This window comes from Bacillus sp. 491mf, assembly GCF_900112415.1.
Taxonomy (GTDB): domain Bacteria; phylum Bacillota; class Bacilli; order Bacillales; family Bacillaceae_G; genus Bacillus_A.
Genome location: NZ_FOLV01000006.1, coordinates 1 through 57671, shown reverse-complemented (window position 1 = coordinate 57671; position 57671 = coordinate 1). Strand labels below are relative to the sequence as shown.

The window sequence follows — 57671 nt, the reverse complement described above, 5'->3', positions numbered from 1 at the left end:
CGTATCCTGCAAATAATCCAATGACGTATTTCCACCATACTCCACCAGCAATCAAAGGAATTAATGCTAGACCAGATGGTCCGATCGTAATTGTACCAACGTTACTAAGTAATCCGATGACTGCTCCTCCAATACCTCCACCGATACATGCGGTGATAAAAGGATGGCCTAATGGTAATGTGACACCGTAAATTAATGGTTCCCCAATGCCAAGAATTCCTACTGGGAGTGCACCTTTGATTACATTTGTTAAAGATTTATTTTTACGACAGCGAATCCATAATGCGATTGCTGCTCCAACTTGCCCAGCCCCTGCCATCGAAAGAATAGGAAGTAATTGTGTCATACCTGTTGAATTAATCATTTCAATATGAATTGGTATTAATATTTGATGTAATCCTAACATAACAAGTGGTAAGAATATTGCGCCAAGTACAAATCCAGCAAATGCACCACCGCGTAATAATACCCAATTGATAGCACCAATTAAGTTATCTGAAACGAAACCTGCTAATGGCATGAGTAAGAAAATTGTTACAAGCCCTACTATTAATAATGAAATTGTAGGTGTCACAATCATATCAATTGCATCGGGAATCACTTTACGTAATTTCTTTTCTACAAATGCTAAGATCCAAACAGCTAATAATACACCAATAACTCCACCTTGTCCTGGTGATAACGGCTGACCAGTAAAGATATTAAGAATTGGATGTTCTGACGTCATGCCAGTTAAAAGGGTAATACCACCGATTACTCCACCAAGTGCTGGCGTTGCATCGAATTCTTTTGCCGCATTAATGCCGACATAAATTACTAAATAACTAAATAGTGCATTTTTAATCACATTTAAAACTGTTACGTATTGTCCCCAAGTTTCTTTGTCTAAATTTCCAGCAGTAATATTATTTAATAGGATAGAAGCAATACCAGCAATTAACCCCACTCCAACGAATGCTGGTATAAGAGGAATGAAAATGCTTCCAACTTTTCTTAAAAATTTTTTAAAAGGTGTATGATTCTTTTTCTTTAATTCTGCCTTAATTTCTGCACCTTTTGCTTGTAGTTCTTCTGCAGAAGAAGCTTTTGAAGAACCACCTTTTCTCTCTGCTAATAAAATACCGAATTGTTCTGCTACTTTTGTTACAACACCTGGTCCAAGAATAATTTGGTATGTTTCATCATCAACAGTACCAAGAACCCCATCAATCTTTTTTAATACTTCGCCATTAATTAAATTACGATCTACAGGTGTAACACGAAGACGTGTCATACAGTTTGTATATGCTGAAACATTGTCATTACCGCCAACCGCATCCAAAATTTGAGATGCCATGCTATGATATTTATTCATCATGTCTCCCTCTTTTCGGTTATTTTATTGCTTGTCTAACAAATCCTTGCGTTTCTGCTAATTTCTGTATTGTTTCTTCTTTCGAAATTCCTGTTAAAATCATTACAATTGCAATTTTAGGCTTATGATCTGCTTTTACTAAGTAGGTTTCAGCTGTTTCATAATCGCAAGATGTTGCTTCCATCACGATAAGCTTTGCGCGCTCAACTAACTTTTCATTTGTTAATTGAACATCAACCATTAAATTCCCATACACTTTCCCGATTCCTACCATAGAAGCTGTTGAAAGCATATTACAAATTAATTTTTGTGATGTGCCTGCTTTTAAACGGGTGGAACCAGTTAATATTTCTGGTCCGTTTACTACTTCAATGGCAATGGTTGCAACTTTTCCTACTGCCGAGCCTTTGTTACAACATATTGCGACTGTTTGTGTCCCAATTGAATTGGCATATTCTAATCCACCAATAACGTATGGAGTTCGACCACTCGCTGCAATTCCTACTACAATATCTTTGTTTGTTAAATTAATATTTTTTAAGTCTTGAATACCTAATTCTCTACTGTCTTCTGCACCTTCTACTGCTTTCATGAAGGCTTTTTCACCGCCAGCGATTAATCCGATTACTTCTTCTGAATCTGTTCCGAATGTTGGAGGACATTCAACCGCATCTAACAAACCAATACGTCCGCTCGTTCCAGCTCCTATATATATGAAGCGGCCGCCTTTTCTTTTTGCTGTAACAATCGCTTTCACTGCCTTAGTGATTTGTGGAAGTTCTTGTTTCACTGCTTCTGCGACTTTTGCATCTTCTTCATTCATGATTGTTAAAAGTTCAATTGTTGACATTTCGTCTAAATTCATTGTTTTTTTATTGCGTGTTTCAGTTATTAAATGTTCTAGCATATTCATCACCCTCATTTATTTTGAAATATATCAAATAGTATTCATGCACTCGATGATGTTTCATCTTCTCCATGAATACTATTTATTTTATATTGCTATGCCAAACGCTTAAAAAAGAGTCTTAAATTGTTATTTCTCGCAAATTGTAAATAATCTTGATGTTATTAGATCCGGTGTACTAATGAAGCACCTTGATGTAATAAAGGAAAATGGGATATGAGTCCCTGCTATGCCGGAACCGAAAAATAATTTTTTAATTTAACGAGAGATTACTTGGACAAGAAAAAAATGGTAAAATCGACAAAGAACTTTATGGGAGGTGAACCAATTAAAAGGATTATTCCATCTTGGAGTATTCGTATTTTAATAAGAAAGTAGCTTTAAGGAGGGTGAAATGGAACCGAAAATAAATATCAATCATTCAGCACATTTTTCTTGGCTGTCACGCTGGCCGCAATGGACCGGGTATGCTGCAGCTATATGGTCTCTACTATACGGGTTACTCGGGCTGTATTGGTTATTTGGAGGAACTAGATTTCCTTTTGGTAAAAGCGATTTACGTGGAAAAATGATGGGCTCGTTTTTATCAGATCTTAATGTAGAGGTCGGAGGAACAGTCATTGCCACTGCTGGATTAGTGGGAACAGTGGTAGCTTTTGCGATGATAAGTACATGGGGACGCCGAATTCCTAGTGTGATATTGCTCTCTTTTGCATGGATAAAGAGTGTTACGCTTGTATTGATAGTTCCCGATGCTCGAATTGTGCAGAACTTTGCTTATTTATTTTTGCTTCATTTCGATCTGATTGACTGGAGAGTTGCTAATCAAGTCTTTTGTATAGTGGGCGGCTTCATATGGGGTGCTTCTGCTTTAGCGTACTTTCGTCTCACACGGAATGCTTGTGTCAACTGCGGCAGGAAGGACGTTTCTGAAGGATCATCAGCAAAATCTGCTGCTCCTCAGTGGGGAAAGTGGTTTACCTACCTAGCGGTCATTTTGGCGTTTCCATATGGTATCGTCCGCTGGGCATGGGCCCTAGGTATTCCATTGGGGACAAATAACATAGCAATAGTTGGGAATGAAGACATTGTAATAACTGAAGCCATCTTAGGAGGGTTATGTATTGGCGGTGGAATCCTAACCCTAGGGCTTATTCAGAGATGGGGAGAAATTTTTCCACGTTGGTGTTTATTTCTAGCAGGTAAACAAATTCCAATCTGGATTGTAGTAGCTCCTGCCACGTTGGTTTCGGCTATAATCACAATAACAGGTCTGAAGCTTAGTCCCTCAATCATATATATGATGGTTAATGGTACAATCACTATCGAAAATTGGGGAAAACTTGTTCCCTTTTTATCCTGGCTGCCTTGGGGAATATCACTAGGGATCGCAATTCTGGCCTATTATTTAAGAAGACGCGGTCGATGTAAGCATTGTGGTAAACTTTAGTACTCATCGTTTTTCTACCAAGACTCCATGGAGCGTTAATATAGATAATACCAAAGAATAAGTTTAGATTATAACTAATCCTAGAATAATTACTATTTTGTGATTCAATCGAGATACGTGTAAAACTAGGTCATAACAATACATTTATTTCATTTGACTGCTTATATCGGCTCTATAAGATGATTTGAACATTCTGATACCAACTGTATTATTATGGACGTTAAAATTCATTACAAGCTAATCTGAAGTGTCGATTTTTTATACATCTGTACGATTTTTCGTTCAAATGTATAAATATAGAAAAAGTATCCTTTATAGTGTAAGGATACTTTTTTATTCTTGCTATGTTAGGTCCCACCACATGCCCATCAAGCTAAAATTTTGAGACACTTATGAGAGTTCAGCTCATTTTTTTCTTTTTGCGGTAGTCGCTTTTCTTAAATTGGAATTCTCTTCTTTATTTCCTATAAATTGTTCATTTTTTCGGAAATACTATTATAAGTTTTTATTCACTAACTCTAAGGTGCTACTTATAAAAGCTTGATAAGGCGTTTTGGGTAGCGAATCTATTTTACTAGCTGCTCTCTGAGCATAGATAAGTGCTTCCTCTACTCTTCCAAGTTGCAAAAGACAATTTGCCCTATATGCATCTGCAGTGTAGAGAATACATAATTCAAGTGGGTAAATAATCGTATTTGGCAGCTTGAATTGCTCAAATGCTTCAAGAGCTTCTTTTACATACCCTTTTCCTAATAATGCTTTCCCTTTTTCAAGATAATAATAGTCACTTCCGATATTCCCCTTTACTAGGGTAGCAAACCTATCTAAGTAATAAAGGGCCTGTTCATAATTCTTTGATGTTTGATTATGGTAATGTGCTTGAAGTAACAGTGTAAAACCTAGAGACTCATCATTTTCACTAAAAATAGCAAACTGTTCTGACTTCTTGATAAAATAAGCATAATCATTTTCATTGTTATGAATAAGGGCTTGGAACGCTGCAATTCGAAAAATATTATCCATCTTATAAAAGATCATTTTCCTCTTGGATAGTTCAATTAATTGATTAAGCTTACTCTTTCCTGCTTTATAGTCACCTATCCCAAAGAGTAAAACCATTTCAACGTAATTTGCTTCTATTTCAACGACCATATCGATCACTGTTGCTTTTTCATGATACTCTTTTCTTATATTTCGCAACATTATTAGGGCATTATAATAATTCTCCTCTTTTGCATGGTATTCCACTATATGCACTTTAGCAGCTACACAGTGACTATAGAGAGATAACCGTTCATAGATCGCTATTGCTTGTTCTATCAACATTTCTCCACGTTTTTTCTCGGATTTCACAATTACCCTTCCAGAAATTTCTAATATCCTAGCAGATTCAAATGAAATGGGAAACTGTTGGTCCAACATGTCTTGTGTCAAATTAATTATCTGTTCATCATTATTTTTTTCAAACGCTTCTTCTACCTTATTAAATAAGTCCTTTAGCCCATCGGATGTAGGGCTTCCTAACAAATATTGGGGATCGCAGCCCAACTGGTGCGCGATAAATTTTAAACTATCCATCGAAGGGTTCGAGTGCCCATTTTCAATCATGCTTAACATCCCTTTTGACATTTTATTACCAGCTAACTCTACAAGTGTCATACCTCTTTCTATTCTTAATTTATTTATTCGTTTTCCTAACTCATTCATATTCAACATCCTTTGTAATTCAATTTACTAGTTCAATTATATTAAACCTTAGCTTGAAAAGAAAATCAGTACATGTTACGATAAGTTCAATTAAATTGAACTTGTTAAATCGGAATTTTCAATGGATAAAAAGAAAAAGGGAGAATTGGATATGAGCGAATTTATTGCGAATGAAACAGGACAAAAATTAGATATAGGTGGTATTGAATTATACTATGAATTGTTAGGGGGAAATAATGAAGGTCCAACCCTAGTTTTTGATACTGGATATGGAGCCACTTTAGAAAGCTGGAATCCTATTAAAGATGACATTTCAAAGTTCTCAAAAATGTTTATTTATGATAGAGCCGGTATTGGCAAAAGTGGAATGAATGAAACCCCTCGCCATAGTCAACAAAGTGTCGAAAATCTACGTATCTTACTTAATAAAGCAGGTATAAAACCTCCATATGTATTAGTTGGGCACTCATTTGGAGGATTAAATACAAGATTATTTGCAAGCACTTATCCAGAGGAAGTAGTAGGAGTAGTTCTCTTAGACTCAACTCATGAGGATCAAAACAGAATATTGCCCTCTTTATTTACAAAAGGGGTTCAGGAGGCTTATTATAATCAATTTACTTTGGAAGGTTCTCTTAATGAGGTGGAAGAAAGTTTAGAACAAGTTCGTACTTCTAAATCACTTGGAAATATTCCACTCATTGTTGTAACAGGAGGTCTGCAACCTTTTCATACGGCAGAATCTATGGCTACTTGGATGAAATTCCAGAGAGAGCTTGCTAACTTGTCAACTAATAAAAAACATATTATTGTTGAAGATGCTGGACACGCAATACATATTGATAAACCTCAAGTTGTTGTTGAGGTAATAAGGGATATATTAGATATAGTGAAAAATAACAATAAACGCTCTACTCTGTAATTTTATGTTGTTGAATCATTATTACGGGCATTAATAATTTAAGTTTAAATTCATGTTAGATATCCTCTTATATTAAACGTATCACCTGTACAATAACGACACATTTAATATAAGAAACGATACTTTTTCTTTCTAAAATAGTAATTGGTTAGCGGAGAAAAGTAGTTTTTCATCCCAAGGGTAATTCTAGGATATTTTTTTCCTATTTTTAAAATATTCGGCTTCAGGATTCTTCCGATAAATCCGAGTGTTTAATTTTAAGCGAGAGATGTAAAAGGATCCTCTCACATCCATTTGATGTAGATCTTTCAGGTCGAAGTAACCTAAATCACGTATACATAAATCATCTCTTTGTACCGTTTGCAAACAAGTGGAACTATAGGTTCGGTCATTTTGTGTATCGGGTTCTAAATGAATATGTAAAAATTCATTTACACCTTTTTGAAGGGATTTTTCTACTACGTCATAAATAGCAAAAAGGGACCTGAAATAGATTCCTTCTTGCTATTTTATAATACCTATTTTATCTTCATCATGTTTTCTCTAACCTATAGAATAAGTTTGAAATTTACATAGCATTTGGCATTATGATCTCACTATTAGCGGCCATTTTTGATTATCATTACCGGTTTTCGGGTATGCAGTTACATTCGTTCTATTATCATATGAGCTTTCGGAAACATCTAACACATAATCGGAGAATTGTTCATTTTTCACATAATAGTATTCATCTTCAGCATGTTCAAGTATCCAACCTTGTGAATCTAAACCTTCATCATAAGAGTCAATAAGAGATTTAAGCTTGTTTATGTTCTGCTTCCTAATTGTTTTAAACTCAAACAATTTTACACTGACAATAAGAGCCATCATAGGGTTAATCCTGCATCCGTTAATAAGCAAAAGGTCTGAAATCCTCAATATAACAAAACCTGTATTATAGACTTTTTCGTAGTTTGTTTACTAGTGGTTCACTTATCTAACCTAAAGATAAGTATGTAGTCCTTTTACAATTTGAATTTCTTTTTAAGCTTCTTATATTTTCTATATGAACGTCTAACAATGTTTAACATGAAATACGGTATTTTAACAGGGAAAGGCAATTTATAAATGAAAGGCAAGTAAAATGTAAAATATGCCTTTTCTAGGTCTCTCCACTTACTATCTTCTTTTGTTTTTAAGAAATCAGATACATCGACTACATATCCTCTTCCGTTTTCCATCATCACATTTTTCCCGTGAACATCACAAGGAGTTAATCCTTGTTCCCTTGCATACTCTAAAGCTTCATTGATATCAAGGATTACCTGCTTAGGAATTTTAATCCCCTTATGAATAGCATCGTATAAGGTAATTTCTTTTAAACGTTTCAATACTATGAAATTTTTCCCTTTATATATAAGCTTCGAATAAGAAGGATGATTTCCGATTCTTCGGTATACTTCTGACTCTTTTTCAATTCCTTCTCCTTCTCGCGCGTAAACTTTCACTACCCAATCATTGTATTCTTTGTTCATAAATACTGCGGCATAATTACCTGTCCCTAAACACTTCCAAAGTCTAGGAATATTTTTAACTACTACAGGCTCGAATTCATCCTCACTTCTTATGCTTACCTCTTTTAATAATTCGTCCTTTATCAATCCCACAAAACTATTTATACTCATCATTTCCACTCCGGTTTTTCTAAAAGGGGTCCCACCCACATTTTAACGAATGTTGGTGCTACCTCAATTACTATCTTAACAAATTAAAATTTTGTCTCTCTATTCTTTCATTCTTTCCTCATACTGTTTGGCAAGTTTATAAAATGAAGATCGTTTGATGTCATACTTTTTCATAGCTCCTACTGCTGTAATTGAACCAGATTTCCATTTCTTATAAGCCTCAATAAATTTTTCTGTTATTTCGACAGGAGGACGTCCTAAATGTTTACCTTATTTTCTGGCAAAAGCAATTCCTTCAAACAGATTTCTGTAAAGTGAGAAATCGATATTTACAGACGTGGTTTTTTATAGTTTTCTATGTATCTGTAAAGGTATACTTTAAGTTGATGGATGTGTAGCGATCCCCCCACCAGTCACTTTTGTATTAACAATTATGCGTAACTTCTAGCTCATTATTAGCATAGATTGTTCCGTAAGTAGCACAAAGTAACATTCCACCACAAACCTCGCTACTCACTTGAAAGTTTATGTTATCTTCATATGTATCTATGCTATTAGCTTTAATTGTATCTACAAGTTTTTTGAAATCAAGAACCGGTAGATATTTCGTTATAATTTCATAGCTTGATAAATGATCTTCATTATTATATGCATTATATTCCTGAATTTCTTTATAAATCGGACTTGGACTATATGGATCATGTTGCAATTGTCCATTTTCATCTTCGAATTTTTTTATTTCTTCTTTAACTATATAATCTGGATAATCTTCACTACCCTCATCTTCATCACCGAATTCCCAAAATGGATATTCTATATCACATAAGTGCGATATAATCCACATTAGAAATTGCTCATTTATAAAACCCACATTTGCTTCTAACTCCTTGAATCTATTACCATAATATTTTGTAGCCTTTTCTATCTTCTCTTCTGGGGACATATCATCCGTCGCCCCTGTTATATCGCATCCATCTAAATTTATAAAAATGCTATTGAATTTACCTAAAACGCCTAAATCAACGGTTTCACTCCAGTAGGCTTCACCATCTCTATCGCTTTTTATCATAATATCCTCCATTCTGCTGCTATCGCCTCAAACCCACGTTTCAATTAGCCTTTTACATCCATCTAAAGGTTTTCCTATCGACCCATAATTCTTTTTTCCTAGAATTATAGAATGTCCCCTAGTAACTCGTCTTAAATACGCCCAGTCATTTGGAAGTTTCCGTAGGAAATTATGGGTATTCCTATTATTTGATTTAACTGGAATAAAGAGAACAATAGGTACGGTCAAATCGTCTAGCAACCAAATCTTCCTTACGAATAAAGAAGTGCAGTACCCCTGCGTCCCACCAGCAGAAGCCAACGTCATCATCAGTTTCCAGCTCCAACAACATCTGCATATCCGCGACTTCCTGCTTCGCCTTTTCCTTATCACCACCGAAATGTGTCGCGAGCTTCTCCAATGTTTTATCCGTATTATACTCGTATTCTTCACCAGTCAGCAACATCAAAGCTGCTTCGTATTCCGAGTCATCATGCTGTCCTATCGGATAACCAAACAGTTGAATAATATCGTCATCTTCTTCGTCTCGAATTTCATAAAGCAAATCATCATAATCATCTAAGGTAACTTTATCACTCTCTATCTGCTCATTATCAATGTAGGCGAAACCTGGCGGCTCCAGTGATGGACGCGCTTTCAATTCATAGCCAACATAAGTAGTTTCCAACGCAGTCTCACTTGGCAGTTCACGACGGACAACAGATAGTACCTCTGTTTCATCAAACCATATAACTCGATGTTCAATATTGTAAGCTGGCTCATCGATTCCAAGAAAAAAAGACAACATCCCTGTCTTTGGCAATAATGCGTTAGCATCGTTCTTCGCCACATCACACATATTCAATTGAACTAAGAAGGTCATTGGTGTCCCATCTGTTGTAAGCGGCCATGCAAATTGTGGAGGCAGATCTGGATCGCCACCAACACGCGAACACCCCGTCTTTGTGTAATCTGTCTCGCCCACTTTTGCACAACGCACCCCGTGCCGCGATGTCTCCATCAAATAGTTTATCGCATGTTCAAAACCATTATCCTTCAATTGCTGCTTCAGCTTAATTCGACTCTGCTCCTGTAATTGCACGCTAATCCTCTCCCTATTCTCTCATCTAAATAAGTGCATCTACAACATATTCTACCATTTCATACGACACTATACACCATCAGATACGTGATAAAATTCACCCCAATAAACCCAATGAAAATGTAAAAAGAAATCCATTATGGTTTTTTTGTATTACTGTAATAAAAATAAATCTTACTTTTTCTGGACAAAAAAACAAAACAACACAATAATTGGAACTATTTACCGTTTAATTATTTTATACTTAACAAGTATTCGAAAAATCATTTTATAGTGGAGGGCAATACAAAATGAAATTAGGTAAATTAGTATTTATTGGAGCATTAACATTCGGAAGTTTTACAGCTATAGAAATGACTATGCTAACAAAACAAGCTTCAGCAGCTACACAAGATAATTTCACTGTTGTTTCTACAGCAAATTCATATTATCAAGGGCAAAGTTTTTTATTCAAAGCTACAAATGATAATCCATATAGCGTATGGTATCAAGTGAGCATTGAAAAATTAGTCAAAGATAAATGGGAATATTATGATGCAGATGGATTCCATTCAGAATTACCTGCCAACACAGATGAAGATTTTGATATTTGGACCGGTTGGGGTGGACAAATTGTATCCCCTGGTATGTATCGTCTAAAAGTGGAAACAAAACATTCTGATGGAAAAACAGGCGTTTTTTATACTGAACCAATTGAATTAAAGAAAAGCAGTTGGATGGAAGAATAAAGTACGGTTTGGAAATGAAAGCCGTTTTAATAGCAAGGTATATAGCGCCCTACTTCAAATAGCAAGTCTATAGAGAAAACAACAAAGAAATGGGGGTTCAAATGAAAAAAAGTGTAATTACATTTATTACTTTCACCCTTTTTTGTGTGTCTTGTAGCCATAACACAGAGAGTTCTAAAGAAATAGAGAGTACTGGTGCTGCAATCGATGATCCATCTTTAAATTCGCCTGAAGGTAAAAAATTAATGGAATTAGGTAAAAGAGCAGACGAAATGGCACTGGAACAAGAAAAGAGGGGATTTTATAGAACAGGAACAATAGAAAGAGGTAAAATTAAAACGGAAGAGAATAGCTTAGGAATTAGACGATGCGAAGGCTTCATAGGTGAAATAGGCCAATTTATGAAAGTAAAGAAAGATGCAAATTGGTCGTTCTCCCTAAATGAAGAAACCCAGAGAGGCATTATAACAGCATACATTATCGATTCTCATGAGAATATTGTTTTACAGTTAAATCATGAACAGAAAGAAAAAGACATTCAAATCCCTCAAGATGATGTGTATCAAGTAAAAGTAACTGGTGAAGATTTTAGTGGTAAATTTTTTTTATCATATAAACAAAAATCATAGATGAATGCATGAACTGGGGTTCGACTGAGATACATGTAATTTCGGGTCAAAAGCTTTAGTTTATTTACAATAAACACATTTATCCCGCACTAACGGGCAGTAAGACCCCGATTGGTTCAACTAACCATCAGTGGGGGATGAAGAAAACCCCCACTGATGGAAGTTTCACTTTATTATTTTTAAATACTACATGTAACATAAACCTTCATTTCTACTCAAATCTGGAACTAAGCCTACATGGAGATTATTTTATTTACACTGCTATGCTAAATACTCAAAAAAGAGTCTTGATAATCAAGACTCCTTTTCGAGTAACAATTTGTATTTCTTTTTATCGGTTATTTTTCATCACGGGAAAATATTTACTAAATTGATAAGTGGACAATAAGTTCTTTAGTTTCTTTTATCTACTTCATTAAGCAAATACTTTTTTTAATCACTTTGACGTAGACTCAAAATGAGCGGCAATAGTTATCGCATCTTCGATAGAACCGCTTGTCTCTATTCCATATAAAGTATTTCCATTTTGCCAATATACACGGTTTTGTTTGTGTCTGTTATCCACCTCAACAACTGCGTAAGAGTTTGGAGTTGGTAATTTTGTTTTTTCCATTTGTTTCACAATAGATTTTGCTATAGGTATATTTTCATCTTTATTTGTCGATGGACTTTTCACAAAAATTGCCCAATGATCCTTAACAAAATTCAAATACATTGTTCCTGCTGCTCCTTCAGTAAAACCTTTAATCCCATTTCCTACATCTATTGCAGTAGGATCATCTTTGCTTGGAACATCTTTTTCGTAATCAGGATTTAATACAAATGTTGAACATAAACTTTTACCGGCTTCTTCCTTTGTCTCATACTGTTTGACAGATAGTTTTGCAATTTGCTTAGCTTGATTAGAATCCGAAAGTGCAGCGGAGTCGACAGGGATTGGACTGTTGCTTTCAAAAAATGTAACAGTGTAATTTTTATCTTGCCCTTCTGTGTGTGCAGATAAAGCCTTTTTTTCATTAGACAAAGGGATTTCTGTTGGTAAGAAAATATTTATTTTTGTTTTTGCTTTTAAAGCCGTTTGAGTCGCTGCAAATACATCTTTTTGTTTCGGTGCATGAGACTCTTGTTTCTTATCGTGTTGTTTTTCTGTTTGATCCTTAGATACAATAGATTCTTTTTTGTCACATGCTCCTAGTAAGAGTAGGGAAACACACATGAATGCTGAAAGTTTTTTCATTTCTTTTACCTCGAGTTTATTAATTTTGTAAAAAATAACATTATGAATTTAATTATAAAGTGACTTCAAAACAAAACCTATGACATTTTTTTTAAAGTCTCTAGTATAGCAACCGTAAACGCAGAGTTTTCTTCTTGTTCTAAAGCTCGGAAATACAAGCTTCTTAAGAAGTTTCTAATGTTTTGTACTAAAATATCATTTCGAGAAGTTGACGCTTCTTCAATTTTTGTAAGGCTATGAAGCCAATTGTTCCATTCTTCTTGAGTTAGGAGATTTTGGTTCCATATAGACGTTACTGCTGTCACTAATCTCTCATCTTCAAAGTTTATGTATACGTAATCATGCAGACGAACCTTATGAAAAATAACAGTTAGGATTCCATGTGAAAATTCGCGATTTCGTATCGTACGAGCTAAAGCGTCTAGCGCATCTGCGGCATGTGCAGTAGAATGAGCCCAGCCTTTTCCATCTACAAAGCCCCTTACATCTTGTTCAAGATATACATATTCAAGAACTTGTTCTGCTACGCTGTAGAGTTGTTCTTCAGATAAGAACGGTTCTTTTTCATGAACAGATAAAATAAGCGGTGGGATTAGAACTGAGAAAGCCCGTTTAAAAACGGAGTCTGTTCCTTTTTCACCGATTTTATAAAACAAATAATCAGGACTTAGCGCCTGCAAGAGTAGGCCGCGTAATTCTTTTTCTCTAAATACTTCATCAGTAATCCATCGCTCAAGCGTACTGTAAATCAATTCATCACGAAACTCTGCATCAGTTGAACCGATATAATCCATCATCCATTGTGCATATGGATATGCGTCCACATCTTCTGGTACAGCGAAATTGTTATTTTTGATTTGTTTCAGTTCTTCTTTCAATTCTTGTTCATCCATCATTGCACTTTCTATCCCCTTTTTAAATTTTTCTATCTCGCTTATATACTACCTTATATTTATCTTGATATACCATCCTCTTTTTATATTTACCCCTTATTATATACGAATTGTATCAACTATTTGCATATAACTGTACCTCTAAAATTAAATTTGATCATTTTGTAATTTTTCTAGATATTGCAAATTATATTTTTTTTCAGAAATAAACGAGTCCTTCATAAAAAACGAAAAGAATCGACTCTATATGCTAGAGGATTCTCTTCGTTTTAAAACTTGAAATAAGTCCCTTACACAATCAGGCTGCTCTGCGATAATTATTTTGTTTTTCTCTTTGCTGATTAGGTGGATCAATAAAAATAGCGATAAAAAATGAAACAACACACAGTGCACCAATTACAATAAAGGTTGGTTTAAATCCACCTAATATTGCACCGATAAAGGCACCTGTGAGTGCTCCTAAACCAAAGCCTTGGTAGACGATACCGTAGTTTTTACTATGATTTTTTAGACCGAAGAAATCACCAACAATGGCTGGGAAAATAGTGATATTTCCGCCAAAGCAAAAAGCAACGCTTGCTACACAGGCGAAATAAATCCCATAATTTAAGTCCACAAAACTAAGAGTAAAAACAGATATAGCTATAACGACAAAAGTTGCCGACACAATTTTCAAACGGCTGATTTTATCTGACAACGACCCTAATATAATTCGACCAACAGTATTAAAGATAGCAATCATAGAGACTGCATTGGCTGCTGTTGCTGCACTAAGTCCTACGAGTTGAACACCAATATCCTTTACCATGCTAATTAAGTATAGTCCACTCATACATGATGTGAATAACATGATAAATAATAGATACACTTCTTTTGTGCGAAGCATTTCTCTTGTTGTATAGTCATGACTCTTTGTTTCCTGAACTATATCTTGTTCAGCGGCTTGATGGATAAAATACGCGCCTATAACTATCATAATTGCTACAATTAAGCCCCAGTACAAAAACGCTTGTGATACACCAACTGAATCGATTAGCTTTCCATTAATGAATTTAAAAATTAAACTGCCCGTTCCGTATGCTGAGACAGAAATACCAGAAATCAAACCTTTTCGCTTTGGAAACCACTTTATTAAATTGGAGAGTGTAGTGATATATGCTGTACCATCTGCGTAACCTACAACAACACCTGCTAGCACATAAAGCATTGGTAATGAGGACACTTGCGAGCTAAGCATTAAGCCAATCCCTAGGGATAAACCAGATATAATAATGAGTTTACGAAGTCCCCATTTCTCTTGTAATTTACTCGCAAATAAAGTTGAAAACGCTAAAAAAAAGCTAGTGATTGAGAAGGTTATCGCGACAGCGTTAAGATTCCAGGCGTATTTACTCACTAAAGGCTGATTGAATAAGCTCCATGTATAAATTGTTCCAAGGCCCATTTGGACAATGATTGTACCGAGAATTACGAGCCATGGATTACCAGATGAATGTTTCATTACGCCCTTCCCTTTCTTTTCCTATTTCAATAATTGTCTTACAATGCTTATTATGTCCACAATGCTTTGTGAGATGCGAATATTGAAATGAAAATAAATGCAGAGTATTACCATCAAAGCTATCATTTGAAACAATAAAAAAACACTTATCGATGAAGTGTCTTTTTATTGTTTCAATATATTTTATTTTTTGGTGGTAAAACTGTATCTTCAATACTTTATGTACATACCGTATGAAACAATCTGATTTTTTAAGACTTCAGATAAATGGTTGCAAATCAACCAGCGTTTTTTCAGGTCCCCACTTAATTATGCGTATTCCTTTAAATGATAGGCTGCTGATTAAGCAAATGTATCAGCCACTAAATTGCTAAAGTCTCTTAAATATTGAAGATAATTGGTTCCTCCATAGTTATACCTCTTGTTATACATCTTTGCGACAACGACATTATATTTAGGAATAACCAAAATTGTTGGCCCTGTCACGCCTAATATTTGATAAGATCCTTTTGGAACTCTTTCACCTATTTCATTTTGGAGTGCTGGTGTATTTTGAACAAACCAAAATAATCCATTTTGTGGTAAATTTGTATTTTTAAAATGAGGAGAATGCAATTGTGTTGCAATTTCAATAACTTCTTCTGGTACAATTTGTTTTCCATTCAAATAGCCCTTATTTAGATGAAGATCTCCCCAATAAGCAAATTCTCTAGCAGAGACAAAAAGATTCGATTCTGTCCCGTCATCTGATTTACCTAACTTACTTCCAGCTTCTTCTTCGGGATTTATGACTACTTTTACTAAGTTGTCATGATCTGTTATTTGCCAAGCCGTTTCTGTAAAACCTGCGGGTATAAAGACTCGTTCTTTCAGTAATTCTGGAAAACTTTTATTATATAGCTTATAAATTAGCTGCGTCATCATTTCGACATTGATACCTCTGTAAGCCCATCCTTCTCCAGATTCAAATTCTCGGTACATGATTTTTCTGTCACTCACATTAAGACCGTGCGAATGAGTTACTAAGTGCCTGATGCTTGTTTTACCAAGTAAAGTTTTGTCATACTCTTTAAAGTAATCTACAGCATAATCGTCTAAACTTTTTATTTTCCCTTCATAAAGCGCATAGGCGATCGCAAGTCCTAAATAACTTTTTCTTGCAGAAGCAACGTTAAACTGTGAAGTTGCTGTAATAGGAAAACTATTTTTGGTATTAGAATGAGTTCCGCTATAATGCTCTAATACAACTTTATTATCTTTCATAATATAAAGTGCTGCTGCGGAGCTATGGTTTCGTTCTTTTATATTTTCTACCCATGAAATTATTTGCTCGTATTTTTTCATTTTTTTATTCCTTTCTTTATTGAATCTATACCAAATTTCAAATTCGACAAAAAATGAAAAACACCTTTCTTCAGTACTATGAGTTCGGATCTTATATACTGAATGATTTTCACATTAAAAAAATAAAAAAGCAGGAGAAGGTTTTCCTGCTTTTTCAGCGATACTTTGGATGTATTATTCAGTTGAATTCTCTTCTATTGGGCCATTGTTCATATTCTTCCCATAAAATATTTCGTCCATTTCCAATTTTAATTTCTTTGTAATTTCTTGTTGTTCGTCAACAGACAATGTTTCTTGTGTATATCCAAACAAATAGTTATTTAAGTCAAATTCTTTTAGTTTGCATTTTGTGTGAAAAATATGTTCTTGATATACATTAACATCAATCATGTCATACAATTTTTTTACATTCTCTGGGATGTAATTTTGGATGGAATTTATTTCGTGGTCAATAAATAATTTGTTACCCGTTATATCTCTTGTAAAGCCACGAACTCGGTAATCAATCGTCATTATATCTGTATCGAATGAATGAATTAAATAATTGAGTGCTTTAAGCGGAGAAATTTCTCCGCATGTAGACACATCAATATCTGCTCTAAAAGTGCTGATTCCTTCATCTGGGTGATATTCAGGATATGTATGAACTGTTATATGGCTTTTATCTAACTGTATAACGACTGAACCTGGAAGAGGACCTGGTGATTCGTTAAATGATTCAGTTGGAACTTCTACAACCGGGCCTTCAGAAACTAATATTGTTACGCTCGCTCCTTGTGGGACGTAATCTTGTTTGGCAACGTTTAATACGTGTGCTCCTATAATATCAGATACATTTTTCAAAATATTTGTTAATCTCTCTGCATTATATTGTTCATCTATGTATTCTATATAAGCTTCTCGTTCTTCTCTTGTTTTTGTGTAGCAAATATCATACATATTAAAACTTAATGATTTTGTAAGATTATTAAATCCATGTAATTGAATTCTTTGCTCTGGTGTTAATTTCATGGTGAATCCCCCCTCTATTTTATATCCAATTAGGATTTATGCACCTTTTATGATATAGAGTTCCATCCTATAATTTTTTCATGCATATGTTGTTTACTTAGGTTTTTATAAATCATTTTTAATGTAATGGCTTGGTGTTATTTTATTTTTACCAAAATACGGTAAGTGAAATTCATTCATTTTCATGATAAATGTGGTTAGATTTCTATCATTTGAAAAAAGCTTGGAGTCAATTTAATCCAAGCTTTTTTCATACATTATTTTTTAAGATCTTTTTTCGTTACTTCGCTTCTAATATTTACATCTTTTGAAAACTCTGTATCGTTTTTTAAACTGTTAGGATATTTGTTTTTACGTTCTCGATTATCATTTCTATTTGTCATAAATGATCCTCCTTTTGTTAAGGTTTGTACCTATTTTTTACGAAAGGAACCATTTCATACAGGAGAAATTGTTATTTCTATTCCATTTTTTGCGAGATCTCTTTTAGAAAGAATACTTTTTGATTCGCACATACTATTCATTGGAGGTGATAAATATGGGAAACAATCAAAACCCGTTCACAATAAAGAAACGTAATGCTAACGGACAATATGATAAGGAAGCACATACCATTGACAGTCATGGGAACTATGTACCAAATACACCAACGAATGCTGCAATTCTTCGTGCTGAAAGAGCAAAAAAATGACTGTTCTGAAGGCTAAAATATTAGAGTTATTACCGGTATCGGTAATAAAGCTCCTTCAACAAGAAATGCTAAATGGAAATCGATGTCTTATTGATTTCATAGCAGATGATGCGATTGCTTATGAATTTGAACCAGAACAAGTAGCTCCCTGTATTATGGCAGCTTATTATGTGTACGAATCAACTGCCTACCCAAGCGAAATGGAAGAGGAATGGAAGTTGATGTTAGTTTTTCACGCAGCTATTCGTTCGACGATGAAGCTTCTGTCTTACGGTAAATATAATGCTAAACGATCTGAAAGTGGATGGATGAGTTATACAAATTTATAAAGTTTCATTTGAAGTAAAAAAGTCCGATTGTAACCGTATTAAGGTTATATCGGACTTACAATAAACATAATTTTGGAAGCAATAATAACGCATTATAAAAATTCAGCTCACTAGCTCCAAATAAAGCGTCAAGTTCCCCATTGATTCTTTACATCAGCAGAATTACCTCTTTCAGTTTCGTCCACGTCAACTGGTACAAAATTAAGCTATAGTTTTTTATTAGATCAGGATGATTCGCATCGACACCTCTGCCGATTACACCGACTGTTACTCCTTTTCCTACCCCTCCAATAAATTACCTATATGAATATGTTTTTTACCGCTAACTAAGTAGCTCCAGATTAGCAAACGATCTAGGAGAAATTGTTATTTCAATGTATACCAAGGAGAACGAGCCTATATATTACTTTTTTACGCTAGGTAATTTCTTCAACCAAATAATTACTACATACGTTATTTTTTATAAATAGATAACCTGTCCAATCAAGAAGGTATATCTGTAAATAGAATGGTATAAGAACTACCTTTAAAGATGTAATAAAAAAGATAGCCAACATATTTTGTAGTTTTCTATTCAATATTGTTCTTACAAACGCTACATTATGTGCCTATCTACATATAAAAAGGGGAGATGTACAATCGCTTACGTATTCGAACGATGCATAAATATATGTTTGGAAATTATAATTGCTCCAGGTGCAAATATAGAGCTGTCTATAAGTGACTTCGATACATGTCCATCAGGGGTTATAATTGATGATGACGTAATTATTATTTCGTTACCGTTTGTTGCATGTGTAGAAATTACGATTACTGATGATAACACCATCACGATTGAACTAATTGATTCATTAGCCTTTCTTTCTTTTCCGCCTCCTAATTGGAAATAGTACGAGAAAAGTGTATATAGTGAATAATCACTAGCTACTCAGTAACGAAAAAAGGAACAAAAACGAAATTGTTTTTGTCCCTTTTTTCTACTGTATTAATACTCTATTTCATCATAATCTTTTGGTTGTGGTAGTGGTTGCATATTACTTGAATCTTTTGGATCACTATAAATAGCATTTTCTTCTGTATTTAATTTTTTTATGTTTTGTTTTTTATTTTCATTAGGATGTTTGTTCATTTTCGTTATCTCCTTCACATCTTTTTAAATGTAGTCATGCCCTATATTATTCTTTTTACTCTATTGGAGCCATGAAACATGAATTAATATCATTAAATGTAAAAATACGGTAAATGAAATTACTTTGATCTTTGACAACAAAACATTTTCAATCAAATTACATAAAAAAAACTTGAATTCATGCGAATCCAAGCTGTCTCATATTCCTTATAAATTACATGGTTTTTAACTACGCAAATTCCCTCTCAACCAAGGACGCTGACGATGGAAACCAATCGGAATTTGGATAAGACTCGTTTCTTCTTCTGCATCCAACCTATAAAGTTCGTCACACAAATTTACATCGAACCCAAGAAGCGGGTGTCCCCCTAGACCAAGGCTAGAAGCTACTAACAATAATTTTTGTACAAGGATTCCTGCTTCCATCTGTTGAATACGGTATCCTCTATATCCTAGTTCAGTTTTAAGATGATTTTTATCCCCCACTACATGTAGACATAGCGGCACTTGAAAAAGATTCACATTGTGAAGTGTCATCCCGCTTTGTAGTAAGAATCTATGATCTCCAAGATGTACTTGTCGTAATGTATGAGTATTACTGTCATAATGATAAGCGCCGTTTGGGATACCTTCAACACCAAATAAACATACGTATATGGAAACACGGGATGCGATTTCTTCATAATTTGAATCTAAATCATTTTGATAGGCAAAAGAATCAGTCGCTTCATGCAATAACGTATTCAATTGTTCTTGACTCATTTTCTTAAAAGTAAAATCCATTTCCGGTGAAAATCGATTTTGGCACGCTGCTGTTAAGTCATACGACATTCGCTTTATACGAGGAAGAACTAACGCTTGCCCACCATGCATTCTATTTATTTCACTCTTGATTGTTTGAAATGATTGTGTTGATTCAAGCATAGATGCTTCATTCATTTGAATCAACATCGGATACTCTGCAATCTTTCGTGATCGGACATAGTGATTATGATGAATAGTTGGTAATTCTTCACATAATTGAGTGGCGGAGACTTCTATATTCGTATCATCATTTTCATGATTGAACTTTTGGTGTTCAGAATTTATCGATAGAGGGATAACTGCATATACACTCTCCTCTTGTTCCGATAAGCCGAGTAAATGATTGATGGCCCGGTCTAGAAATTGAAAATGCACGCTTGAGTTGAACTGAAATTGTTTTGCTACTTCAAACAATTGTCCGATTAACACGCCTGCATCCAATCCTTGCAAACGATAAGAAAAGTTATGGTACTTAAAGAAATTTTTCCAAAACATTGTCGATACAAAAACAACACCGAAACAAGCGGATGTGTCACAACTATTACCAAGAGTCCGGTCTACATATGAATCAAAGTTCCCTTCTCTTAATAACACTAAGCGGTGGTGCGCTACATCATAGTGATAAATACCAACAGGGACATTTTCCATCTTTAAATATATATATAATTCATTTGGATATAAAGCTCCGCCCGACGGAACAAATCTCCGATACGACTGCATAACATTTACTTCTGGTGTTGGTCCGGTTGACTGATAAAATTGAGTAATCCCAAATACGTACCAGAGAAAATGACCAATTTCACGAAGGCTTGGTTCTGTTGAAATTTCGAGATTTTCAAGTGTTAATGTTACTTCTGAAGATAACGGAATTCCCGGTAGGTTCTGATAAAGTTTATATGGAAGTGGCCCGTCTTCCCAATCTACCTCCCAAGTTGAAGAGGTTGCTTCATCAGTATTAAAATGCAAATTGTTCAAAAATGTCTCTAAACTCACCCTTCTCCCTCCTAATCATCACTTACGCGAACGGATGTGGATGTGGATTGAGTTGTTCATGCGTTAGCGATTGCTGCGCATATCCAAGTTTCATTGGCACGTGTAATACCCTATCTAAACCAGTTAAGCGCGTAAGATGGTGCCCAAATGTCATTGGCAACATTCCTGGAATGATTACTTTCACACAATGTAATCCATTTCGCTTTATTTCTGGTGCAGTCTGATCTACTACAATCACATCAAAGTTCAACTGGTGTAACATCTGAAGTATTTCTTTTAAATCATCTGTTAAATCCTCATGTCTTGTTTTCTGCTTGAATGCCTCAGTAAATGTTTGTACCGGGCGATTTTTATCTAGTAAAAACTGAAACCGTTCTTCTGATTCTGGTAAACCACATACCATCGGATGGTCAGGCATTTGCTTCACAAGGGAAGGATTATGGAACATTTGTACATATTTCTTGCGATTCTCCTCAAATTCTTTATCAAGCGTTAACATCATGCCAGCTAATTCATATATTGCACTTTTCGCCGCTCGCACTGGATCTAAATGTGCCCCAGCTGCACAGATAATATTTAATCCCTCCCTCTTTCTGTTTTTTGCCAGTGCCCAAATGCTTGGAATTCCTTGCTCCATTGTCGAGTTAAACAAATGTATATCATATCCCCCTACTGCACGCACACGTTCTGCCATCAACTGCAACTCTTGATCATCGACAGAAGAAAGATCAAGACGCGGAAGAGGAAGCTCAGCATACCAAGTTAGCAAAAATGAATCGCGCTCAATGACTTCTAAAATGCCATAAAAAACGGCTTCTTCTAAACTGCCACCTAATGCGCAACCATTAGAAGTCTCATAAACAAAACCATCTTTACCACCTAAACTATAATAAGCAAGTAGTTCTGGAACTAAAATGGGACGTTCTTGCAAAAAAGAATAACCCCATACCCAATTCATTGGACGATCTGGATGAAACGGTTTAAACGGAAAATTAGGTTGTATATATTGTTCGTTTGCATGTACACCCACTTCAAGAGGATTAAGTGCTTGATGAGCTATATTACGAAATGTGTCCTTGATGACAGTACGTTTCCCACGCGGTTCTAGCCCGCAATATCGTTCTAATCCTTCTAAAATGGCAGTTAATTCACTAGTTGCATATGAATGGGTACGACCAGCTGTTCCTTCGTCTCCAAAAAGAAGCGGAAGATTTACACTTACCTCGGCAAATGGAGGTGTAAGGTTATACATTTTATCATTTAAAAAACCAGTCTCATAATCTAGATAATCATTGGCCAATACTTTACTTAGTTCAGAGATTGAACGACAACGATAATTATTTATATTAATCTTCGGGCTTGATTGCAATGTAATATTAGCTGAATGTGATGAATCATTAGGCAATTGGCTACAATTTAGGCATAAGGCATGAGGAAGAAAAAAATGATAGGAGCTTTTCAAAGTTTGTAAATTCACGAAACATACGTGACCTTCTAATCGTGCATAATCATCCTGTAAAATGCACTGCACCTCATTTAACAGAAGATGTGTCATCTGTAATATTCCATTATTTGATGCCCATATGTCTCGGGGGCTTTCCTTATTTGTTGTTAGGTTTTGTAATATTCGCCACATCTCTTTCGAATCTTTCCCTGCAAAAGTACGGCGTATATCTGCACATTGAGAACAGCCCGATGTGCCAGGGCGAACGAGCGGACCGATTATTCCTTTTCCAAATGAAACGAAGGCTCGCAGCCAAGGAATATTCGTTGATTGAAGTACACTTTCTGCCTCTGTATGAAATGAAGGATTCCAATTATCATGTAACACAAGAACTAAATCGGTTGTTTCTGGAATTTTCCGATCAAAATCTGTTTGTTGATTGATTTCATACTGTTCAGCTAATTCTTTATATACACGTTTTGCCAATAGTCCTTCTCCAATTATTAAAATGGAAGAGCTCAATAGGATTCCTCCTCTCCCAATAATACTCCATAAATTCCTGCCAATTCCTCTTTCCAGACCTCTTCTAGCGATATTTCAAATACGTAAAGCCGTTTTCCATTTTGTTTTAGTGTCTGTTCAGCAGATTGTAATATCTCTTCATCTGTCAAGTTTTCACAAGAAGAAATGGCGAATTGTAATGGCGTTTTATCTTGTAATAAAACGGATGAATTCTCTATTGTTTGTGATGCGAGGCAATCGTCACAATTTTGTACTTCTATTAGTGCCTGTTGTAATGCTTTCCGTAATGCTATTGTTCTATTAACGCCTACACTTCCGTACCAGCGATTATTCGTACCAATCCAAATAACCGGAAAGTTAAAAATAGCCTCTCCTAACGCAATTGTAGGTGTTCCTTGCATTGTGGTAAGTGCTTGCAAATAATATCGGCAGCGTTCATCTTCTACTCCATCTAATTGCAGGGGAAAAACAGCAATTTTTTGTTGTAGTTGTCTCTTACGAAATTCTTCATCCAAGCATTTTTCTAATCCTCTAATTACACATTCTGCAATCGTTTCCCCAGCTCCGATTCCTAGAAAATCTTCATCTTCAGAAAACTTGGAACGAACGATTCGTGATATATAGGTCTCAACTCCAGCTAATCCAGATTCGTACCTAGCTTCCATATGTGTTAAACCTGTACTAATCATATCTGGTAATAATTCAGCGGGTCCTTCTGACAACGGATCAACTGTTTGAATACGACATTGAGCCAATGGCAGTTGTTTTAAGTCACCTGCTTCCCAAACGTGAAAAATCCCTGCTTCTTTAGATACTAGGGAATTCAAGTTAAGAGTATATTCATTCGATTCATTTATATTTGAGTTTTGTTTCATTCTCGTATTAATATCTTGGACCCATTCAATTTCCATTCTCTCATTTACTAATGGATGAGGAAAAAAGGAGTGCCAGTTTCCTTCTAATGTTTCGGAATTTAGTAAAAAAATTTGATTCGTTTTCGTATCATTTGTTACATCTGTAACTTTTTTGAACAATTCAAATACAATTACATTTGCTAACATCGCTTCAGTTGTAGAAGAAACAGTGTGTTCTCCTGAAGTTTTAGGAAATGCAGACTTGTGTATACGGCGCCAAGCTGATTCCCAGCAAGCATCATTTTCCGGGTGTACGAGTGGCCCGGCTAACCCGACTCCTTGCTTAAAAATGGCAGGGATAAAAATCTTTTTTTCTTCTTTACAAATAGCATGAAGAATTTTTAATTCCTCTATGTCTTCTTCTTGTGATACATACAAAATCGCCTGAAATGGCTGCAACGCATCTTTCAAAGCATTTCTTTTTTCATTTTGCAAAAAAATTTCTTCAGTCGCTACTTCAGGATCTGTTTCTTGTGCATGCTCTATTAGTTCAATTATTCGTCTTTTATTGGTTGATACTGAATCAGTATTCATCATATAAAATTTCGGTAACCCCGATTCAAGTAATGCAGAAATAAGGGAAACATAAAATGAATCCGAACCAATGGCTAATACTTTCGTTTGGCGGTAAGATTGAAAGCGATACGCACCCGAACCGCCGAGGTTATCTAAAAATTCAATTTGAGATGCGTATTTTTCGAGAATACATTCTGGCAATTGGTGTAAATGATCTTGACTTATGTCTGTTGCAAATTCATTTTTATATAGTGTTTCTGCTATTTCAAATACTCGCTTTCGATATGGCTCAGATAAACCATCTGTTAAGCTTCCTAATGTGTATTCTCCGTTGAACATTGGCACCAGTTTTTCAATCCATTGATTAATTGACTTCCCTTCCATACGGAATGAACTTGTATTATTTCTAAAATACACTTCTCCTTTTGGATTAGAGAGAAAAAAGGTATCTCGTTTCATTTTCAAACGCGTAGAAGAGTTTAATTTTGTCATTGTACTCCTCCTTCACTGTTTATTGCATCAAAAACCTTCATCATAACAATTTTATGTATCCTATTTTTTCTTATGTCAAACGAAAAAAAGAAGTGTGGTTTATCATACTTATAGAAAAGCGTCACCACAATGAAGATCATGTAGAAACGCTTTTCTTTAAGTAAAGTTTCAATTAAAAAATAGGAATTAAATAAAGCAGAATCCGTCCACGCAGAATCCACCGCCACAACCGCCGCATCCACCGCATCCACCGCAACCGCCACAGCCAAAGCATCCAAAGCATCCAACACAACGGAATCCACAACGACCGAATCCTCCACAACGGCCACCACCGCCACAACGGCCACAGCCACCGCAACGACGAGTATAGTCGCTATCAATATAGTATGGAGAAGGAATTTGACTATCCCAATACACAACATTTCCAGCATTATAGTCATTTAAATTTAACGTTTGAAGTTCTTGTTGAAAATTATTCATTTTATTACCTCCAAGTATATAATTTGCAAGTCATTACGAAAAAACGACTTGTAACAAATGGACGATAGACCATTTTGAATTGCACTCTCCAACAAAGTATGACCTATATCTAGGTATTGTGACTTGTTCAAATGCCTAATTTAGAATTATGTAACTTAGCATAAGCTCTTCTATTTGAAGTCAGCGCTTTTTTCCGTTATCGGCCGTTTTTTGAAATACATCGGCGATTCGACGTATAAGTAGTCAATTCGCTGAGCTGAATCATACCAAAAAGTGAAAGGAGCAGACTAAAAAGTGGCCTTTTTAGTCTGCTCCTCATATTTTCATTAACAGTGTTTTTATATCATATTGTTCTAAGCACCAATTATATTTATTTGTAATCTGTTTAGGAACCGAAGCTAAATCTACTACTTCTTGAAATCCATGTTTACTATAAAAAGGCTTTAAGTGCTCAAATGGAATGCAATATACATTTTGAATTTGAAGTTTACGAGATTCTTTAATAAGAAATGCAACGATACTATCAGCAATTTTCTTTCCTCTATAGTCTTCTAACGTATATATCCCACCCATTTCAAAGTTGTTTTCATCAATTTTTACTAATCTTCCTAAGCCAGCTTTTTGACCATAAACATATGCTATTGCAATCTCTTCATTTTCTAAATGTGATGGTACAAAATTAGCCTTTTCATATTGAGAATGAATCCATTGTAAATCATTAGGTTTTGCTTTTTCTATATGTAACATAGGATTGACCTCCATCTATTTCAAAATGTCTTATGGTGTAACATAAAATCCCCCAAAGTTTATAGAACACTTTGGAGGAATATTTCATTCTATACTTCGTTTCATTCTATGTTGCGCCGCATCGTTCGCATCAACTTTTTTTATTGGCAAAAACATTCCAATACATGCAATACATGCGCAGCCCGCAAATACAAATGGTAATGACTTAACAGCTACGAATGATAGTGCCCCGAAAATAATAAGATCTAATATTGAATCTAAAACTGATAGCAATGAAATTGTTGTTGCCCGGACATGAGACGGGATTATGTCATTACTAAGCTGTGAGTAAATTGGATATCGAATTGCACGTACGAACCGTAACATAAAGAATGCTCCTAATATAACCCACAATGTTTCTCCGAAAAACGTTGATAACAGTAAACCGCTAACAGCTAAACCACCTGTTACATTCATTAAAATTGATCGTGAAAATCTGCTAGTCAGCCATCCAATTGAAATGGAAGAAAAATATCCTAGGATAGCAGCTAAAGCATACATAATACCAATTGCAAATACAGGAAGGCCTGCTTTCGTAAACAACGGTTGGTTAAATGTGTCGTATACTGCGCTAGCTGGAATGAACACAAGCGAGACGTTTAAAAACATAATAAGCAATTGCGGTGCTTTACGAATAACCTTTATCCCTTCAATTACTTGTGAAAAAGATTCTTCTCGGTAGGATGATAACTTCTTTGGACTTTTGATGAAAAATAGTAAAGCAAGTTCTACTATATGAAATACTATTCCAAGAACAATTAAAAGTGTAAATTGTTCTTCTCGTAAATCTTTAGCGAAATACGCCCCGAAGATTACGGCGATTAGCATGGAAATGAAACCAGCTGATTGGATTTTTCCCATTGCTTGATCCATTGCATGTTGCTCATTGTTTTCTTTTAGTGACTCATAAATTAACGCTTCGTCCGCACCGGAGAAAAATGTAACTGACAAACCGTTCAATAAACTATATAGACAAAACAACCATAGGTTATCTGCGAATAATAAGATAGAAATACTACCAGTTTTTATAATAGAGCCAGTCAAAAATGATAATTTTGCACCGAAGCGATCAGCAAAAACGCCAGCTGGAATTTCCCCAACAAGTACTGCCACGCTCCAGCACATCATGACTATAAATATATTAGCTGCCGTTAAACCCCTTTCCATATAAAACAGTGTCATCACGGGCTGTAAAAAACTAATCGTTCCAAAAAATTGTACCCAAAATAAAATCGAAATGTTATGCGTTGCGATCGTTTGTTTCTTCAATTGTTCTCCTACTTTCCGTTATTCATTTTTCATAATGGATTTAGGACGCAGGAGTGCAATATTACGTTAGTTGATATTCACTCCTCTTCCTACTTTTGAGAATGTTTTTAGTGTTTTTTGCATTGTTTTTCCTCCTTCAATATAGATAGAGTTATTATAACAATTTTCTTAATATTAAAGAAACGTTTTTTAGAATCATGATAAGTTTGTATGAATGTGGAAAGTAGTATATAATAAAATACAATAAACGATTATTTTAGGTATTCCTAAAATAAAGGAGCGATACATATGAACATTACTATTTATTTCGGAAGCCACGAAGATCAAGAAGTGCGTACAATGGATTGCCATTTAGACGTTGAAGATGCAGAAGAATTTGTATCTGTTTCTTAATAAAAATATACATAATATTATGGGATAAGTACTCTTCCCTATTCTAAATTAAGATGCCTTTTTGAGGCATCTTTTTGTTTATTTTGAGGATAAAAACATTTACTTTTCAACGAATAAATAGTAGAATATAATTATAAGAACAAACGTTCGTTTTGTCTCCTCCGCTATTGGGAGGGTACTAGGAAGGATGGATTTCATTGGCTCAAATTAAACGCAGAGGAAGAAAAAAGCATACTCCTACTATTTCAAATACAGGCTTTATTGGCTCTGTGTTTATCGATACATTAGAACTTCAAAAAAAATCATATTACTTTTCTCGTAAACGATTACATATTACGCATCATGTATTAGATGGTCTCGCGCAAGCAACAAGTTCTCTTTTTGCTGAACATGGTGTCACTGCTTACTTATCATGTGCATATTTGCATAAGCAAAAGAAAATTGGATTTATTCTTTCGACGAAACCTTTTAAAGAAACTGAAGGCGTTGCTTATTTTAAAAATTTTTTAATTGAAAAGAACTTTTATAACGGAAATATTGAAGAAGAACATTATCAAGAAGTTTTTAATACTGGTTTCATTGGCGTCGTTTTCGCAGACCTTTCAAGTATTGATCGTTTTAATTTTGAATTTGAAATGTCTCTTTTATCAAAGTTAATGAAAGACATGATTATTCCGGTTAAAGAGTTATTTTTACGTAATAAAATTCCAGCATACATTTCAACTGTGGAATTAGAAGATCAACATAAGTTAGGTTTTGTTTTATCCGTAAAGCCATACGATGAACGTGCTGAAGCGGATTTATATTTTGAAATGTATTTAAGAGAACGTGGTTTATATATCGGTGATGAAGAAGATGACATTGATAAGATTGTCATTCGAAAAAAAGTTGAGATTGTATAACAAAAAGGATGGTTAATTTATGATTAGCCATCCTTTTTTGATACATTATTTAAAGTTTTCATTTTCTAATACTACAACATCTTCGTTTGTTAATCTTCCAGCCTGTTTTGTATAATTTACGAGCCTGATTATATTATCACAAGCTTGTTTTGCACCGATAACTAACAGCGGTACACCAATAAAATCAATTTTTAACCTTCTCGAAAATAAACCACCAAATGTCATAGCAATTGGTACAGTTGGTGATGTGTTAGAAAACACAATTTTTTCATGGTTTTGAAATTTATCTTGTAATAATATACTTAAATTTTTTAAAGCTGGAACTACAACTTTAGATGCACCATGACCGACTGTATAAACAGGATCGCCGTTTTCATCTCTTCCGTGAAAAATAATTTTTCCCATATCGGAAGTTTTTAGTTTATTAAAATAATCTACGTTTAATATTTCATCTTTTGTAAGTTTCCGATCAGTTGGTAGTTTTTTCAAATGATACGCCGCTGCTAATGAAGTTGTATGTGTCCCGCCATAATCGGTATAAATATAAATCATCCTATCATCCTTTAAATTAATGTACATGACTACTATTATGACCAATTATTTGCATTCTAATCTAAAACGAATTTATAAGACGTGGACAATTCAAGTTGTGTGATTGTACTTAAATAGCAATGGAATTCGTTTTGTTATTTTAGCGTAAATCTGAAACACGATACGTGCTAAAGGTTCTACTTTATTTGTATATTTGACAACTAATGCACTTGTTACGAAAGATAAAACAGCTCCACCTATAATATCTGCTGGGTAATGGACACCAACGTATATACGTGAAATACCAACTAGTATAGCCCAAAGCAATGCGATATTTTTCCAAGCTTCTCCACGTAAAATCATTGTAAATGCTATAGAAAATACAAGTACAGCATGATCACTTACAAATGAAGAATCCGCCGCATGTGGTACTAGTTTGTGTACATGATATGTGACGAATGGTCGTGGATGATTATAAAGTGCATGAATCAAAACATTTAAAAGTAGAGCAATACAAACAGAAAGTGCTGTATACAGTACTGTATATTGCTTCCGAATAGCTTCTTCCTTTTGACTGTTGCTAAACCATAAAGAAAACATCAAGATCATTGTAACATAAGGTGCGCTATTTGTAATAAATATCATCACCTTATCCAACAAAGCAGAGGATCCTGCAAAATTATTAATCCAGTGGAATATTGTGTAATTCATATAAGTCTCTCCTTGTTTACATTCAGTACATAATCACCAAGTTTATATCATTAGTGATTACCTATTTCGTTGATTTCCCCAGTATACACTAGCAATATGAAATGCTCTTTAATTTTTTCTCATCTTTTTCTCATTTTTCTTCGTTATGCTAAGTCCACAAATAAAAGCGAGAAGTATATAATCTACTTCTCGCTTTTAAGACAATTAAACAATAAGGTAACAGTCGACCCTTCTTGTTCTTTGCTGTTTATTATAATATGTCCATTGTACTTTTCTACAAGGCGCTTTGCGATGGAAAGTCCTAATCCATTTCCGCCTTGTTTTCGACTTCTTGCTTTATCGACTCGGTAAAAACGATTTAGTACATATGGTAAATCAGACTCTGGTATTCCGACTCCTCGATCTGTAATGGTGATCTTAATTTTTTCTTCTTCTACCGCGCTTTGCAAGCAAATGTATTTTTCATGTTCTTTTGTATATTTGATCGCATTATCAACTATAATGACTAAAATTTGTTCAAGGTAAGAAGCAGGAATAGAAACACATGCATGATTCGCGTGTAATTGTCTATCAAAGTGAAAGTCCGCATGCAGCAATTCGAAATTTTGTATAACTTGTTCTATTACTGAATCTGCATGTACAGGCTCGGCTGCGATAGAATACATTTGTTCTGATTCTGCTCGGGATAATTCTAACAACTCTGATACAAGCTTATTCAGACGATCTACTTCTTTTAAACTAGAATCTAACGATTTTTGTAAGATTGCAGGGTCATTTTTTCCCCAACGCTTTAACATAGAGAGATGTCCTTGAATAATCGCAAGTGGTGTACGTAATTCATGCGATGCATCTTCAACAAATTGTTTTTGTTGTACAAAGGATGTTTCTAAGTTGTCCATTAGCTCATTAAAAAGCAATCCGAGCTTGGCAAATTCATCATTGTTTTCGTGAATTGGTACCCTTTCTTTTAATCCGTTTGTCTTAATTTTATTCATCGTATCTGTAATAGCTTGCACACTTAGTAGAAGTTGCTTTGCAAGAATGGTACCGCCTAAAAAGCTAAGTATCAATCCGCCGATACCAGCAGCTATCATAACGAGAAAAATAAGCTTCATTAAATGATCAAAAGCTTCAAAGTTTTGTCCAACTTCAATTGTACCAGTAAAAGTATGGGTTGTAATCGGTGTGCGCTGTACAAATATTCTATCTTCATAATGCCTTGTCATAGAAGTTTCAGATTCATTGATGTATTTGGGCACAACTAAATTCGGATTAAAGTCACGTGAAACAGTAACCAGTATCTTTCCTTTTGCATCCAAAATTCGAATCATTTGATGTTTATCATTTATAGTTGCAAGAAAATCCTTGCTGTTTTCAATCGCATCTGCGGAAAAACTTGCATTACCATTCTTAAAATAAGCTTCAATTTCTGTTACTTGCCTGTTTATTTGTTTTTTTTCATAATCAAGCGTCCAGTGGTCAATAATGACATATTGAAAAATACTATATAAAGAAAATAAGACAAATAATAATGTGCTGGACCATAGTGTTAATTTCCACTTTACAGGTAAGTTTCGGATGCGATTTTTAATTTGGTTCATCATCGCATCACATATCCTACGCCTCTGACAGTTTGAATATAGTTTTCTTTGTCATGGCTATTCAATTTATTACGTAAATAACGAACATATACGTCTACTATATTCGTCTCTACGACTGCATTGTATCCCCAGACTTGCTCTAAAAGCATGTCTCTTGTCAAAACACGATTAACATTTTTCATAAACATCATAAGTAACTCAAATTCTTTATTTGTTAACTCAATTATCTCTGCTGTTTTGTGTAAAGTTCGAGACTCTACATCAAGTTCTAAATCTTTAAATCTTAAAAGAAGTTTAGTTTTATGCTCTTCTTTTTGATTTCGTCTCAAAATCACACGCATTCTTGCTAATAGTTCTTCAATGGCAAAAGGCTTTGGTAAATAATCATCTGCACCGCTATCTAATCCGGTTACACGATCCATAATACTATCACGAGCTGTTAACATAATAATCGGTGTTTCCTTTGTTGCACGTAATCGGCGACATACTTCTATTCCATTAAGACTTGGAAGCATTAAATCAAGAAGAATGATGTCATAATTATGTTCAAGAGCCGTTTCTAACCCTTTTCTTCCATCATACACAACGTCTACTGCATATCCTTCGTACTTTAGTTCTAACTCTAAAAATTCCGCTAAACTTTCTTCATCTTCAATAATTAAAATACGTTGCAATATTTTCACTCCTATACAACAAGGTGAACAAGTAATCCAATTCCAAATATAATAGCCACAATTTGATGAGCTTTACGATACGTTACATATTTTTTCTTATCTTTCAGTCTGTCTAAAAGTATACCAGCTATGACAAGAAGAATTAATCCTATTAAAGTGAAAATGCCACTATAAATAAGAGTCATATGACGGCTACCTACTATTAAAAAATATATCCCATGACTAACAGAAACCGCAAAAACCGCATACCCGATAAACGTATGATACCGCTTTAATAACATATAAAGTTCTTTTGTGTATTTGGCCACTATTACTTTCCTCTTATGCAAAAACAACCAAATATTACGAAATAACCATAAGGAACCTGCTGCAATTGCTCCATATTCTGCGAGGGATCCAAGATTTTTATTCAGACCTTTTAATGCTATTTGATTCCCTAACATAAAATCCAAAACTAACATTGCAACACCAAATGCAATAATACAAGCCCCTATAATTTTTATGGACAGATGAAAAATTTGATTTAATAAAATTTTTGACAATTCCCCCTCCTCCTTCTGTAATTATGGAAAGTGATTGTTCGTTTATATTCTAACCATAAAAATGGAAAAGACGATGAAAGGAAGATTAAAATTAGATGAGAAAATGCATAATCAGTTCTTAAAGAAGGGGTACAGACAGCGCAATCGAAAAAAACACGTTAAGTAAATTTCGATATAGAAACCCATCTTTTTGACATAAGACCCACGCTAAGCTATTTTTTAGAGGTTAAAAACCTTGATTTTTCTACAGTAAATAGAAAAATCAGAGTTTTATATCCCCCCTCTTCACTTCGAATATTTTTTATTTTTAAATAATGAAATGTTTTTCTAACTCTCGTTAGTTTGATAAGAAGGGAGAAATATCAAACTTACATATTAATAAACTATTGGTGCACAGAATTTAAATGATAGGATTATAGTCACCATCAAAATGAAATTCGTATTCATTGTCGATTCGAATATAGCCTAGAATGTTGCGATCCCTACACCTACGAAATACGCTTGAATAGTTCTCATTATCTCTGTTCCCTTCTGCGACAAGAATTTCCTGGTCTTCGCGATCAAGGACAATTCCAATATGGTCGTGAGAATTATTTGATAAAAGTTTTTCATAAATAACTATATCGCCGCGTTGTGGTCTAGAGTTCTGGTCATCATAATAAAAAAATCCAGTTTCGGGCAGTAGAGCCCACTCAAATATAGCACCTACACCAGCTAGTCGATAATTACCGTTTGGATAACGTATCGGCAGCAAAATTCCTGCCTGCATACAGCAATGGTATACGAATGCTGCACACCAATTCCCTTGGAGTACTTTATATATATCTGGATCAGGCCAATAATGGCAAATTTCCGTATACAGTTTATTTTCCGGAATACCAATAATGTTTTGACTTGCTAGTTCTTCTGAAATATCGGCCAACAAGCTTCGTTTATCTTTTTCGTTTTTTGTAATCTTTTCATTATGATTAGTTGGAACTACTTCTTCAAATTGGTCCTTTGGAATGGATAATTCACCAAATACATTATGAAATCTTTGAACATCCATATGAGATACGGTGTGATCCAAGTTCTGAAAGAAATTATTGAGCATAATAGCATCTTTGATTAACTCATCGTATGGACCGTGGACTTTCCCACGCTGATTCTGGTAGAATATTGCCCGAAGAATGGTAAGTTGTTCATCCTTAGAAAAAATATTTAAATCTCTTATGATCGGTCTAACGGTTTCAGCACTATTAATACCCGGAAAATAACTGATACCAGTTTTATAGAAATAATAGTTGTGAAGCAAACCTGTGATAGCCGCAATTTCTGTTTCTAATCCTCTCTTCATTGCAAGCATCGAAGCGAAAGATGATACTCCATTAAGTTGAGCATAAGCTTTTTGCCTGTTAACTCCGCTGTCCAAATCAAGTATTTCATTAACAAGTACACGAATACTTTCAAGCCTGTGTCTTGAACTTTTCACAGCTTATCCCACTTCCTATTCCACTTTATTTCTTGACTAAAATTGACCTTTGGTTTAAGTACAAATTTTCACAATCTCACATTAATTTTAGCACAACATCCATTTTTATTTTGGCTAATAGCACTTTAATGGCCATCTAGAGGGAGAAATAAAGCCTAGTTATTCACTTCTGATAAATTAAATTTTATCGTAGGCTAGCTTTTTTATTTTTTTGGTGACGTGATTTCTTAACTTGATGGTGATGGGGCAACTTGATTTCTTAGCTTGATGGACATGGGTCTGTACCCCAGGAAGAAATAGAGTTCGAAAATATGTAAGTATCCTGGCATGGACAAAAATTAGAGGAGTTAATTATAAGTATTGTTTTACATCACTTGCACATGTTTTTTCTCTTTGTTTTTACCGTTGCACTTAAATAAAAAAGAACATCTGACCGTTACTCTTGCCGGCTCCCTTTGTTTTAAATCCCGAATGTGGCAGGTGGCAGGAAAAGGCGCTGACCACTTCAATACACGGCCATACGCTCTCGTCCTCCCTTAAAAAAGTGATTTTTATGTCGTTTTTTTAATTTGCATTTATATAAGTTTGAGAAATTGGTAAGTAGATTTTCACTGAAGTCCCTACTCCAACCTTACTCGTTATAAAAATTCTGCCTTGATGACGTTCAATAATTTTATAACTAATCATTAAGCCAATTCCTGTCCCTTTTTCTTTTGTGCTATAAAAAGGTTCTCCAAGTTTTATAATTCTTTCTTCCGGAATACCTACTCCCTCATCGGAAATACAAATCATTACCTCAGTATCGCTTGTCTTCTTGGCAGTAATTATGATCTTTCCTCCGTTTGGCATTGCTTCAATAGAATTTTGTAGAACGTTTATAAATACTTGTTTTAACTGTTTTTCGCAACAATCTATATATAAGAATTGAGGATCCGTTTGGAATGTGATATGAATATTTGTCATAATTGCCTTTGTGTTAATTAATGAGACAACATTTTCTAATATAAAACAAAGGTTCTTTTTTTCAAAAGAAATAATTTCCGGTTTTGCAATCGATAAAAACTCATGAATAATAGATTCAATGCGTTCAATTTCAGAAATCATAAGTGGAAAATAATCTGTATCATTACTCATTTGAATTTGTAGTAATTGTATAAATCCTTTAATGACAGTTAACGGATTTCGTACTTCGTGTGCAACTCCTGCAGCAAGTTGACTAACTGCGGCTAATGTATCTGATTTATTCAATAGTTCAGTTGTCTTTTTTCGTTCTGTAATATCACGAACAAGAATCATAATTGTATCTGTTAAAAGCGGTAAACATCGTGCTTCAAAATAATACACACTATCATGCATCGGTAAGGAGTAGTCTACAACTTCTATAGAATTATTTTCTTGTACCTTTATAATTGCTTCATGTAATTGCTCGGCAGCATCAGAAGGTAAAACATCTTGAAAACTTTTGCCCATAAATTGTTCAGTAGGCATATAAAATTTCTCTGAACAACCAGCCTTATAATCAAAAATTATTCCATCTAGATCTATTAAAAAGCATAAATCTGGAAGTGCTTTAAAGATTAGTTCTAACTCTGAGGATTTTTGGATGAGCTCTTCTTCAATCTTTTTTCGATGTGTAATATCGACACCAATTGCCCAGTGGCTATACCCAGGAACAGGGAATTCTTCTGATAGATTTGACCACATAATCGTTTTCTTATCACCATTTTTACAAGTAAGCGTCATTTCCCAATCACGAAAGTTTTTACCACGAACGAAAAATTCATTTAGCGCTTGATTTCGATATCCTTCATCAGGATAAAGCAGTTCTAATGCGTGAGGATTGTTAACAATTTCAGCTGCACTATACCCTGTTACGAGTTCACATTCTCGATTCCATATCGAAAACGTACCTTCTTCAGCAAATGCATCAACCATCACAGGCATGTTTTGTAAAATAGTATATAAATTTTCAGTAGGTATTGATCGCTTCTTTTGAAGTTGTTGCAATTTATTCATTCCTATATTAGTCATAAGTGCTACAAGAGATTTGAAATATATTGTACAAGAATCAATATGATCTTGTGGAGAAAAAATGATAAAATCACCAATAGCGTGTTCATTGATTATAATCGGGATATGAATTTTTGTATGTAAATTTGTGTCATTGGATTGTGTGCCGTAATGAAATATTGTCTCTTGATCGCAATCAAGAAGCTGATGTGAAATATGTGTTAAAAAATAAAATTGTTCTGCCATTGTTTGTATTTCTTGTATATCAATAAGTTCTGTAAGCCGATACATATCCGCCAACTCCTATATCTGTAATTCACATGTATATATTGATTTTTCAATTGTGTTTAATTTGTAAATTTACTCAACTTTTCCATTATACGAATTAAATTCATCAAGGTACATAGAAAAATAGTGTGATTTAGGAATTTTTTTATTTTTCAATACGATAGAGAAGAAAAGTGGATAAAAACACACAAAAAAGAACAAATTTCGACATACTTTGTTCTTTTTTGCATATTTCACTATATATTCATTTTAACTTTTCGACATCTTTGTCTAGCTCTGCCTCCTAAACAGTCGGCTCCACTTTTCTTTATAAGTCGCTGCTATGCAGAATACGACATGACCTGCACTCCCTGCTTTCTCCTTTTGTTTTAAACCTTGCATGTGGTAGAAAAAGGCCTTGACCGCTTCTATGCATGGCCAGATGCTCTTGCCCGCCTACACAGAAAGAGGGTTTTTATGTCGTTTTTTTATTTGCATTTATATAGTATGAAATTTAAATAATTGAACTTATAAGAACAATTTTCTGCTCATATCCTCTTTGCTTTTTTAACACTTTTAGGCCGTGGTCTAAATAGCAAATTAAGTTCATCCAATAACATAATGGCGAAGTGCATGAGCAACACCGTGATCATCATTTGAAAGTGTTTTGTAACGACAAAGTACTTGAATCTCTTCCACTGCATTCCCCATTGCAATTGATATATTTGCCTTTTCCATCATAGACATATCATTTAAACCATCACCGATTGCAACGGTGTGTTCTTTTAATATTCCTAAATGATTTGCTAGTGTATATAAGCCGTTCCCTTTTTGAGCATGAATATGATTTATCTCTAGATTGTGCCAGTAAGATGCCGTAATCGATAGCTCCTCGTTATCTATGAATTGCTTCTTTAATAATTTTAATTTTTCCCTTTGATACGAGAATGGGAGAATTTTATGAATATGAACTGGCTCTGAAAATAGCGGTTTGCAACTTTCGATTGTTTTCGTTTCAGTATGCTGTAAATATAATGCTGCGATTTGTTTCAATTCTTCTTCATCAACATGCATATCCGAGTTAATGATAAAATCCATCTCAAGTTGAATGATTTTTTCTCCGTATTCTGGAATATATACACCTTGATCTGTATACAATTGGTAAGATATATTTTTTTCTTCTAAATAATCAACGATTTCTTCTGCATGTCCATTTGTAATTGGATATCGTTGCAACATTTCATTATCCAAATACAAAATCGCACCATTTTCTGCAATAATTGGACATTGTAAATTTGTTTCTTCCAAAAGCTTTTGAACATCTGTCATAGAGCGCCCTGTACAAATAGCTACAACATGCCCTTTTTCTTGACACTCCTTAATAGCTGCTATATTTTCTTCACTAATTACTTTCTTTGATGTAAGAAGCGTTCCATCTAAATCAATTGCGATAAGTTTCATCACTGTCTCCTACTTTCGTTTCTATATATGCGATAAATGATATCGTTCTCATGTGCAACATCTTAGTTATAATGTATGAAACGCATTTCAGGTCAAGAGAAAACATTTATCCCGCATTAACGGGCAGTAAGACCCCCACCTCAAGGTTAAGAGAGAAACGAAGAAGATAGGTGGGGGATAACTGCCCGTAAAAGCCCGATTGGTTCAACCAAGATACGTGTTTGCTTTTTCTTCTACTTAGGTTGAAAAAGAAGGAATTGTTTTCTTTGCTCTTGAAGAGAAATATAGTCATTTGATTACGTCTAAGAATCAGATGAATCGTTTTACGGTCATAGAGCTGTACGTTAAAGAGGAGTATGAACGCCATATTATTCACTAGTTATACTGACAAGGAGGAAACGAATGAAAAAAATCACTATTGGCGATTTTAACTCGCCGGAAACTATGCGTAATCCGATGATGTTCTATAAAAACCTCATCGAGCAACAAGAGCGTCTTTTTTACCTTGATGACTTTTATGGCATGGGAGGGGCATGGGTCGCATTGCACTATGATGATGTTGTTACTATACTAAAAGATCCCCGTTTCCTCAAAGATTTGCGAAAATTCACACCGCCCCATGATAAGCAGACATCCATTGAGGAGAATACATCTGTGAGTAAATTGTTTGAATGGATAATGAATATGCCAAATATGCTTACGGTAGATCCTCCTGATCATACGCGCCTACGTCGGCTAGTCTCTAAAGCCTTTACACCGTGTATAATCGAGAACCTTCGTCCCCGTACTCAGCAAATTGCCGACGAATTGTTGGCTGCTGTACAGGAACAAGGAAAGATGGATATTATTGTGGATTTTGCTTATCCTCTCCCTCTTATTGTCATTTCAGAGATGCTCGGGATTCCCGCAGCTGATCGAAACCAGTTTCGCGAATGGACACAAGAACTCATGAACGCTGCTCTAGATCCTCGTCAGATGACTGCAGTTACTGCAACACTCGAAAAGTTTATTCATTACATCGAAGTTTTGCTGAACGAAAAGCGCCTAAATCCTGATGATGATTTGATGAGCGCACTAGTTCAAGCGCAAGAGCAAGAAGACAAATTGAGTAAGAACGAGCTTCTTTCGACAATCTGGCTGCTCATTATTGCCGGACATGAAACGACAGTCAATCTAATCGGTAATGGCGTACTGGCGTTGCTTCAACATCCTGAACAAATGAATTTACTGCGGCATAATCCTTCCCTACTCCCTTCCGCCGTCGACGAACTATTGCGCTATGCTGGTCCAATTATGATTGCTAACCGTTTTGCTGGTGAAGATATAATAATACATGGAAAAAAGATTCGCAAAGGCGAATTAGTTCTGTTCTCTCTAGCTGCCGCAAATATTGATCCACAGAAATTCCCTTCTCCAGAAACATTGAATATTACACGGAAGGAAAATAATCATTTAGCATTTGGCACTGGTATACACTACTGTTTGGGAGCTCCGCTAGCGCGTCTAGAAGGACAAATTGCATTTGGGACATTGTTACAGCGGTTTCCTAAGCTTCGCCTAGCAATCGAACCGGATCAACTGATTTATAACTATAGCAAATTCCGTTCTCTTGCAAATCTACCAGTGGTTTTCTAACCTGTGATGCGACATTAGTACCCATGATGGTCGAATTAGCTATTGGATTGGAATAAAGATGGATCAAAAGCATCATATACATGTTGATTTCAACTAAAAGGAACAGAACTCATTTTGAACAAATATGGATTAAAATGAGTTCTTTTATTTGTTATATGGGGGTTCAACAAAAATTTTTGTTTTCTTTGTATGTAAAATAAGTATGAACATGATTGTTATTATCAATAATACACATAAAACAAGGGTAACCAACATTGGGCTACCCTTAGAGACTTAAACTTCTGGTATAAATGTTTTGCAATCTGTTTCTTTACTATCAGATGCTTCTTTCCCTGTATGACTTATTACATAAATAGATTCAGCATTGCACTTATTTCCATTTCCCCAATATTTGCAATTGTTTACTTCACAAAGGACATCTTGAGCCATAGTATGACACCTCCTTTTTGTTTAGTATGAACAGCATCGAGAGGTGTCATACTGTTTCGTAGCCATTCGCCTAGAAAGATAATGGTAATTCTTCTAATGATCGCATTAAGTAATTACCACTCCATTTTAAATCTTCTCGTTTTCCTTTTAATTTAAGATCGGGCATACGATGTAATAAAGTAGGAATTGCAATTTTCGCTTCTAAACGAGCAAGCGGTGCACCAAGGCAGAAATGAATACCATGACCAAAAGCGATATGACGGTTATTTTTTCTTGTAATATCAAAAATATGAGCGTTGGGAAATATCTTTTCATCGCGGTTCGCAGAGGCTAAGGAAATAATAACCTCATTTTTCGGATGAATATTTTGACCATGCAACGTAAATGATTCTGCTGCCCAGCGCATAGTCGTTATTTCAACTGGACTGTAAAATCGTAATGACTCCTCAATTGCTGAGTCAATCAAATCTGGATTTTGACGTAGAAGTAGCAATTGATCAGGATGTTCAAGCAATGCTAGAGTCATATTGGTGATTAAATTGACAGTTGTTTCGTGTCCAGCGACGATGAGCAGCATAATCATTGAATTTAATTCCGGGGCACTTAATTTTGTTCCTTCACTTTCTGCTTGTATTAATGCACTCACTAAATCATTTGAAGGATTTTCTCGTTTTTTATCTACTAAATCTCGTAAATAATCAATGAATTCACCTAACTTTTTATCAGTTTCTCGAATAGCTTCTAGTGTATCTGGAGAATCAATAACCGTATGTGACCAAATTCTAAATTTATCTCGGTCTTCTTGAGGGATACCAAGCATCTCGCTAATCACAATAATTGGAAGTGGAAAAGCATAATCATTTACGAGGTTTATAGTGTGCTGATGTTCTATTTTGTCTAATAAAGTATTAGCAATGGATTGAATGTTATCTTTCAGCTGTAAAATCATCTGCGGGGTAAACGCTTTTTGAACAAGGGATCGTAGGCGACTATGGTCAGGTGGATCAGATCTCAACATATGTTTTCTCAAATATTCTCCATTTTCTAGTGTAAAATAGGCCTCAAACTCTTCTTTACTAAATACATTTTTAGCATCCTTCAGTAAACGTGTATCTTTTAATAAACTTACTGCATCTTCATATCTTGTAATAAGCCATGCGTTAGGATATACCTGATAAACAGGATGAGATGCACGTAACTCTTTGTAAATATCATATGCTTCATGTTTAAACGCAGCCGAAGTTAATTGGATCTCAGGTAATGTGTTACGATTCATTTCGTTATTTGAAGACATACCGATAACCTCCACCTTTAGAAATATTTGGTGACCATTGCACCTAATGACCATTATAACGTATTGACTTTTATAAAAGTTGAGAAAATTCCGCCTGAATATTGCCTTTTATATTGAAACAAAAAAAGAAATGTATAAATGTACATCTCTTTTTTGTTGAACTATATGACTTACTACTCTAACTTTATGATGTTAGGAACGGCTTCCCTGTTGTATGTTTTTGTGTATGTATCTCCATCGGGAGTAATAAATAGTAAAGTAATCTTGCCGCAAACACCCGAGTAAAATTGAAACTCTCCTTGTGAATTTGTGACAGCGCGTTCGTTATTAGCAATTGAACCTTCATACACTTTTACACCAGATAGCGGCTGATCTGTATGATCTACCGCAACAGCTTTGATTTGAATAGCACTCGCTCTACAATCTAAATCATTTTCATGACTTATTTTATTATATGCAGAAATCCCTATTACAAAAGTAACTATTACAATACATGTAAAAAAGGCTATTACTCTTCTTCTTTTCAAGACTAATCACCCGCTTTTATTTAGGATGAAGACATACTTTTAGAGGAATTTTTGCTTTTTTTAATTTTAATTTGTTTTAGTTGTGCCACAATCATTATGCTAATGACAACGAGTAAAAACCATGAACTAATTTTTCCAATGTGAACGAGTTTCCACGTTCCATGTTGATTAGGATATTGCCACGCTCCAAAGAACGTGGCGATATTTTCTGCAATCCAAATGAAAAAACCAATCAAGAAAAATGAAAGAACAAGCGGCATTTTATATGTAATCTCTTGTAAAGAGAAATGTACATAAGTACGAAAAAACACTGCAAATAATAAGGCCGTTAAAACCCAGCGAAAATCATACATAAAGTGATGTGTGAAAAAATTAAAATAAATCATTACTCCTAGTGGAATTGTCCATATCGCATTTGGCCACCCTTGAACTTGCAGGTGAAACCTGCGCCATGCCTGACATATATAACTCGCAACACTCGCGTACATGAAGCCGCTATAAAGCGGGACACCCATCACTTTTGTCCACGCCTGCTCAGGATAAGCCCAAGAACCTTGATGTACTTTATATATTTCTAATGCCAGTCCAATAAGGTGGAAAACCGTAATCACTTTGAGCTCATCTTTTGTTTCAAGTCCAGCTTTATACATGCCATATTGAATAAAAAGGCAGACAAGCAAGATGAAATCATAGCGGTATAGACCTGGAATATGGATCACCTTCGAAAGAGCAAGTGTCAAAAAGATGAATACAGGAAAAATGCAGGAAAGAGCTTGTTGATAGCCAAAATAAATTAATTGTCGTAAATATACCATTGTTATTCTCCTTAAAATGTGCATCAATCGTTTGATTTGGTAATCGTAGCGTTTATTCATTATAACCTATTTGTTTTTATGAAGGTTTAGAAAATTAAAGCTTTATATTACTTTTTATATAAGTAATCTTATGTTTAATAGTTGCCAAATATAAAAGACTTATAAGGAGACGTTATGGATGACTGAAACGAGCAAGAATCGATTAAGACCGCGATTGATTTGTTTCATTATAATAACATTGATAAGTGGTTGGCTTGGCGTATTACTTGATTCGCTTCTTAAAGATCAACCCAAAGGTAGTTCTTTAGGAATGGGATTATGGTTAGTTCTTCCGTTTTTAACGGCATTCTTGCTTCGGATAACGGGTCGTGATTGGAAGAATTCTAGGATTAGACTAAATCTAATAGGTAATATAAAATGGTATGCTGTTGGCTTGCTTATCTATCCAATAGTTACCATCATAACCCTTTTAATCGCTTGGTTATTTGGAGTTATTCAAGTTTCTAACTTTGAATCCTCGTTGCCTATTTCTGTGATACTTGTTTCTTTTTTAGGTAATTTTATTAAAAATATTTTTGAAGAGTTTTCATGGCGAGGTTATTTAACTCCTAAACTTATAGAACTTAAGTTAAATGATTGGCTGATATACCTTGTTTCCGGTATTATTTGGGCTTTATGGCATACCGCATATTATTTAGTGTTTTTGCCAGAGGAATACTTTACATCCCTTTCTAGAACGGGTACGATATTATCAGGGTGCGTGCTTATGGTTGCATGGGCTGTTATGTATGTTGAGATTTACAGACTCACAAATTCAGTGTGGCCATGTGTATTAATGCATGCAGCTGAAGATGCGGTTCCAACCCTTTTGATGACAATTAGTGGAGCTATCACACTTACTAAGAATGGCGATATTTGGTTGAACCCTGCAAGCGGAGTAGTTGCGACAGTTTTATTTTTGGGAATAGGTCTGATTCTTAGATCAGTCAGAATCAAAAAAGATCTCAATATTTTCTCATAGACGGTTATGAAAAAGCGATTTCTTTCTTTAATAGGTGGTTTTTCATAAAAAACCTTCCCATGTAGTATGTAAGGAGATTATCTCATGGGTTATTTACAAATTGTAGATGGGGAATATTTGACGCGTATTTATATAAAAAGAACAAAAGGAGATGTTGTTATATGCATCCCCTTTTGTTCTCTATCATCTTTCTGGCTGTGCTAATCGTACGCTATAAAATCTCATAGCACGTAAAGATCCTGTCATATGAAAAATCCCTGTTTGTATCAATATTTTCAAGCGATATTCGATAAAAGAATCTCCTACATATTGTTCAAAATGTCCTAAAACTTCTCCGACCAATCGAGCAGATTTATAGAATTGATCTGTAAATCCATCAGTTTCTAAATTTCTAGCACATTGTATAATAAAATTATCGATATAATCTTCTGAAACAGAAACAACACGATTATTCTCCCAAATACGTAAAACGGTGTGCTCTTCTCTTAATGTTTTCCATTCATTTTCAAGTGCTTGTCGCTCTTCTTTTGTTAGAAGAGATGTCTCTTTGTATGCCCCGCGTATTGCTAGTAACTTCTCAGGTGCAATTTCTCCAGTATGGCGCACAGTGTAATCTATGTTTGGTTCGCGGAACAACTTATCAAATCCGTCAGCTGTATTTATAACATATACATTATGAGTCGTATCTTTTAACAAATATAAAACAAAAGTAAGCCCCACATGTTCGTGCGCATTATTTCCTGTCCAAATTGTAATCGGAACGCGAGATGGGATTGCTTGTAATTTTTCTAAAGTGGCTTTCATTTCTGGCAAATATTCCTCGTAATTGTAACCTTCTATTGGCATGTTCTCCTGAAGCCATTGTTGACGCGCTACTTGCCCTGCTTCTTCATCTAAATGAAATAGAGGTCCAACAGAAAGCGTATCTGAAAAGCACAATACATGTTCTTCTTGAATTTTTTCTTTTTTTAAAGCGTGTTTTAGCGATCCTGCTGCAGACTGACCAAAAATGATATGAACATGGTTGCTTTTCGTGATATCAGTTTTTTGTATGTATGGATCGATTAGTTTTTTTTGCATCGTTTCTCCTCTATGAATGTTTTTTATTTGGCATGCTTGGTAGCACCTTTACATTATTCTTCCTCTTCTAACCAAGGGATACAATAATATAACTCACTTAATTCTTCAGGAAATCCCCAAGCGATTTCCACACTATTACTTAAAAGGTCTGATAATCTCTCAGCATAGGGTCTATAGCCTCATCTTCTTCACATAAATCTACTAATTTTGCAAACATAGATAAAATTTTATTATAAAATTTTTCACCTATGTCTCCATAAGATCTTGTAAAATCTACACCCATTTCTACATAATACAGCATTAAATCAATCGTTCTAATTGGATCTTCTGTTGTTTTTTGAAAGCTGAGAATCATTTTTTCTAAATCAGCTAGTCTTAATTTTGGTAAACTACGCTCTGGGAAAAATTCATTTTCAATTTTCTTTCGCAATTGTTTATGTAACTCTTCGTTCACTTCATCACCTAAAAATCTGCTGGATAAATATTGTTGTACTTCTTTATTCATCTTAAATAAATCAACAATTAGCGTAATTAATTCTGTCTGGTTATATTCTTTTAATTCTTTTTTTAGCGTCGGGATTTTTATTTTTTGCAAAAGTGACCACTCCTTTGTTTATATTATCTAGTAAGCAAAAAAATCCTCTTCTTATATTAAAAAGAAAGCACCTTGGATTGTAAAAAAAACTATTTGAAATCAATGAAATTAAAGATCTAACTAAAAAGAATTTATTACTGCTTAAAAATATACAAAATAGGTATACTATCGTTTACATAAAAAAGCGTACATCTAATCGTAAAGACGTACGCTTTTTTACATTATTTCCCCATCAAAAACCAAGCCGGTTTATGCTTTGTCGTCCGATTTCCTTTCGCCACATAGCGAAAATAAATTTTATATTCTTTTAGAGGGAATAAAATTTCGTTAAGCTCCCAATCGCCGATGATCCATAATGCTCCGCCGCGATCGCGCTTATCTATCACTTCAATATTTTGTTTTTTCAGATATGTCATAAGATCAAATTGCGTTGTTCCTGCCTGCTCTTGCTGTACATCTTGTTTGGATGTTATTTCATTTTTCTTGTTTGTTTTCGTTTTTGATTTTCCATTTATTACGTATGAACCAAATAAAAACCAAGCTGCTTTTCCTTCCGTTACCTGGTTTCCTTTTGCCGTATAACGAAAGAATATTTCCTTCTCTTTTAATGGGAATAAAATTGCATTTAATTCCCAGCCGCCAAGCACCCATACTGTACCTCCAAATTCACGTTTGTCAATTACATCTAAATTGTGCTTTTGAAGGTATGGAATTAAATCAAAAGTTGTATCAAGTACCGGCTCTGTTTTCTCTTCATTTGAAGTAACAACTTTTGTTTCTTCTTCATTTTTGAGAACGACATTAAGCATTTCTTGCTGCTGCATCATTCCAAATACTTCTTGTATCGTTGTTTGAATGGATGTTTCAATAGCTTTTTCCACTGTTTTACTTAATAATTCTGTTAATTCATCGTTATAAATCTCTGATGTCTGTTGCGGCATCTCTGGAGCTTGATAGTCCGGAGCTTGAAAGTTTACATCGCCATATGACTCTATAAACCAAACTGCGATTTTAAAAACAATTCGATACACTCGGATTGAATCTACCATACTTCCGTATTGGGCATCATGAGCAGCCTTATTGCCGATGGAACGGATTAAATCAAAATAACCAAGGAATGTTTCATCGATAATTCCTTCACGAAATAACTTATGTATGCGTTCTACATGCTTTATCTCATATACACTTTGTAAATTTTCTTGATCCCAAATCTCTTTTGCAACAGCTTCTCCAAATTGATGAGCTTTAACAAGTGCTCCATGTGGATCATCGTATACGCTCTTTTCTATGGTATATGCAATCTCGGCTAGATCTGGATACTGCGGTTGTAAAAAGGAGAGTACATAATTATCTTTCATGACGCCTCCCGTTGTTAATTTTTTCTATATATATAACTATAAAATATTCCCTCCGATTGAACAACGGCTAATTTTAAACAAAAAACGTACTTTTAAATTATTTTTTATTCAAATTTTTGATATTTAATAGGTTTATTATACAGCGAAAAAACCCGCAATGCTCTAAAATCCAGACATTACGGGTTTTTATAGTTATACAAGAACATTCGCTATGCATTATAACGATTTCTTCTTCGTTCCATTCTCGTTTGTCCTTGCGCTGTTCCAACATCATTATGTTGCTCTGTTGGCGTTGCACTGTAAGTTGGTGCTGTTTCTTGATGATTTCGTTCATACGTGCGAGTGTCTCGCTGTTTAGAAGATTTTTTACCGAACTTAAGCATTTTAAATTTTAATCTTGGTAAACTTGGAATGCGAATTTTAAATGTAGGTCTCATTCGATTCTTTTTTTGTTTAAATGTGCTTGTTTTTTCTTGCTTACTATTATCACGATGCAGTGCGATTGCAAGCAATCCGCCGAGTAAGAAACCTGCCACTAAAATAACTAAATACAAACGTTCTGACGTGAGTAGGTTCATCAATCGCTGAAGAACTGCTAGTGATTGAATTTGTTTTATATCCCAAAGCATTGCGCCCCATAATGCGAGTAATCCTAGCGTAATGGCATATGTACGGAATCGGAATAAAAACGGGATTACAGCAATACATGCAGCAATTTTTGCGTTTGCTATTAAAGAATCGACTGTTATGTATTGATTCCAAATTGCCAGCAAGAGTGTGATAAATGCTGCATAAGCTATCCAGCTACATATTCGTGAATGCATTCGTTTTGCATGATAACTCCCAAAACTAGTTAAAAACAATAACCCGCCTATATATAATGATAATTGTAGCGGCATTTGTTTCATTATACCTGTAACTGGGAACAGGATGCTGAGCACCATTAACAGTACATCAAGTTTTTTCACAATTCTCAATTCCTTTCTGCTTTCTAACTTCTATAGCATAATAGTATTTTTTTGTTTTGTATACATACTTAAAAAATATCTTAATCCTACTTATACCAAAAAGTAAATAAAAAAACATAACGATAATTGACAATAGATTACTACTTTTATATGAGAGTATGACAAATCCCGCTTTTTATAAATAAGCGGGATTTGTTTCATAGTTGTATGTAAGGTTATATCCTATCTTTTCGATACAAATTGATCACATCTTTTAAAGCTGCGGCTGCCGCTCCTCTTGGATTGGAAGCTCCGCCAATGGAGGTGACTGATCCCATCGTGTCTGTATAAAAAGTAATTCCTTTTTTGGTTCCTGTGACACTTGCGAGTGAGTGGTTCTGATCTACTGCATATGGTTGTACTTCAAGCCGCACTTTTCCGTCATCGCCTGTATATGCTCTTGCTAGTAGTTTGATTTGTTTTCCTTGTTCTTTTGCTTTCTGGATATCTTGTTTTGATACGTTTTCTATTCCTCTAATACTCACATCTTCAAGTGTATATTCAGTACGGAGTAAACTGTTTGATAGTAGCAACAATTTACAAGCACTATCCATTCCACTCACATCTAATAATGGATTTGTTTCAGCGATTCCTTTTTTCTGTGCTTGCTGTAATGCCTCTTCATACAAAGTGCCATCCTCATGCATTTTCGTTAAAATATAGTTTGTTGTCCCATTTAAAATTCCTTCAACGCGCTCAATTTTACATCCCGCTAGACTAAACTGACCAATATCTAGTGTAGGTAGCGCAGCGGCTGTTGCACCGCTATAGCAGATACGTACATTTGCGACTCGAGCTGCTTCATTTATTTCTTTAAATGATGTAACAAGTGCCCCTTTGGAAATAGAGACAATATCCATTCCTTTTTTTATTGCCTCTAATATATATTCTTTTCCAGGCTCTCCATTTTGAAGATTGGTTGGTGTAGACTCGATAAAAACATGCCCTATCATGTTTTCGTTATGAACTGGATGTTGTTCGATGTATTTATGTAAAGCTGCTGATCCCTCTCCTAGTGTCAGTAAAGTATCGGCACAAAGCCCCTCTGGATGATATAACTTCAAATCGCGTCCAATAATTCCAACAAGGTTTAACTCTAATCCAAATTCTTTTTGAATAAATGACGATTTTTCATGAATTAGTTTTACAAATTCTTTTCCAACGGTGCCATAACCGGCAAGTATTAATTTGATTTGCATAAGATCCTCCGCTAACTCTTGCATGTTAATTTTTTAAAGGTAAATTTAAAACCAGCTGCGGTCCAATTTTTCCTATTCGGCGTTGTCCTCTGTCTTCAAATCCAACTTTTATATATAATTTTTGCGCAGGAATATTTCTTTCGTTTACTGCCAATACAATTTCTTCTATATTCGGAAAGTATGACTCTACATAACTGGATAGCAGTTGCAACGCTCGTTTTGCATATCCGTTTCCTTGTTCAGTGTAATTGATTGAAAATGAAGTGAGTAACAAAGAGTTTTCTTTCGTTGTATATTCTTGCACACGACTTCCAGATTGCAATGAAAAAATACCTACTGGCTTGCCATCAGCTAAAATAACAATAGGATTTCGAGTGGAGTCCTGCTTCGCATTATCTAAAAGTTCCATTGGATGTGCAGTAAATTGCACTTGTTCTTCAGGTAACGTATAGGTTTGTAAAGCTTCTTTATATTTCTCTGTATATGGAACGAGTTGAATAGATTGATTCATTTTCATTACATTTATTCCCCCAGTTATAAAACGTATGTTTCCTTTCATACAAAATCATACACTATTTTTAGGAATAAATGAAATTTTCAGTCTTAAATATATGTATTAGTAAAAATAAAATTAACACTTTTATAATCGTTACCGAATTTCCTTTTCCAAATCTATATAAACAAGTTTTTTCAACTACTAAAATGAATATTACCGATGGGAATTACCAGAAAATTATGTTAGCATTTATTACAACAGATTTTTAATTATCCCAAAGTAACAATAAATAATTTAGGAGGTACTTTTCTTGGATAAAAAAGTAAAAAAGGATTTGATAAAAATTATATCCGTGACTGTTGTAGGTGTCATTCTTATATTATTAATCCCATATCTTTTTAATTATTTTTCCTAACTTGTCTGTTTTTCCATAAACCCAAAATTTTTTCTCAATGAAAAAACATTAGATTACCTATCTATAACATCTACTATAACTTCATTTTTACATTCATGACCTCTTCATATTTTTAATTTTTAACAAAACATTTTCCACTCATCAGTTCATTTCATCAAACTTTCAAATCAAATATCTTGATTATTCTCAAAAAAATCCCCCTCTGGTTACTCAAATCCAAAGGGGGATTCTGTTTTATCGTTTTAAATGTTGATTAGATTGGTCAACTTGTTCTTGTTTTAATTCATTTTGTTCGTCTTTTGGTAATTGTTGATTGTTTTCTTTAACTGGATTGGTCTGTTTGTTTTCTAATAAATCATTTGGCACTTGCGGCATCGCTCGTCCTACGATAGCCGCAAGTTCATCGAGAATGCCTTCGCCAGCTTTTCCTTCTTTAATCCGTTTTCCAATTTGTTTTAAACGTTCGTACGTATCTAAATCAGCAACTACAACTGCGTTAGAACCTTGTGGATCGTGCTTTAAGCTCTCGGCAACGGAGTATTTAATTGTTTCTACTCTTGTACGATCTAACTTAGCACCTACATCGATACCAACAATGGAATACTTACCTAGAACAACAGCCGTTGCATCTCTTACACCAGGTATGTTTGAAGCAATATTTGCGAGATGATCAGCTTTTGTTTCATCTGTTTTACGTGTATTTTCTTTATATGTTACGTTTCTTGTTGTATTTTGATCTGTATTTGAAGTTGGTTTAGGATTCGCTGTATGATCATTCTTTTTTGTACTGCAACTTGCTAATAGAAGTAAACAGATACAAAAGTATAAGGTTTTCCTCAAAGGTGTCACTCCTATTCATTAATCAAAAATTTGTTCTACACTTTGTAGTTTTTTCACTTTTTCTTCGATACCACTATTGGCATTAATAAAGATTTGATAAGTGTCTTTCCCAAGTGTTCCTAAAAATTCATAACATAGTACCTCTTTATGCAAGTCATTTACAACGATCGCTTCACGCTCTTCCATAACTTTTAAATTAGGATTAATTTTCTTCCGTGCATCCGAAACCGATAATGTTGGTTTTGGAATTTTTATATCTTTACGAGATGCTAAATAGTCTCTGGCAGAGAAGCCAACAATCGAACCGTCATCAAGCGCAATTTTCATTTGAATGGATTCTGGATATATACGCACGTTGCCTTGATTCGTGACGAATGTGAAAACGCCAATAGAATCGTATTGGGAGCTTTCATATAACTCCATATTTTTGAATTTATTTTGTTTTAAAAAGGAAAGTCCCTTTTCTCCTGCTTCATTTAAGCTAATCTTTTGTTCTTTTACTTCACGGTTGTTCATAACCCAAATTGGAAAACCGCCTTTTTCAGTAATGTCCATATTCGTTTCACTATTTGTCTTATGGTCTTTTACTGTAATGCTATAAAATTTTTCTTTTGCTCCTTTTCCGCTTTTTTCTGCAGAAATCGTTTCATCCCCCTTTAAGCTAAGGAAAGATTTAGCAATATTTAATGCTTGTTCTTTTGAAATATTTGGACCAGATATGTGCATTTCACCCTTTTTTTCTGTCTGCAAACTTGTAAACGTGGGTCCAAAAGGGCTTTGTGAATAAGCATTACTGTTTTTTTCTACTGTTTTAAATCCATCAATAATCGTGTTATCGGCTGGATTTTTATTAGAAGCAAGTGCCAGTTCAACATCCATCCAACGTAAATTGTTTTTTAAGGCTAGATGCTGCACTTTACGCAGTTCATCTTGAATATTCGCAGCATTACTATATAGTTGCTGGAGTGTTTTATATTCCCCGTCATTCAATGGTTCTTTTTCTAAATCACGTATAGCTGTACGGTAACTAAATTCTCCGATATTTGATAGAAATTCTTCTGTTTTATTGAACGGGAGTAACGTTAGTGGTAATTGCCCAATATCAGAATGTGCTTGAGATGTGATGCGCCACACATCCGCTAATGCAGGTGATAATGATGTTCTTGAATTCATTGCTAATGTTGTTCCGATTTTGTCATGTAATATATCGACTTGATAGGCTAAATCATGGAAAGCTCGCTGGTAGTTATTTTCAGCATGTATTAATACCGCATTTTTTTCTTGGTGCTCTTTATATCCCCAATATCCTGTTCCTACAACTCCGATTGTTAATAAAACAATTAATAAACCTCTAAACATATCTCATCCACCTCCTAACTAGTGACAAAAAATGTGTCTTCCAATTTTCTTAATTTGCGGGCGTCCCCAAATCCATTTACTGGTTGCTGTATCAGGATTAAAGTAATACAATGCTCCTCCAGATGGATCCCATCCGTTAATTGCATCAAGCACGGCTTTTTTTGCTGTTTCATTTGGTGTTAAATTGATCTGGCCGTCTGCAACAGCAGTAAAGGCACGCGGCTCATAAATTACTCCTGCAACTGTGTTCGGAAAATTTGAACTGCTAACACGATTTAAAATAACAGCTGCAACAGCAACTTGTCCGATATATGGTTCACCTCGCGATTCACCATATACAGCATTTGCCAAGATTTTAATGTCGTTTTGCGAGTATCCATTCGGAACATTTGTGCCTTTATTTTGTGCTGGTTTATTATTTTGTGATGGTTTATTACCTTGGTTGTTCGCTGTGTTACTTTGTTGCTTTTCGTATTTGGTAGCTTTAACGAGCTTCTGTTTTGTAGCTGTACCAGCAAGTCCATCAACCTTTAATCCGAATTTTTGTTGAAAATTCCGAAGCGCCCAATATGTACCCCACCCAAAGACACCATCTACTTTCCCATTGTAAAATCCAATGTATTTGAGTCTTGATTGTAGTTCGATTACATCTTCTCCAGAAGCTCCTTTTTGGATAACTTGATTTGAAAAAGCCTTTACCTCTTTCTCATGAACACTACTTACCAACAAAGTAGCCGCCACTGTAATAAGTAGAAGTGGTACTTTGAAGAAAGCTTTACGCTGCATAGTTCAACCTCCTTGAATATGACGATGAATTCAAGGTTATTTTTTGTAAATCTTGCGGTTTTATGTAATGAAGACAAAAAAAGGCACATTCATATGAATATGCCTAAGTGTAAACACTATAAAGTGAAACTTTAATCAGTGAGGGGGGCTTCCCCACTGATTATTAGTTGAACCAATCGGGCTTTTACGGGCAGTTTATCTCCCACCTAACTTCTTAAGAAAAGCGGAAGCGGCTCGTTCAGAATCGCAGGACGTTGGAGCCCCTGACAGAGAGGCGCTTTTTGCCTCGTCCGAGGGGGCGAAACGGCCGGAGATTCTAGCCGCTAGAGCTGGACAATGCTTTCGCCGAATTTTGAGGTGGGAGTATTACTGCCCGTTAATGCGGGATAAAAAATGCGATAAAGGAGCTTATTATGACACGTTTATTTATATGTATCAGCCTTGCCGCAATGGTTTTGTTTATATATACCCCTTTTGCTTCTGTTCATGCGCAGCCTCCATATGCGAAATGGGGAAAGATCGCGGTGCAAATGACGAAAGAAAAATACCCACAAGTTGATATTATTGACTATCTTCATATTGGAAGAAGACCGAAAACAGAAAATATATCAGTGGAAAAATTTAAGCTATGGTTGCGTGACAAGAGCGGAAAAGAATTTGGGGTATTTGTTGATGTAGAGTTTGAAACGAAAACAGAGAAATTTATCAATATTTCTTTTAAAGAAACCCCTAGATAAATACCAACTTGCCGCACATAAAGAAGAAGCATTTTTCAAGGTGAATCAACAAAAATAAAATGAATTCAATTCCATTACTGATGCTTTGGATAGTGTGTAAATACGTAAATCCTGGCTTTAATATCATATGTAATAAAATTCCAGTAAACAGTTTTGTTTTTTTACAGAACAAAACCTATCTTTTTAGTGCATCTCTTGCAAATGTTTCACAAACAATTTGAGTGGTACTAAACCTCGTTTCGGCATCTGACTAGTAATAACTGCGGTGAGTTCTAATTGAGGTACGATTAAAATATATTGTCCTCCATATCCCATCGCAAAATATGTATGATATGGCACGTTGAATATATCTCTATCTAATACCCACCAGTGAAATCCGTATGCTCCAATATGTTTATAGGTAGTAAATTGTTTTTGATGCGATTGTTCGATCCAATTTGAAGACACGAGTTGCTGTTCATTCCAATAACCGTTTTGTAGACATAATAGACCGATTTTCAGCATATCTTTAGGTTTCATTTTCATGCCAAAACCACCCACAAAAATGCCTTGTGGATCTTGTTGCCATTCATAGTTCGTAATGTGTAATGGTTCAAATAAATATTTCTCGGCAAACGCTGCTGTTGTCATCTCTGTCGCTAATTGCAAAATGTAACTTAATATATGAGAAGAACCAGAATTATAATTCATTTTTGTTCCTGGTTGTTCAATGATCGGTTTATTAAGAATATAGTCAATCCAGTTTTTTGACTCTACAAAATCATTTGGGAAAATAACACCGTCACCGAACTCGTTCCACTCTTCTCCCGTTGTCATCGTTAATAAATGATACATTGTTAGTAATTGCTTTTCTTTTGGCATATTTGGAATCCACTCTACAATGGGTGTATGAATACTATGGATATATCCTTTTTCAATTGCAATGCCAATTAGAATAGAGATAATACTTTTCGTTATGGAATTCATTTTATATACACTTTGTGCACATTTCTCTGTTTTATAATATTCTGTAACGATTTCACCTTGTTGATAAACGAGAAAAGCATTTACTTTTTTCTTTTTCAATGTATGTTCTAATTCTGACAAGTTCAATAGAAACTCCTCCATTACTACTTAGCGCTAATTTGACTTATTATAACGAAATTTAATATGAGAAACAAAAAAAGAGTAGATTTTTTCTACTCTTTTTAGGGGTCCTGACGCATGCCCATCAAGCTAACATCCCATAATACTCCCCAGAACGAAAAACTTGTGCATTTTGCTCGTTTTTATTGTATTGGGGTAACCCATTCTTTTTAGCTTGATAGTGATGTAGTGCTATCCCTAAATGAATTTATTACTTTTCAACAACTTTATTATTCAGTAACATATTGGATTATTTTCCTATACACTTATCATATCTTATCCAAATTCATTTTCTTTTTTTCTTTCGAGCTGTCCAACTCTTTTGTAGTTTTTTCCCTAATCTCCATATCCACATCATGACAAGAACCACATATCCTAATATACACAACGGGTTGATAAAATATAATCCTATTAATTCAATTAACCACTCCACTAAAGACCCTTCAGGATTTATATCTAACTCAAAAAGGTTCCACACAAACCACATTATTGTATTGAACCAAAAACTACGTAGTAATCCTGTATTAAACGTGCCGTTTCTCTTATTTTCTTTTCCTTTTAATAAGTAGGTATTAATTACAAAGGCAATGGCTCTTATAAATACAAACGGAAAAACTTAAACAATAAAGAAGAAATTGATAAAGTCTTGCCGTGGTCAACGGATTTACCGTCTAGATGCAGAGTACCGAAAAAAAGTGAAATAATCTTGTCCGGCTATTAAGACCAACACAAGCCATTATTTACTAAAAAATATTGTAGAAACTTTTTTTAAATGATATTTGTCCAAACCATATTTATTCATATTTCATATGATGATTCTAGTTAGATAATACTAACTAATAATTTAAACCCAATTTGGAGGGATATTGGAATGGATGATTTGAAAAAAATGATTTCTTCAACACTTGATGGAAAACAAAAAAATGAAACATTCAATATAGTACTTTCAGATATTTTAAATAGAAATGGTATAACAGATTCATCTCTAAAAAAATTACCCTCAGAGAAAAAAGCACAAATCAAAAAAATCTTTTCTGAATTACAAAATCAAATTAATAATATTTTAGACTAAAAGGAGAGAGTTTATGTCTGGAGTTTGGTATCCAAACCAAGATAAAAAGTGGAACGCACTAGATTCTTCAAAGCCTCATCCATCATTCTACGACCCAACAATTTCAGAAGAAGCTAAGCAAAAAAATAAAATCTATCAATTATCCGAAGAATATATAGCGATTGTTGATTCCGCTGATGTTCAAGTTACTACAACAGATACAAAAGTGGCACTATCGATTCAAGCCTCATTACAAGCAGCAATTATTGCTATTTTAAGCATATCTATCGCAGATAGCGAAAAAGCTGATAAAATTGCACAAGAGCTTTTTCAAAAATCAGCTATTTCACAAATTAATAAACAACGTACTATTATTAGAAATTCTAGAAATGTTTCAGTAACTACTACAGATACTGATATAGCAGTAAATATTCAAATCCTTCTTCAAATTTTACTAGCTTTATTAGTTAAACTAAACGTTTTATAAAGATAATTTAACTTTCCTAGCAAGGTTGTAAATAAAACACTTCCCTAATTCCCCTCCAATTGGGATAGAGTTAGTATAGTCATATGGACACAACTTAGTTAAGTCCTTACAATGGATTTCAAGGAGGAAGTGTCCGTATGACAAACAAGAAATTTAATGAAGAGTTTAAAAAAATGGTTGTTGAATTATATCGTTCGGGACAACCTGTCAAACAATTAAGCAGCGAGTATGGCGTATCAGAAGTAACCGTTTATAAATGGATTAAAATATATTCTCCTATTACATCAGTTGATGAAGATGAAATAACACTAGAAGATCTAAAACAGATGAAAAAAGAAATGCTTCGTCTAAAAGAAGAGAATGAAATTTTAAAAAAGGCTATGGCCATATTCGCGAGAAAATAAAAGATACAGAATTACACCAATTTATTGATTGTCAAAAACAATCGTACTCTGTTCACATGATGTGCCAAACTCTTGGAATAGCAAGAAGTTCTTACTACCAATCTCAGCACAAAACAGAGTCAAAGCGTAGTCGTGAAAATAAAGAGTTAACCAAAAAAATTAAACAAATCCATCAATATAGCGACGAGCGTTACGGTGTACCAAAGATTCATCAAATACTGTTGGAACAAGGTGTACAAGTAAGCATAAAGCGTGTGCAACGGCTCATGAAAAAAGAAAATATTCGTTCTATTATCTTAAAAAAATACAAACCACATTCATCAAAATCAACTGTAGAAGATCGGACAAATCTATTAGAACAGGACTTCTCTACCACGACACTCAATGGAAAGTGGGTAGCGGATATTACCTATATTCACACACAAAAAGATGGTTGGTGTTACCTTGCATCTGTGATGGATTTGTATTCTAAAAAAATTGTTGGGTATTCATTTTCACGAAATATGACAACAGACCTTGTGGTAAAAGCGTTAGAAAACGCTTACTATACACAGAAACCACCAGAAGGTCTCATTCTACATA

The 57671-nt window shown here is 34.6% G+C and carries 56 protein-coding genes and 3 pseudogenes (1 of these 59 running past the window's edge); 14 read left to right on the top strand and 45 right to left on the bottom strand.

Translation table 11 applies throughout. The annotated features are described in order from the left end of the window. Both BM211_RS08535 and murQ read right to left on the bottom strand, forming a co-directional pair. A protein-coding gene (locus BM211_RS08535) for a PTS transporter subunit EIIC (protein ID WP_090996382.1) crosses the window boundary here: on the bottom strand, positions 1-1354 show its 5' portion. Its footprint begins 65 nt before the window's first position; the window shows 1354 of its 1419 coding nt (coding positions 1-1354); it begins with the start codon at positions 1352-1354; its stop codon lies beyond the left edge, outside the window. A gap of 19 nt (positions 1355-1373) precedes the next feature. After that, positions 1374-2261, bottom strand: coding sequence for an N-acetylmuramic acid 6-phosphate etherase (gene murQ, locus BM211_RS08530; protein ID WP_035431233.1), 888 nt, complete (start codon positions 2259-2261; stop codon positions 1374-1376). A gap of 394 nt (positions 2262-2655) precedes the next feature. Between murQ and BM211_RS08525 the strand changes: the two genes are divergently transcribed. After that, positions 2656-3711 (top strand): hypothetical protein, encoded by a 1056-nt coding sequence (locus BM211_RS08525; RefSeq protein WP_256217050.1) that lies wholly within the window; start codon positions 2656-2658, stop codon positions 3709-3711. A gap of 495 nt (positions 3712-4206) precedes the next feature. Here BM211_RS08525 and BM211_RS08520 read toward each other — a convergent pair whose 3' ends face one another. After that, entirely contained in the window at positions 4207-5418 is a 1212-nt protein-coding gene (locus tag BM211_RS08520; protein WP_231559678.1) for a helix-turn-helix domain-containing protein, read from the bottom strand. Between the two features lie 151 nt (positions 5419-5569). Between BM211_RS08520 and BM211_RS08515 the strand changes: the two genes are divergently transcribed. After that, positions 5570-6340: an alpha/beta fold hydrolase gene (locus BM211_RS08515; RefSeq protein ID WP_177206901.1), complete on the top strand. Its 771-nt coding sequence runs from the start codon at positions 5570-5572 to the stop codon at positions 6338-6340. 204 nt (positions 6341-6544) lie between these two features. Here BM211_RS08515 and BM211_RS08510 read toward each other — a convergent pair. From BM211_RS08510 to BM211_RS08480, 7 genes and pseudogenes are all read right to left on the bottom strand, one after another. After that, positions 6545-6799, bottom strand: a pseudogene (locus BM211_RS08510) (transposase); the annotation flags it as partial. A 126-nt stretch (positions 6800-6925) separates the two neighbouring features. Continuing rightward, on the bottom strand, positions 6926-7207 hold the full coding sequence (locus BM211_RS08505) for an RICIN domain-containing protein (protein WP_035431225.1): 282 nt from the start codon (positions 7205-7207) through the stop codon (positions 6926-6928). 137 nt (positions 7208-7344) lie between these two features. Then, positions 7345-8004 (bottom strand): protein kinase family protein, encoded by a 660-nt coding sequence (locus BM211_RS08500; protein WP_141771613.1) that lies wholly within the window; start codon positions 8002-8004, stop codon positions 7345-7347. 99 nt (positions 8005-8103) lie between these two features. Next, positions 8104-8301, bottom strand: a pseudogene (locus BM211_RS27000) (recombinase family protein); the annotation flags it as partial. A gap of 127 nt (positions 8302-8428) precedes the next feature. After that, entirely contained in the window at positions 8429-9073 is a 645-nt protein-coding gene (locus BM211_RS08490) for a hypothetical protein (protein WP_090996370.1), read from the bottom strand. A gap of 27 nt (positions 9074-9100) precedes the next feature. After that, positions 9101-9379 (bottom strand): dihydrofolate reductase, encoded by a 279-nt coding sequence (locus BM211_RS27405; protein WP_141771612.1) that lies wholly within the window; start codon positions 9377-9379, stop codon positions 9101-9103. Then, positions 9267-10154: a YwqG family protein gene (locus BM211_RS08480; RefSeq protein ID WP_090996363.1), complete on the bottom strand. Its 888-nt coding sequence runs from the start codon at positions 10152-10154 to the stop codon at positions 9267-9269. The genes BM211_RS27405 and BM211_RS08480 overlap by 113 nt, the downstream gene beginning before the upstream one ends. Positions 10155-10444: 290 nt before the next feature. Between BM211_RS08480 and BM211_RS08475 the strand changes: the two genes are divergently transcribed. Further along, entirely contained in the window at positions 10445-10882 is a 438-nt protein-coding gene (locus BM211_RS08475; protein ID WP_090996360.1) for a DUF5065 family protein, read from the top strand. 101 nt (positions 10883-10983) lie between these two features. After that, entirely contained in the window at positions 10984-11511 is a 528-nt protein-coding gene (locus BM211_RS08470) for a hypothetical protein (RefSeq protein WP_090996357.1), read from the top strand. A gap of 436 nt (positions 11512-11947) precedes the next feature. Here BM211_RS08470 and BM211_RS08465 read toward each other — a convergent pair whose 3' ends face one another. The 6 genes from BM211_RS08465 to BM211_RS26990 all read right to left on the bottom strand — a co-directional run bounded on the left by BM211_RS08465 (position 11948) and on the right by BM211_RS26990 (position 17880). After that, a complete protein-coding gene (locus BM211_RS08465; protein WP_090996355.1) occupies positions 11948-12748 on the bottom strand; it encodes a hypothetical protein in 801 nt (266 codons plus the stop codon). A gap of 77 nt (positions 12749-12825) precedes the next feature. Then, a complete protein-coding gene (locus tag BM211_RS08460) occupies positions 12826-13644 on the bottom strand; it encodes a DUF2785 domain-containing protein (protein WP_090996352.1) in 819 nt (272 codons plus the stop codon). A gap of 295 nt (positions 13645-13939) precedes the next feature. Then, a complete protein-coding gene (locus tag BM211_RS08455) occupies positions 13940-15142 on the bottom strand; it encodes an L-lactate MFS transporter (RefSeq protein WP_090996350.1) in 1203 nt (400 codons plus the stop codon). Positions 15143-15484: 342 nt separating this feature from the next. Further along, complete coding sequence (locus BM211_RS08450; protein ID WP_090996347.1) at positions 15485-16486, bottom strand: serine hydrolase domain-containing protein; 1002 nt, start codon at positions 16484-16486, stop codon at positions 15485-15487. 174 nt (positions 16487-16660) lie between these two features. Further along, positions 16661-17497: an adenosylmethionine decarboxylase gene (gene speD / locus BM211_RS08445; RefSeq protein ID WP_090996344.1), complete on the bottom strand. Its 837-nt coding sequence runs from the start codon at positions 17495-17497 to the stop codon at positions 16661-16663. 257 nt (positions 17498-17754) lie between these two features. Next, positions 17755-17880, bottom strand: coding sequence for a hypothetical protein (locus tag BM211_RS26990; protein WP_256217049.1), 126 nt, complete (start codon positions 17878-17880; stop codon positions 17755-17757). Positions 17881-18035: 155 nt separating this feature from the next. On the opposite strand from BM211_RS26990, the gene BM211_RS26395 reads away from it, so the two are divergent. From BM211_RS26395 to BM211_RS25850, 3 genes are all read left to right on the top strand, one after another. Further along, positions 18036-18188 carry a hypothetical protein gene (locus BM211_RS26395; protein WP_177206900.1) on the top strand — a complete coding sequence of 51 codons (153 nt, stop codon included), beginning with the start codon at positions 18036-18038 and terminating at the stop codon, positions 18186-18188. A 5-nt stretch (positions 18189-18193) separates the two neighbouring features. Further along, the gene (locus BM211_RS08440) at positions 18194-18517 is read left to right on the top strand and encodes a hypothetical protein (protein ID WP_090996558.1); all 324 of its coding nucleotides are present in this window, start codon (positions 18194-18196) and stop codon (positions 18515-18517) included. Positions 18518-19191: 674 nt separating this feature from the next. Further along, positions 19192-19407: a hypothetical protein gene (locus tag BM211_RS25850; RefSeq protein WP_141771609.1), complete on the top strand. Its 216-nt coding sequence runs from the start codon at positions 19192-19194 to the stop codon at positions 19405-19407. Positions 19408-19502: 95 nt separating this feature from the next. On the opposite strand, the gene BM211_RS26390 is transcribed toward BM211_RS25850, so the two are convergent. The 7 genes from BM211_RS26390 to BM211_RS08405 all read right to left on the bottom strand — a co-directional run bounded on the left by BM211_RS26390 (position 19503) and on the right by BM211_RS08405 (position 27866). Beyond that, positions 19503-19646, bottom strand: a complete 144-nt coding sequence (locus BM211_RS26390; RefSeq protein WP_090996341.1) for a hypothetical protein — start codon at positions 19644-19646, stop codon at positions 19503-19505. 225 nt (positions 19647-19871) lie between these two features. Further along, positions 19872-21443, bottom strand: coding sequence for a SagB family peptide dehydrogenase (locus tag BM211_RS08430; RefSeq protein ID WP_090996338.1), 1572 nt, complete (start codon positions 21441-21443; stop codon positions 19872-19874). A gap of 22 nt (positions 21444-21465) precedes the next feature. Continuing rightward, positions 21466-23409, bottom strand: a complete 1944-nt coding sequence (locus BM211_RS08425; RefSeq protein ID WP_090996335.1) for a TOMM precursor leader peptide-binding protein — start codon at positions 23407-23409, stop codon at positions 21466-21468. Beyond that, positions 23406-25331 carry a putative thiazole-containing bacteriocin maturation protein gene (locus BM211_RS08420; RefSeq protein ID WP_090996332.1) on the bottom strand — a complete coding sequence of 642 codons (1926 nt, stop codon included), beginning with the start codon at positions 25329-25331 and terminating at the stop codon, positions 23406-23408. The genes BM211_RS08425 and BM211_RS08420 overlap by 4 nt, the downstream gene beginning before the upstream one ends. A 186-nt stretch (positions 25332-25517) precedes the next feature. Continuing rightward, on the bottom strand, positions 25518-25811 hold the full coding sequence (locus BM211_RS08415) for a heterocycloanthracin/sonorensin family bacteriocin (protein WP_081904806.1): 294 nt from the start codon (positions 25809-25811) through the stop codon (positions 25518-25520). Between the two features lie 315 nt (positions 25812-26126). After that, the gene (locus BM211_RS08410) at positions 26127-26558 is read right to left on the bottom strand and encodes a GNAT family N-acetyltransferase (protein ID WP_090996329.1); all 432 of its coding nucleotides are present in this window, start codon (positions 26556-26558) and stop codon (positions 26127-26129) included. 84 nt (positions 26559-26642) lie between these two features. After that, positions 26643-27866, bottom strand: a complete 1224-nt coding sequence (locus BM211_RS08405; RefSeq protein ID WP_090996326.1) for an MFS transporter — start codon at positions 27864-27866, stop codon at positions 26643-26645. 590 nt (positions 27867-28456) lie between these two features. Here BM211_RS08405 and BM211_RS08395 point away from each other — a divergent pair. Then, positions 28457-29161 carry a hypothetical protein gene (locus BM211_RS08395; RefSeq protein ID WP_090996320.1) on the top strand — a complete coding sequence of 235 codons (705 nt, stop codon included), beginning with the start codon at positions 28457-28459 and terminating at the stop codon, positions 29159-29161. Between the two features lie 45 nt (positions 29162-29206). Here the strand turns inward: BM211_RS08395 and BM211_RS08390 are convergent, their stop codons facing one another. The 8 genes from BM211_RS08390 to BM211_RS08355 all read right to left on the bottom strand — a co-directional run bounded on the left by BM211_RS08390 (position 29207) and on the right by BM211_RS08355 (position 38429). After that, entirely contained in the window at positions 29207-29713 is a 507-nt protein-coding gene (locus BM211_RS08390) for a DUF3189 family protein (protein ID WP_035431181.1), read from the bottom strand. A gap of 90 nt (positions 29714-29803) precedes the next feature. Further along, complete coding sequence (locus tag BM211_RS08385) at positions 29804-30403, bottom strand: undecaprenyl-diphosphatase (protein ID WP_090996317.1); 600 nt, start codon at positions 30401-30403, stop codon at positions 29804-29806. Between the two features lie 182 nt (positions 30404-30585). Next, positions 30586-32007, bottom strand: coding sequence for a sensor histidine kinase (locus tag BM211_RS08380; protein ID WP_090996315.1), 1422 nt, complete (start codon positions 32005-32007; stop codon positions 30586-30588). Further along, positions 32004-32678 (bottom strand): response regulator transcription factor, encoded by a 675-nt coding sequence (locus BM211_RS08375; protein ID WP_090996313.1) that lies wholly within the window; start codon positions 32676-32678, stop codon positions 32004-32006. Before BM211_RS08375 ends, BM211_RS08380 begins: the two co-directional genes overlap by 4 nt. Before the next feature lie 11 nt (positions 32679-32689). Continuing rightward, the gene (locus tag BM211_RS08370) at positions 32690-33220 is read right to left on the bottom strand and encodes a hypothetical protein (protein ID WP_090996311.1); all 531 of its coding nucleotides are present in this window, start codon (positions 33218-33220) and stop codon (positions 32690-32692) included. Between the two features lie 400 nt (positions 33221-33620). Continuing rightward, positions 33621-34691, bottom strand: coding sequence for a CHAP domain-containing protein (locus tag BM211_RS08365; RefSeq protein WP_090996308.1), 1071 nt, complete (start codon positions 34689-34691; stop codon positions 33621-33623). Between the two features lie 564 nt (positions 34692-35255). Further along, positions 35256-36992 (bottom strand): PAS domain-containing sensor histidine kinase, encoded by a 1737-nt coding sequence (locus tag BM211_RS08360; RefSeq protein ID WP_090996305.1) that lies wholly within the window; start codon positions 36990-36992, stop codon positions 35256-35258. A 582-nt stretch (positions 36993-37574) separates the two neighbouring features. After that, positions 37575-38429: a Cof-type HAD-IIB family hydrolase gene (locus BM211_RS08355; protein ID WP_090996302.1), complete on the bottom strand. Its 855-nt coding sequence runs from the start codon at positions 38427-38429 to the stop codon at positions 37575-37577. Positions 38430-38831: 402 nt separating this feature from the next. Between BM211_RS08355 and BM211_RS08350 the strand changes: the two genes are divergently transcribed. Beyond that, positions 38832-40064, top strand: a complete 1233-nt coding sequence (locus tag BM211_RS08350) for a cytochrome P450 family protein (protein ID WP_090996299.1) — start codon at positions 38832-38834, stop codon at positions 40062-40064. Positions 40065-40337: 273 nt separating this feature from the next. Here the strand turns inward: BM211_RS08350 and BM211_RS08345 are convergent, their stop codons facing one another. From BM211_RS08345 to BM211_RS08330, 4 genes are all read right to left on the bottom strand, one after another. Beyond that, positions 40338-40493, bottom strand: coding sequence for a DUF1540 domain-containing protein (locus BM211_RS08345; protein WP_090996296.1), 156 nt, complete (start codon positions 40491-40493; stop codon positions 40338-40340). 70 nt (positions 40494-40563) lie between these two features. Next, complete coding sequence (locus BM211_RS08340; RefSeq protein ID WP_090996293.1) at positions 40564-41787, bottom strand: cytochrome P450 family protein; 1224 nt, start codon at positions 41785-41787, stop codon at positions 40564-40566. 173 nt (positions 41788-41960) lie between these two features. Then, positions 41961-42314 (bottom strand): hypothetical protein, encoded by a 354-nt coding sequence (locus BM211_RS08335; RefSeq protein ID WP_090996290.1) that lies wholly within the window; start codon positions 42312-42314, stop codon positions 41961-41963. A gap of 20 nt (positions 42315-42334) precedes the next feature. Continuing rightward, complete coding sequence (locus tag BM211_RS08330) at positions 42335-43129, bottom strand: DUF817 domain-containing protein (RefSeq protein WP_090996287.1); 795 nt, start codon at positions 43127-43129, stop codon at positions 42335-42337. A 178-nt stretch (positions 43130-43307) separates the two neighbouring features. Here BM211_RS08330 and BM211_RS08325 point away from each other — a divergent pair, with 178 nt between their 5' ends. Beyond that, positions 43308-44150: a CPBP family glutamic-type intramembrane protease gene (locus BM211_RS08325; RefSeq protein WP_090996285.1), complete on the top strand. Its 843-nt coding sequence runs from the start codon at positions 43308-43310 to the stop codon at positions 44148-44150. Positions 44151-44333: 183 nt separating this feature from the next. Here BM211_RS08325 and BM211_RS08320 read toward each other — a convergent pair whose 3' ends face one another. The 9 genes from BM211_RS08320 to sleB form a co-directional block, all read right to left on the bottom strand. Then, positions 44334-45230, bottom strand: a complete 897-nt coding sequence (locus BM211_RS08320; protein ID WP_051957240.1) for a DUF1835 domain-containing protein — start codon at positions 45228-45230, stop codon at positions 44334-44336. Between the two features lie 139 nt (positions 45231-45369). Beyond that, the gene (locus BM211_RS08315) at positions 45370-45825 is read right to left on the bottom strand and encodes a DUF6155 family protein (RefSeq protein WP_231559677.1); all 456 of its coding nucleotides are present in this window, start codon (positions 45823-45825) and stop codon (positions 45370-45372) included. 221 nt (positions 45826-46046) lie between these two features. After that, entirely contained in the window at positions 46047-47183 is a 1137-nt protein-coding gene (locus tag BM211_RS08310) for a hypothetical protein (protein WP_090996282.1), read from the bottom strand. A gap of 209 nt (positions 47184-47392) precedes the next feature. Further along, on the bottom strand, positions 47393-48151 hold the full coding sequence (locus tag BM211_RS08305) for a DUF3959 family protein (protein ID WP_090996279.1): 759 nt from the start codon (positions 48149-48151) through the stop codon (positions 47393-47395). A 215-nt stretch (positions 48152-48366) separates the two neighbouring features. Beyond that, complete coding sequence (locus BM211_RS08300; RefSeq protein ID WP_090996276.1) at positions 48367-49389, bottom strand: homoserine dehydrogenase; 1023 nt, start codon at positions 49387-49389, stop codon at positions 48367-48369. 25 nt (positions 49390-49414) lie between these two features. After that, on the bottom strand, positions 49415-49906 hold the full coding sequence (locus tag BM211_RS08295) for a GNAT family N-acetyltransferase (RefSeq protein WP_371261861.1): 492 nt from the start codon (positions 49904-49906) through the stop codon (positions 49415-49417). Between the two features lie 628 nt (positions 49907-50534). After that, positions 50535-51140, bottom strand: a complete 606-nt coding sequence (locus BM211_RS08290; RefSeq protein WP_090996273.1) for a YhcN/YlaJ family sporulation lipoprotein — start codon at positions 51138-51140, stop codon at positions 50535-50537. An 18-nt stretch (positions 51141-51158) separates the two neighbouring features. After that, a complete protein-coding gene (ypeB, locus tag BM211_RS08285; RefSeq protein WP_035431142.1) occupies positions 51159-52499 on the bottom strand; it encodes a germination protein YpeB in 1341 nt (446 codons plus the stop codon). An 18-nt stretch (positions 52500-52517) separates the two neighbouring features. Then, complete coding sequence (gene sleB, locus BM211_RS08280; RefSeq protein WP_090996270.1) at positions 52518-53285, bottom strand: spore cortex-lytic enzyme; 768 nt, start codon at positions 53283-53285, stop codon at positions 52518-52520. Between the two features lie 413 nt (positions 53286-53698). Between sleB and BM211_RS08275 the strand changes: the two genes are divergently transcribed. After that, a complete protein-coding gene (locus BM211_RS08275) occupies positions 53699-54022 on the top strand; it encodes a YqzG/YhdC family protein (RefSeq protein ID WP_090996268.1) in 324 nt (107 codons plus the stop codon). A 183-nt stretch (positions 54023-54205) separates the two neighbouring features. Here the strand turns inward: BM211_RS08275 and BM211_RS08270 are convergent, their stop codons facing one another. Further along, on the bottom strand, positions 54206-55129 hold the full coding sequence (locus BM211_RS08270) for a serine hydrolase domain-containing protein (protein ID WP_141771608.1): 924 nt from the start codon (positions 55127-55129) through the stop codon (positions 54206-54208). A gap of 889 nt (positions 55130-56018) precedes the next feature. On the opposite strand from BM211_RS08270, the gene BM211_RS08260 reads away from it, so the two are divergent. The 3 genes and pseudogenes from BM211_RS08260 to BM211_RS08250 form a co-directional block, all read left to right on the top strand. Further along, positions 56019-56219: a hypothetical protein gene (locus tag BM211_RS08260; protein WP_035431128.1), complete on the top strand. Its 201-nt coding sequence runs from the start codon at positions 56019-56021 to the stop codon at positions 56217-56219. Between the two features lie 13 nt (positions 56220-56232). Beyond that, positions 56233-56685: a spore coat protein gene (locus tag BM211_RS08255; RefSeq protein WP_035431126.1), complete on the top strand. Its 453-nt coding sequence runs from the start codon at positions 56233-56235 to the stop codon at positions 56683-56685. A gap of 137 nt (positions 56686-56822) precedes the next feature. Then, a pseudogene (locus tag BM211_RS08250) lies at positions 56823-57671 on the top strand (IS3 family transposase); the annotation flags it as partial.

What these genes read in the sequence shown, in the direction of transcription:
- BM211_RS08350 (WP_090996299.1), top strand. Translation starts at nt 38,832, where the DNA reads ATGAAAAAAATCACTATTGGCGATTTTAACTCGCCGGAAACTATGCGT.
- BM211_RS27405 (WP_141771612.1), bottom strand. Translation starts at nt 9,379, where the DNA reads ATGACGTTGGCTTCTGCTGGTGGGACGCAGGGGTACTGCACTTCTTTA.
- BM211_RS08295 (WP_371261861.1), bottom strand. Translation starts at nt 49,906, where the DNA reads ATGAAAATGAATCAATCTATTCAACTCGTTCCATATACAGAGAAATAT.
- BM211_RS08475 (WP_090996360.1), top strand. Translation starts at nt 10,445, where the DNA reads ATGAAATTAGGTAAATTAGTATTTATTGGAGCATTAACATTCGGAAGT.
- BM211_RS08380 (WP_090996315.1), bottom strand. Translation starts at nt 32,007, where the DNA reads ATGATGAACCAAATTAAAAATCGCATCCGAAACTTACCTGTAAAGTGG.
- BM211_RS08270 (WP_141771608.1), bottom strand. Translation starts at nt 55,129, where the DNA reads ATGGAGGAGTTTCTATTGAACTTGTCAGAATTAGAACATACATTGAAA.
- ypeB (WP_035431142.1), bottom strand. Translation starts at nt 52,499, where the DNA reads ATGTTTAGAGGTTTATTAATTGTTTTATTAACAATCGGAGTTGTAGGA.
- BM211_RS08300 (WP_090996276.1), bottom strand. Translation starts at nt 49,389, where the DNA reads ATGCAAATCAAATTAATACTTGCCGGTTATGGCACCGTTGGAAAAGAA.
- BM211_RS08320 (WP_051957240.1), bottom strand. Translation starts at nt 45,230, where the DNA reads ATGCAAAAAAAACTAATCGATCCATACATACAAAAAACTGATATCACG.
- BM211_RS08500 (WP_141771613.1), bottom strand. Translation starts at nt 8,004, where the DNA reads ATGAGTATAAATAGTTTTGTGGGATTGATAAAGGACGAATTATTAAAA.
- BM211_RS08325 (WP_090996285.1), top strand. Translation starts at nt 43,308, where the DNA reads ATGACTGAAACGAGCAAGAATCGATTAAGACCGCGATTGATTTGTTTC.
- BM211_RS26390 (WP_090996341.1), bottom strand. Translation starts at nt 19,646, where the DNA reads ATGAACAAACATCCTAATGAAAATAAAAAACAAAACATAAAAAAATTA.
- BM211_RS26395 (WP_177206900.1), top strand. Translation starts at nt 18,036, where the DNA reads ATGGGAAACAATCAAAACCCGTTCACAATAAAGAAACGTAATGCTAAC.
- BM211_RS08490 (WP_090996370.1), bottom strand. Translation starts at nt 9,073, where the DNA reads ATGATAAAAAGCGATAGAGATGGTGAAGCCTACTGGAGTGAAACCGTT.
- BM211_RS08420 (WP_090996332.1), bottom strand. Translation starts at nt 25,331, where the DNA reads ATGACAAAATTAAACTCTTCTACGCGTTTGAAAATGAAACGAGATACC.
- BM211_RS08360 (WP_090996305.1), bottom strand. Translation starts at nt 36,992, where the DNA reads ATGTATCGGCTTACAGAACTTATTGATATACAAGAAATACAAACAATG.
- BM211_RS08255 (WP_035431126.1), top strand. Translation starts at nt 56,233, where the DNA reads ATGTCTGGAGTTTGGTATCCAAACCAAGATAAAAAGTGGAACGCACTA.
- BM211_RS08520 (WP_231559678.1), bottom strand. Translation starts at nt 5,418, where the DNA reads ATGAATGAGTTAGGAAAACGAATAAATAAATTAAGAATAGAAAGAGGT.
- BM211_RS08385 (WP_090996317.1), bottom strand. Translation starts at nt 30,403, where the DNA reads ATGAATTACACAATATTCCACTGGATTAATAATTTTGCAGGATCCTCT.
- murQ (WP_035431233.1), bottom strand. Translation starts at nt 2,261, where the DNA reads ATGCTAGAACATTTAATAACTGAAACACGCAATAAAAAAACAATGAAT.
- BM211_RS08345 (WP_090996296.1), bottom strand. Translation starts at nt 40,493, where the DNA reads ATGGCTCAAGATGTCCTTTGTGAAGTAAACAATTGCAAATATTGGGGA.
- BM211_RS08465 (WP_090996355.1), bottom strand. Translation starts at nt 12,748, where the DNA reads ATGAAAAAACTTTCAGCATTCATGTGTGTTTCCCTACTCTTACTAGGA.
- BM211_RS08260 (WP_035431128.1), top strand. Translation starts at nt 56,019, where the DNA reads ATGGATGATTTGAAAAAAATGATTTCTTCAACACTTGATGGAAAACAA.
- sleB (WP_090996270.1), bottom strand. Translation starts at nt 53,285, where the DNA reads ATGCAGCGTAAAGCTTTCTTCAAAGTACCACTTCTACTTATTACAGTG.
- BM211_RS08330 (WP_090996287.1), bottom strand. Translation starts at nt 43,129, where the DNA reads ATGGTATATTTACGACAATTAATTTATTTTGGCTATCAACAAGCTCTT.
- BM211_RS08390 (WP_035431181.1), bottom strand. Translation starts at nt 29,713, where the DNA reads ATGATTTATATTTATACCGATTATGGCGGGACACATACAACTTCATTA.
- BM211_RS08515 (WP_177206901.1), top strand. Translation starts at nt 5,570, where the DNA reads ATGAGCGAATTTATTGCGAATGAAACAGGACAAAAATTAGATATAGGT.
- BM211_RS08355 (WP_090996302.1), bottom strand. Translation starts at nt 38,429, where the DNA reads ATGAAACTTATCGCAATTGATTTAGATGGAACGCTTCTTACATCAAAG.
- BM211_RS08310 (WP_090996282.1), bottom strand. Translation starts at nt 47,183, where the DNA reads ATGAAAGATAATTATGTACTCTCCTTTTTACAACCGCAGTATCCAGAT.
- BM211_RS08340 (WP_090996293.1), bottom strand. Translation starts at nt 41,787, where the DNA reads ATGTCTTCAAATAACGAAATGAATCGTAACACATTACCTGAGATCCAA.
- BM211_RS26990 (WP_256217049.1), bottom strand. Translation starts at nt 17,880, where the DNA reads ATGACAAATAGAAATGATAATCGAGAACGTAAAAACAAATATCCTAAC.
- BM211_RS08525 (WP_256217050.1), top strand. Translation starts at nt 2,656, where the DNA reads ATGGAACCGAAAATAAATATCAATCATTCAGCACATTTTTCTTGGCTG.
- BM211_RS08275 (WP_090996268.1), top strand. Translation starts at nt 53,699, where the DNA reads ATGACACGTTTATTTATATGTATCAGCCTTGCCGCAATGGTTTTGTTT.
- BM211_RS08455 (WP_090996350.1), bottom strand. Translation starts at nt 15,142, where the DNA reads ATGAAACATTCATCTGGTAATCCATGGCTCGTAATTCTCGGTACAATC.
- BM211_RS08410 (WP_090996329.1), bottom strand. Translation starts at nt 26,558, where the DNA reads ATGTTACATATAGAAAAAGCAAAACCTAATGATTTACAATGGATTCAT.
- BM211_RS08505 (WP_035431225.1), bottom strand. Translation starts at nt 7,207, where the DNA reads ATGGCTCTTATTGTCAGTGTAAAATTGTTTGAGTTTAAAACAATTAGG.
- BM211_RS08470 (WP_090996357.1), top strand. Translation starts at nt 10,984, where the DNA reads ATGAAAAAAAGTGTAATTACATTTATTACTTTCACCCTTTTTTGTGTG.
- BM211_RS08450 (WP_090996347.1), bottom strand. Translation starts at nt 16,486, where the DNA reads ATGAAAAAATACGAGCAAATAATTTCATGGGTAGAAAATATAAAAGAA.
- BM211_RS08460 (WP_090996352.1), bottom strand. Translation starts at nt 13,644, where the DNA reads ATGATGGATGAACAAGAATTGAAAGAAGAACTGAAACAAATCAAAAAT.
- speD (WP_090996344.1), bottom strand. Translation starts at nt 17,497, where the DNA reads ATGAAATTAACACCAGAGCAAAGAATTCAATTACATGGATTTAATAAT.
- BM211_RS08415 (WP_081904806.1), bottom strand. Translation starts at nt 25,811, where the DNA reads ATGAATAATTTTCAACAAGAACTTCAAACGTTAAATTTAAATGACTAT.